Below are 54807 nucleotides of genomic sequence, written 5' to 3'. Positions count from 1 at the left end.
GTTGAAAAAGAGAATCCAAATTGGGATGATTTGTGGAAACCTTTAGATTCTGAAACAAGTTCAGAATGACAAATCATTAGTTGAATAAATATAAGCTTCAAGCTTGTCGTGCTGAACTCGTTTCAGCATCTATATAATAAATTTCTTAATGCCCAATCCTATTTCTTCTTTAAGCAAGTTACCAGTTGTAATTAGGCTAAATCAATGACAATGATCTATTTTACCACCTAAATAGCTGTTAAATCATTTATCATAGCTTCTGTAAGTTCTTTTAAGCCCGATTTCTTATTGCACTACTGAGTTGTAAGGTGTCTTGTTTTAGGTCTGTCAATAAAGCGGCTATAGAAACGTTTACCGATTGCTTGTTTTTTCTGACTTCATTCCAATTTTTTATCTGTAGCGCTATGAGAATACCAATGACGACAAGGATGATTTCGCCAATGGCGTATTTGAAGTATTTGCCTGCCGGCAAGGCAGGTTTGTCTGTTTTTCATGTTTCCATAAGGTTATAGCGTATTTTTCTGAAAAACTTAATCATTGTTTTTATATTCTAGCTTTCAATTTATATCCTTATCAAAGGTCTACAAGACCATTTATTGCGGATAGTCTAAAAAACTTAATCATAATTGTATAACATATGCCCTGCTCTGTATTTGAATCAAAGGTTTACTAAACCTTTGATTCAAATAGTAAAGAATTTTATCATTTTAAACTTTCAATTTCTTTATCTATATCTAGTATTAACTTTTTAAGTGTTTCTATGGTTTCACCTAACCTTAAAATTCGTATTAAGCGAAAATTGTATGTTTCTACCAAGACATTTTTAAAGGTCTCATTTTTTCGAAGATCATAAGTGTTTCTCGCCGTATTTACTGCTAATTTTTGACCTTTTAACCAAGAGTTTTGAACAGTACCTGCTTTAAAATTTTTGTAAAACTCTTGTATATATTTTGGATAATATTCTTCATACCAAAAACGCTCCCGAGTATGTACATTTAAAAACTCTTGCTCGTACATGAGAGTAATTCTTAACCGCAAAGAATCATTAGAAATGATATTTTTTCACTGTTTTCTAAATTTTTATAGGTAGTGTTAGCATTGTTAAAAATATTTGAGTTATTAAAATTTTCTGTCCAAATTTTTAAAGAATCATTACTAGGTTTATTTGAGGTTAAAAAGTTAATTATTTTTAAACCACCTGAGTTAGAATTATTTAATGATTCATAAATTCCCTTTAACTCTATTAAGTTTACCTTTAAGTCTTCATTTAATTGACTTAAAATTTTTACCTCATTTTGCTGTTTAATTCGGTTCTCATTCCAATTACTTACTTGCAATGCTAAGAGAATACCAATCATTACAAGTGCTATTTCGCCTATAGCATACATTAAGTATTTAGAGGCTTTATTTTCTTTAATCATATTTTGGCGGATTTTTCTAAAGAACTTTATCATTGGTTGTTGAGTTCATTATTAATAATTTCTACTAAATTTTCTGCAACTTCTTTGATTTCTTCTACTCTTTTTAAGGTATGCTCGTGCCTTTCAATAGCACCTCGCAAATGATTTCTTCCTTGCGTTGATTCTATGAGGTTTATTAAGTCATTTTTTCTTTTTTCTTCACTAGCTAAAAATGGAAGCTTGTTTGAAGAATAGCCTCTTATGGAACTTGATTCATAATTATTATTGTAAAACCAGAACTTAAAATATTCATTAGAGTACTCTTTATCCCATTGTAATAGAGTTTCATAATATTTTATTTCAAGATTATAATAGTCATTAACTGCTTTGTTAACTATATCAGTTGCTAATGATTCCGCAAGACCAGCATTTTTTATTTTCTCATAAGTTTGTTTAGTTGTCTTGTTAGGCTGATAAAAAATATTAACAAGTTTAAGAATTGAATCTGCATCTAATATTTTATAATCATTGTTTATAAACAACCTTTTATTATTGGTTATATCTGTGGTGTACGATTCTATATTAGCATTGTATTGAATTACATCAGATTTTATATCACCTAACAAGCTTTTCATATAACCAATACTTTGCTTGTTGCTAATTCTTTGCTCATTCCAAGTATTAATTTGTAACGCAATGAGAATACCAATAACGACGAGGATGATTTCACCAATAGCATATTTAAAGTATTTTCCCATTTTGTTTTGTTCTAAAAGCGTTTTACGAATATGTCTGAAGAATTTAATCATATTTATTACCTGTATTTTCGACTCTACTCAATATAAAATACAGCGAGAATCTTTATTTTTTTGTCATCCTGAACTTGTTTCAGGGTCTTATTGATGTTAGATTCCGTAACAAGTACGGAATGACAGTAATTGTTATTTTTTAAAAACCTAATCACTAGATTCACATTTTTGTTGTAAAAGCTCCAACATGGTATTGACTTCATCTTCAATTAGCAATAGTAACTCTAAACGCCTTCTATTATTTGTGCCCGTTGTTAGTATAGCACTATATAATTCAGGTTTAATGGTCTCATTTATATATTTTGGTAAATCTTTTACAAGCTGATCTCTAATCTCTTGAGTAAAGATGTCGTTAGCGTAACGCGAAGCTACATTAGCCTGGTAAATACCAGTCTCTAGTAAATTCGAGATATTATCTACTCGATTGATTCCTAACTGAGCGTTAGACATAATAGTTTCTGAATAACCATGGACATTTTTAAAATATTTACTGATTGCTTTTAGAATAGCTCTATCTTTTATGATATTTATGTTGCCACTGGATTTAATATCTGAATAGGTAGCATTGTTAGGTTTGAATGTACGTGTTGCTAGGCGCAGAGATAAAAGCCAATTTTCACCAAAAACAGTAGCATCAGGCTTCTCTTTTTGAATTTCTAAAATGGCTTTATTAGCACTATTAATGCGTTCTTCGGCTAGAATTTTTAGATTTAATACTTGTTGCTGATCTTCCTCTAATTCTTCTAGCAATAAACAATAGTATTCTTGTTCTAAAGTGCGTTCTTTTTTATGTTCATTCCAGTTGTTAATCTGTAATGCAATGAGAATCCCAATAACGACGAGCAAGATTTCACCAATAGCGTACTTAAAGTATTTTCCCATTTGATTTTTTTGGATTAAAGATTTGCGAATATGTCTAAAAAACTTAATCATCTTAGTATGTCATTGTGAGGAGCGATTGCAAAGCGCGACGCGACAATCTGTTTGTTAAAATTTAAACATATTGAGATTCTCACGCTCGAACGTAGTTCTCGCTCAGAATGACAAAACATATTGTTTTGGTTAATTAGTGAATGATGAATATGACGGAAAAGTTTAATCACTGGTTAGTTTGATTTATGATTACAAGCTTTGTTTAATCGCTCAAGTAGCGGTTCCATTTCAGACAGAATAAGGTTGTATCTAATTTTCCTGAAAAACTTAATCATAGTTTTAGTTTCTATTTTTTTCCGCAAGCGGCTATCTTTACCATCCCATTTTTGTGAGGGCTCTACTGAATATTTGATTTTGCTTCATTTCGACTACGCTCAATATGACAGCAAAATTTTGTTGCGATAATGACAGAATTTAATCATTAGGTTTTATTTCTGATAATATCATGTCTATTATCGTTTTTAACTTTTGATATTCACTTTTAATTTTTGATATATGATAGAGGTTGTTATCGATTAAATTTTCGAATTCTCTATCGTTAAGAATATCAGCCACACCGCTCTCAAAATCTGATGCTTTATCCCACAATAAGGCACCATGCATATCTATGTTTTTTATGGCTATTTTTTTAGATAAATAAGGTAGTATAGCTTCTTCTAACCATTTTTCAAAAATGTAATGTGTTGATTTATTTACTTCTAATTCTCTTGACCAGTCAAATAGACTACTTTTAAGTTGTTTGTTTTGAATCAACTCTATTTTCCCAGTATTTAATATTTCTGTGTAAGTACTATTTGATGGGTTAAAAGTATTGTGTTCTAAAGCCCAATAAATCAGGCTATCAATTGTTTTTGTGTTGGCTTTATCTATGTCTTGTTTCATAGACTTCATAAGCATGAGACAAGCCTGTTCATTATTGTTTATTTCTTGAAGGTTTGTTTCAATTAATTTGAGATTTTTTTTAAACTCTACTTGTAGATTATCACTTATATTTTTTTCTTTTTCTAAATCTTTTCTATGCTCATTCCAATTGTTTATTGCTAAGGCAATAAGAATTCCTATAACGACCAGGATAATTTCGCCAATGGCGTATTTAAAGTATTTACCAGTTTTTCCAGTTTCCATAAGGTTATATCGTATTTTTCGAAAGAATTTAATCATAATATGATGTTGCCTCGAGTACTTCGACTACGCTCAGCATAGATTACTTCGAGAGGTTTTAAGTAGGTCTCGACTACGCTCGACCTGACATTGTATGTTTTTTTGAAGAATTTGATCATATTTATTTTTCGCCTAACGCCTTAGTTTCCTTTTGCATTAATTGGTGGCGGACCTTCAGGAATAATAGCTTTATAGACTTCGTCTCCTTTACGCGTTTTATATTCGGTTTTTACTTTTTCTACTAAATCTTCATTTTCAAATAAATCTCCCATAGTCATTGCCATCGCTTTAGCAGCGTAAGACATTCCTTTATGGCCAATACTCATTCCTCCACAAGCTACAACTGCCCAAGAATGCCAAGGTGTATCTTTTGGTGCTGTAGTGACCCGCAAATTAATATTAGCCACATTCCAACTTACATCTCCAACATCTGTTGATCCTCCACCAGGATTTTCTTTAGTTGCAGCCAATGGTTTTATAACAGCATCCATACCTACTTGAGGTTTCTTCGTTACTTCCTGTATCTTTTTGCCAAATGCAATCTCTTCATCAGTGTAAGTGATTGGTCCTAAAAGTTCTAGATTAGATTGCATTATTTTTCCTCCTTCACGATTTACTAAAACTTCATAAATACCAGATATTAATGACACTTTATAATCCACATTTGCCATAATAGCAGCGCCTTCGGCCATAGCTTTAACACGTTCGTAAACAGGTAACATTCCAGAACGTTTGGTATCACGAACACGCATCCAAAGTCTTGAGTAATCAGGAACTACGTTTACAACCTGTCCACCGTCTTGAATATGATAATGCATTCTCACCGTTGGTTTTACATGCTCTCTATAATAGTTAATCCCTGAAGTATATAATTCTAATGCATCTGAGGCACTACGCCCATTCCAAGGATCACCAGCAGCATGTGCTGCCTGACCAAAGAATTCTATTTTAAAATCAACTAAGGCTAAAGAACTTTGTACATCTGCTTCTGTTTTAGCTGCAGGATGCCAGCTTATATTAACGTCTACATCATCCCAAATACCTGCATTTACCATCCAAATTTTTCCAAAGTACTTTTCTTCACTAGGTGTTCCCATAAATTTCACAGTACCTTTAAAATGACCACTTTCTATCTGTTCTTTAATAGCAACAGCAGCGCCTAAGCTTGCAGCACCAAATAAATTATGCCCACAACCATGTCCTGCGCCACCTTCTTCTATAGGATTTTTTGTGGGTTTTGTTTCTTGAGATAAGCCTGGCAACGCATCAAATTCACCAAGTACGCTTATTACAGGTCTTCCTGAGCCATAGGTAGCTACAAATGCTGTTGGCATACCAGCCACACCATGTTCTACAGTAAATCCCTGTGCTTCTGCATAATCAGCTAATAATTTTGCTGATTTATCTTCTGCAAATGCAGTTTCAGCAGCAGCCCAAATACCGTCACTAATTTCTATAAGATTAGACTCATGTTTTTCAATAGAAGCAATGATTGCTTTTTTTGTTTTGTTTAATTTTTTCTGTGCAAATGAGATGGAAGATAAAATTACAAATGCAATGGCTAGTAGTTGGTTTACTTTCATGAGAGTGTTAAAGTTTAAATATCTATAAATATAGTATTTTTCTAAAACACATTTACTTAGAAAGAACTTCAATGATTTTATGTTTTGAATTTTATAGAAATAAGGACTATGAATCTATTGTATTAAAAAAGCTCAGTGAACGGCTGAGCTTTTTAAATTGTTTATTGAAATGGTTATTTCCTGACAAAGACTTTTAAAGTCTTTACAAGTATTTAACGATAAAATTATTATTTTATTATGTAATTAGTAAATTTTTTAAAATAAATTTAGAATTATGTCTAAAATACTTTGTTTAAAGCAGACTTATAGACATTTAAACAACGTTCTCTTGCGGCTTTATGATCCACAATGGGTTGTGGATAGGTAAGTTCTTGAAAATCTGGAACCCATTTTTTTATATAGACTAAATCTTTGTCAAATTTTTGAATTTGAGTTGTAGGATTGAAAATTCTAAAATATGGAGCAGCATCTACACCAGAACCGGATGCCCATTGCCAATTCCCTACATTACTAGCCATTTCGTAATCGTGTAATTTCTCAGCAAAATAGGCTTCTCCCCATCGCCAATCTATAAGTAGATGCTTGCATAAAAAACTGGCGACAAGCATACGCACTCTATTGTGCATAAAACCAGTAGCATTTAATTGACGCATACCAGCATCGACAAGAGGATAACCTGTTTTGCCTTCGCACCAAGCTTTAAAATCATTTTCATTAGTTCTCCATAAAATCCGATCATATTTTGGTTTGAAGGAATCTTTTGATGTATGTGGAAAATGCCATAAAATTTGCATAAAAAATTCGCGCCAAATTAACTCTTGCCAAAATACTTCATTAGTTTCTGAAATTGCTTTTTTTACCATTTTTCGCACACTTACAGTTCCGAAGCGTAAATGTGGACCTAGACGAGATGTAGCATCTTTAGAAGGAAAATTACGTGTAGTTTCATAATTCTGGATGAGACTCGAATTAACTTTGTAAGTGGCTATAGTTTGATCACTTTGTTCAAAACCAATATCTGATAAACTTAAATTTGGTAGCAAGGTATCTTTTATGAGTTTATTAAGATGATTTTCTGACGGAAATAACTCAAAATCTAACGTTTTAAATGCCTCTTTCCATTTGCGCATATATGGTGTGTATACCACATAGGGATTACCATCGTTTTTAACAATTTCATTTTTTTCAAAAACAACCTGGTCTTTATAAGATTTAAAATGGATGTGATGCTGTTCTAATAACTGTTTAATTCTATGGTCACGTTCTGTAGCATATGGTTCGTAATCGTGATTGGTATAAACGGTTTTAATAGCATAATCGTCAATTAGTTTTCTGTAGACGGTTTCAGGTTTACCAAAGTATATAGCTAAACTACTATTGTATTTTTTTCTAAGTATTTGTCTTATATTCTGAAGCGTATTGTGTATAAATGTAACACGGGCATCGTCTTTAGGAAGTTTATGTAATATTTCTGAATCAAAAATAAAAATGGGTAAAACAGGTAATTCATCATTTAGTGCTTTGTATAACGCAATATTATCGTCTAAGCGTAAATCTCTTCGAAACCAGAATATATTGACCGCTTTAGACATATTAATATTTACCGAATAACTCTTCTAATTTTTGAGTTCTATAATTGAATATTTCTTCAAGTTTTGGTTTTACTAAGATAGGATGCACCATTTGCCCTAAAACACCCATAGGTACTTTATAATCAATTATATCTTCCATTTCTACACCGCCATCAATAGCTTTTATAAAATGTTTATGATGCCATAACGCATATGGGCCAAAGCGTTGTTCATCTACAAAATATTCTTTATCTCTAACATGGGTAATTTCTGTAACCCATTTGGTTTTAATACCTAAAACTGGCGTTACTATGTATTGAATAATTTGACCAGGAAACATAGGTCTGTCAGCACCAGAAAGGATGTTAAATCCCATATAGTCTGGCGTTATGGTTTTTAGATTAGAAGGGTTTGAGAGAAAGTCCCAAGCTTCATCTACAGAAATTGGTAAATTTTGTTTTTTGTGAAGCCTATAAATTTCCATTGTTTAGTTGTATATGGCTATATATGTATTTAAAGATGTTGCAATACATAACCAGATCATATATGGCAATAATAAATATTTTGATTTACTAAGTGTATCATCTCCAAAACTGATGAAAAGATAGAAGATTAATAGTGTTAATAACGAAATATTAAGGACTCCTATATTTATGAGATGTTGATTGAAAAAAACGAAATTCCAGCTGATATTTAATACAACTTGAATTACAAAAAGAATTTTTACAAACTTAGAATTTCTGATAGTAAATAAATCAGAAAGATAAATAGAGAAGCATACCATTATCAATGTCCAAGCTGCCCCAAAAACCCATCCTGGAGGAGTCCATGGCGCTTTATTTAAATTTAAGTACCATTGAGACCTTGGGCCATCATTCATTAACAAAATACCTAACGCTAGTCCGCCAAAGTTTATAAACAGAAATAGTAGTATCCAATAGGTTTTTTTCAAAATTGATGCTGTCTTAATTTGTTTAATTGATCTAGTATCCGTTGAGCACATCGGTATTTTTTAAGACTTCTAGATCTATTTATAGCTGATAATCGATGCCAATCAGAAATTAATTTATCAAATTGCCTTTGCAATCTTATTTCTCTAGGTTCAGTTTTAAAAATTGAGAACATGTTTTTATAATAGTGCTATTTGATAAATAATTAATTTATAAATTTTCTATTTACTTTAAATCCTCTATTTGATTACTAATTAATTGTGCTTCAGCATATTTTTTATCGCTCTCGCTTCTATTGGTTGTAGAAAGTCTATGCCAATCACTCATTAAAGTTTCATATTTTTTCTGTAGTTTTTCTAACTCTGATGTTTTTTTAAATAATTTAAACATGGTTTTACTTTAGGTAATTAATAATTTTAGAACTCATTGGTTTGGTAATGGAGTAGAAATAGTCTAAAAACACTCCGTTTTCATCTACTAAATACTTTTGAAAATTCCATTTTACTGTAGAATTCTCTTTACCGTTAATAGTTTTATTAGTAAGCCAATTATATAGCGGATGTTGTTGGCTCCCTTTTACATTAACTTTCTCAGTGATTAAAAAGGTTACTCCATAGTTAACTTTACAAAATTCTTGTATTTCTTTAGAATTACCAGGTTCTTGTTTTCCAAACTGATTACAAGGAACACCTATTATAGCTAGTTTATTACTATAAGTATCTTGTAACTTTTGTAATTCTCTATATTGAGGAGTAAATCCACATTTAGAAGCTACATTAACAAACAATATTTTTTTGCCTTTATAATCTAATAAGTTTATGGATTGCCCTTCTAAATCCTTTATTTCAATATTGTATATGGATACCTTATTAGTAATAGCTTTATTTGTAGCACTTAAAGTGTTATTAAATGCTTTAAAAGGATTAAAAGGATTAAAAGGGTTCATAATAATTATAGTTTAAAACTGACAATACCACAGTCCAATTCAAAAACTTGACCAGATAGTGAACTAGCTTTTTTTGATAATAAAAAAGTAGCCATATCTGAAACTTCATCGGGTTTTAAAAATTTTTTTAATGGATGACGTTCATTCATGCTTTCTATCATCCGCTCATTGCGCAATAACTTAGAAGCCAATTCTGTATCGGTAACAGTAGGCGCTATGGCATTAACACGTATCGTAGGCGCTAATTCAGCTCCTAAAGATTTTGTTAAACCTTCTACAGCAGATTTTGATGCAGCTACGCTAGCATGAAATGGCATACCCAACTTAGAAGCCACAGAACTAAATAATAGTATAGAAGGGTTGTTGCCTTTTTTTAAAATAGGAAGATATTTCTGAATGGCTTTTACAGCTCCAATAACATTAATTTCAAAATCACTTTTAAAATCTTCTATTTTAAGTCTATTTATAGGTTTTAAATTAATACTACCAGGGCAGTATACTAGGCCATCAGCAATATCTATATCAGGTAATTCTCCTGATGTAACATCACAAGAATAATGTGTTAAATTCTCATGATTTATCTTTGGTTGAGTTCTACTGATGTTAACAACCTTATATGAAGAAAGCAAAGATGTAACTATTGAATAGCCTATACCTTTGCTTCCTCCAACTACTATAATAGTGTTCATACGTTTTTATGCAGCTGTTAATGGTCTGCCTTTTAAACGTTTTTCTATTTTTTGCTTAATAACAGTTAAACGTTTCATTAAATCCATAAGATTAGCATCTTTTTTCTGCTTATAAATTTCATTAACTCCTAAAATTAAATCTTTAGCTTCTCTAGCAGCTAAAATTCTGTCACTTGTGGTTTTGAAAGAAAATTTTCTGTTTTCAAATTCAACGGCTTTTTCTAAAATACTCATAGCTTAGTTGTTTAAATAATTTTGTAATTCGGCGATTTTTGCTGATGAATTAAATTCCCCACCATAAAAGGATGTTACTGTGGCAGATGTATCATCTTTAACACCTCTAGAGGATACACATAAATGCTTAGCGTCAATAATAACGGCTACATCTTCTGTGTCTAAAACAGTTTTTAATTCGTTAGCAATTTGGTTTGTTAAGCGTTCTTGTACTTGAGGACGCTTAGCGTAATATTGTACAATACGGTTTAGTTTAGAAAGGCCAATAACCTTTCCAGATGATTTGTAAGCAATATGTGCTTTTCCGATAATCGGCACAAAGTGATGTTCGCAATTAGAATAAAATGTAATATTTTTTTCTACTAACATTTGGTTGTACTGGTACTTATTATCAAAAAGTGCAATCTTAGGTTTATTTTGAGGATCTAATCCAGAAAATATTTCTTCAACATACATTTTGGCAACACGGTTGGGCGTGCCTTTTAAAGAGTCGTCGGTTAGGTCTAGGCCTAAAACGTCCATAATCTCTGAAAATAATATTGAAATGCGTTGTTTTTTTTCATCATTAGACATATCGAAAGCATTTGCTTTCATTGGTGTCTCTAAATTTGTAAATAAATGATCGTCTCCAATATCTTCTATGGTAAACCCATTTAAATTGTGATCATCTTTTTTGGAAATAGTTTCTGTATTCATAGAATCTTTTTAATGTGCTGTTTTTAAGTACTCCAGGCTTAAATCAAAGCACGTTTATTATTTTATAATAGAGTGTTTTTACACTAAGCATAAAAACTAACTGTAATATTAGATAATATATGCTTACAAGTATTAAATAAGTCGTTATTTATTCTAAGAACTTACTCAAAAATACAAAATGTTTAATTTTTAAGACGTAAAGTTAAACAATAATTAATAGTATAAAAATTTAATTAATAAAATTTGATTTTTATAGCGAATCATCAACCTAAAATTAGAAGTGTTTATAAAGTGTAAAAATTATTAATCTGTACGTTTTTAGCTTTTAAATCGAACATTAAATTATACAAGCCAAAGAATGTACGATTTATATATATAAAATGCGTAGATCCTCTGTTACCATTCATATTACGCAATTCAGTACTTTTAGAATACTTCTGTCCCATAGCAGCAACACTATTAAAGAATTCGGGATTAGAAAAATCGAATACTTCATTCTGAAAAGGTTGTGTAAATAAACTTAAAAGTTCATGAAACATGGCACTAAAAAATTCAATTTCTTCAGGTGAATCATCAGTACGTAAAATTTCTAATTCGTAAAGCTTCTTTTTAAAAAACTCAGGATTTTCAAGACTCTCTTTTTCTGCCAATTCAAAATAAGGAATATAAAAATCGTCTGGTATGGCTTTCATACACCCAAAATCTAGAGCAATAAGTTCATTAGATTCAGAAATTAAAAAATTACCAGGATGCGGATCTGCATGTACTTTTCTTAGTTTATGTATTTGAAACATATAGAAATCCCAAAGTGCTTGTCCTAGTTTATTTGAAACATTTTGATCGGTATTATGGGCAACAAATTCTGAAAGATGTTCACCTTTCATATAATCCATAGTTATAATACGCTCAGAAGATAAATCTTCATAATAATTAGGAAAACAGAGGTTTGGTATATGTCTACAAGCTTCAACCACGGTTTTACTTTGTTCTACTTCTAAGATGTAATTGGTCTCTTCTGTTAATTTATTTTCTACTTCTTTAAAATATTTATCAGAATCTTTCCCTTTAATATTAAACATTTTAATGGCTATGGGTTTAACCAAAGCCAAATCTGATGCTATACTTTCTGCAACTCCAGGATATTGAATTTTCACAGCAAATTTTACCCCATCCTTTTCTGCAATATGAACTTGGCCTATACTAGCAGCATTTACAGAAGTAGCATTGAAAGTATCAAATAATTCTTCAGGATGTTTCCCGAAATATTTTTTAAATGTTTTTATAACTAATGGAGGAGATAGTGGAGGTACAGAAAATTGTGATAAAGAAAATTTTTCCACATAGGCTTGTGGTAAAATGCTTTTTTCCATACTTAACATTTGTGCTACTTTTAGAGCACTACCTCTAAGTTTCTTTAAACTATCGTATATATCTTCGGCATTGTTTTGATTGAGACGTTCTTTGGCTTCTTCTTTAGAGTTCACCATTTTGTCTCCATAATACTTTAAATAGTTAACACCAACTTTAGCACCTGTGGTTACAAGTTTTGATGCACGCGATATTTTGGTAATAGGAATGCTATCTATGGTCTTCATTAATTCATTTGTACTTTTTCTTTATACAAAAACTTGCCCAAATCTATAATACTTTTTAGTGGGGCAACATCTATTAAATCAAAACTTGCTCTTACTGATTTTTCTATAAAAAGGTCTGTTTTTTCAAAAGATGCAGATGTATCATCTAGCCAAAATTTAATGGTAATTAATAATTGTACCCAAGCAGATTCTTTTAAACTTTGGTCTTGTAGTTTTATAAGTCGCTCTTGTTTAAGATCTAAGGTTTTGATATTAAGATGCTCAATATAGTTTGAAAATCTTTTTTTAAGTTTACCTAGATTTCTTAATGATTTTAATGAAGTCTTGTTGTTTTCTAACGCATAAATAACATAACTTCTGTTGGCTGTTAAAATTTCAAAAAAGGTATAATAAAAACTCAACAATTTATTACGTGCATCAAAATTGAGGTAATCATTACTTTTTTCAAGAATAGAATGCGCATTATCAAAGAAAGTTTTAAAAACACATTGCTCTAAAGATTCAAAAGAAGTAAAGAATTCATAGAATCGTTGTTCTTCAAAATTATTTTCCTTAGCAAAGATGTATATCGTTTTTGGGTTTTCATTATGAATTAAAACATGGTTCATGTATAATTCAATAATTTCAGATTGAGAAATTGTTCTTTTTTTTGCCATTGTATATAGATTTAATACAATGTAAATATACAAATGTTTAATCTTTTTTATAAAATGTTAAACAAAATTTAACACTAAATAAATTTTAATGAAAATTAAGTGGTTATTTACTAGCAATCTTCATCACAACAATTTTCGTCTTTTACCAATTTACAACTAATAACGGCTAAAGTGGCTCCAATAAAAGGCGCTGTAAGATATAACCATAAATGTTGAAGGTTACCCGATATTATTGCTGGAGCAATAGATCTGGCAGGGTTCATAGAGGCTTTAGTCATTGGGCCAGCAAACATAGCTTCTAATAAAATAATGGCGCCTACAGCTATGGCAGCCATAGTCCCAATTTCTTTACTGCCTGTAGATACATTAATAATAACAAGCATTAAGAAAAAAGTAAGTAATAGCTCAAGAATAAAAGCTTTGTATGGCGCAAAACCTTCAGCAGGATAAGTATGACCAAAACTAGAACTCTCAGGAAATAAAACCCATAAAAGTATTATGGCTAAAAAAGCTCCAATGACCTGAAAAGAGATATATGCTGGTACATCTTTCCATTGAAATTTTTTAGCAAATGCAAAAGCTACTGTTACTGCAGGATTAAAATGCGCCCCAGAAATTTCGCCAAACGCATATATCATAGCCATAACAATAAGTCCCCAAGTTATGGCAACACCTACATGAGAGATGCTTCCTCCGGTTATTTCATTTACAGTCATGGCTCCGCAACCGCAGAATACCATAGAAAACGTGCCTATTAATTCGCCAATATAACGCTTCATCTATTTCTTTTTTTTTACAAATATACAATACTGATGCTTTAAGATTTCATTAACATTTTAAGAAAGTGTTAACGTAGATAAATTAACTGAATCCTTAAATTTACACACGCTATAAAAATTAATTTTAACACTAATAAAATGAAAAAACTTGTATTATTTGCATTTGCTTTAACACTTATGTTTTCAGTAAATGCACAAATTGAAACGCCACAACCTAGTCCTTTTAGTAAAGTGGAACAAAAAGTAGGATTAACAGATGTTAGCTTAGAATATTCTCGTCCAGGAATGCGAGGAAGAACTATCTTTGGTAATTTAGTGCCTTACGATGCTATTTGGAGAACAGGTGCTAATGCTAGAACTAAAATTACATTTAGTACAGATGTTACTGTAGACGGACAAACATTAAAAGCAGGATCTTATGCTGTATATACTAAACCAAATGAAAAATCTTGGGAAGTGTATTTCTATACAGAAGCTAATGGAGGTGGACTACCGCAGCAATGGGACGACAGTAAAATAGCTGCTAAAACTTCAGCAGAAGTTTATACTATGCCTATGAAAATTGAAACATATACCATGACTTTTGATGATCTTTCTAGTGATTCTGCTGTGTTAGGTATGCTTTGGGAAAACACTTATGTAGGTGTTAAGTTTGAAGTCCCTACAGATGAAGCTGTATCGGCTTCTATAGATAGAGCTATGGCAGGACCAAGTGCTAATGACTTTTATGCATCAGCTGTATATTATTTAGAACAAGGAAAAGATATTAATAAAGCGGTAACGTGGATTGATAAAGCTGTGGATATGACTAAAGACCAACCGCGTTTCTGGTACTTAAGACAACAATCTCTAATTCATGCTAAAGCGGGTAATAAAGCAGGAGCTATAAAAGCAGCTAAAGCTTCTTTAGCAGGTGCAAAAGCAGCAGGGAATTCAGATTATGTAAAGTTAAATACAGATTCTCTTAAAGAATGGGGAGCAATGTAATTGCTAAAACATTATTAAATTTAAAAAGCGCAATCTAATTTAGATTGCGCTTTTTTTATACTATTTATTTTTATTAAATATTTGAAGTATATGAGCTATAATAATCACCAGTACACAACCAAAAAGGTTTAACCATAAATAAGGCATCCAATCAAACCACCAACCAATTACTATAATAACTTGTGTAATTAATGCACCAACAAATACAGCATTTGCTTTTATATATTTAAAGAAGAATGCTAATAAGAAAATACCAAGTACATTTCCATAAAAGATAGAGCCAATAATATTTACAAGTTGTATAAGATTTTCAGCAAGGTTGGCAAAACATGCAATAATAATGGCAATGATACCCCAACCTAAAGTAAACCATTTAGTGGCTGTTACCATATGTGTATCACCCTTTTCTTCTTTTAAATTACGTCCATATAGATCAATTGATGTAATTGTAGCTAAGGCATTAATTTCTGATGCTGTTGAAGACATTGCAGCTGATAATATTACGGCAAGTAATAAGCCTATTAAGCCGACAGGGAGATTGTTGAGTACAAACCTAATAAACATATAATCTCTGTCATTGGTTTGTGTATCCTTAGCAGCATCTTTATATAGATCCTCTAACTCTTCAGATTTTGTTATATATGCTTCGCTTTCAGGATTCGTTTTAAGACGTTCTACTTCTGCTTTTAACGTATTGTATTCCGAAGTGTATTCTGGATCTATGGCTTTTTTAATTAAGAATTTAGATTCTAATCGATTAGCTCTATCAACATCATCTAATGCTTGTAATTCCTTTCGTACTAATTCATCGTCGGTTTTAGCAAGCTTCATGCTAAGCTCTTTTTTTTGTAGAAAAAGTGTGTTTTGTTTATCTTGAAGAGCTCTGTAGTCTTCACCATATTCTGAAGCTAAAACAGTCTCCGTAGAAGCATCAATAAAATTTAGAGGTGCAGGATTAAATTGATAAAACACAAATACCATAACACCTACTAATAAAATAAAGAATTGCATAGGTACTTTTAATAAACCATTAAAAATTAAACCCATTTGCATTTCTTTCATGCTTTTACCAGATAGGTAGCGCTGAACCTGGCTTTGATCTGTCCCGAAATATGAAAGCATTAAAAACGTACCACCTATAATTCCTGTCCAAACCGTATATCTGTTTTCTAAATCAAAAGAAAAGTCCAAAACTTCCATTCTTCCGCTAGCACCTGCAATATCTAGTGCTTTTGTAAACGAAACATCTTCAGGAATTAAATTTAAAATGATAAATAATGCAGCTAACATCCCAGCAAAAATGACAAACATTTGTTGCTTTTGAGTTACTGTAACTGCCTTTGTACCACCAGAAACGGTATATATAATAACTAATACGCCAATTATAATATTAAGGTAAATGATATTTATATCTAAAACAATAGAAAGGATAATTGCAGGAGCAAAAATGGTAATACCAGCAGCAAGACCACGTTGTATTAAAAATAAAATAGCTGCCAAACTTCTAGTTTTTAGGTCAAACCTGTTTTCTAAAAACTCGTAAGCCGTATATACTTTAAGTCTGTGGTATAACGGAATAAATACCAAACAAATAATAACCATGGCTATTGGTAAGCCAAAGTAGAATTGTACAAAGCCCATACCGTCAGAAAAGGCTTGTCCTGTAGTTGATAAAAATGTTATAGCACTAGCTTGTGTAGCCATAACCGATAAGCCAATAGTCCACCATTTAGTAGAATTACCACCTTTAATATAATCTTGAGCAGTTCTACTGTTCCTAGTTTTCCATGTACCGTAACCCACAATAGCTAAAAGTGTAGCAATAAGTACAATCCAATCTCTCCAATCTAGTGTCATATTAAAATGCTTTCATTATTAGATAAAATACAATGATATAAGCAATATTAGCGACAAGTACTAAAGTATAAGATTTTAGCCAAGGCTGTTTTTGAGGAGTATTTTGGTCCATGATTTAATCGTTTAGTTTAGTTCCTTGTTTAATATTTTCTTTTCCTGCAGAAAGCATATTGGCAAATAATCGATAAGCACCAGAAACTCCAGCTGGGAACTCTCTAAAAAAGCTTAATCCAGTGTAGATATAATTGCCTTTGCCATATTTAGCAATTAATAAACTTCCTTCTTTTGAAGTTTCTCCTTTATCATTTGCTGCTAATAATGGTGTAAACTCATCCGACCATTCATTAGGAAAATATAAACCGCGTTCTTGTACCCAACCTTCAAAATCTTTTTCGCTAATTTTATTTGGAAAATTTAAAAGTGGATGTTGTGGATTTAGTATTCGTATTTCGGCATTTTCGTCAGTAACTCTATCTCTAGACAGTTGTAATGGGAAAGGAGAAAGATTATCGACTTTAAGTCTTCTATTTGTGTTGTATTGAATGACTAGATTTCCACCTTCTTTTACAAAATTAAGAAGGTGTTTTTGCTTAAATTTTAATTCGTCTACAATATTATAAGCTCTAATACCAACAACAATAGCATCAAACTTGCTAAGATTTTCAGGAGAAATTTGCTCGGGCTTTATTATCGTTACATTATAACCAATCTGTCTTAAACTTTCTGGAACAACATCACCAGCACCTTCAATATAACCAATATTATTACCGCGTTTTGATATATCTAAACGAACAATTTTACTTTCGCTTGGTAATAAAACAGTTTGAAAAGGAATATGGCTGTAATCGATTTCAATAAGTTCTTTAGAATAAAACTCTCCATCTACATTTACCATAGGGGAAATAAAGCCTTCACTTTGATTTTTTGGAGGTATTACAGTAAAAATAACTTTTTGTATATCTCCTTTATTGGTAATATTTATTTTTTGTTGTTCTGGGTAAACTAACCAATCTTTTGGATACGCCATTTTAACAAATCCATTTACATTGTCTTTACCTGCTTTTACAATAACTTCAATGTCTTTTTGTTTGTCGTTTTCAAAAATGAACACCTTATCTTTTAGACTTGCAGAGACTGGTGGAGTAATTTCAAAAGGTCTATATAGTTCTCCTTTGTCTGGTTTAGAATAACGATACACTACAGGTTTTTCAAAAGCAATAAGAACTCCTTCAATATTAAGGTTAAATGTAATAGTTATAGCTCTTGGTGTTTCTGGCTTGCCAATTAAAGCTTGGTCTTCAACTGTATATGTTCCTAAAGTCCCTTTTTTATCTAGCCAATATGCTGAAGTGTGATTGATGTTAGAAGGAATGGTTAATCCTTCTTGTAAATTAACTCGTTTATTAGGCTCTAGTACAATATTTTTAGATATAGCATTGTCTATAGATGTTAAATTGTAAGAACTTAATTGCATACTAGCATTACTACGATTTAACGCTTCAATACGTAGTGTAATGGCTTCATTATTTGCAGCTGTTGGTGTATTAGCCGAAGCTTCGATATATAAACCTGTTACAGCTTCAATGATAGCTTTTAATTCTTTAGTTTTAATTGTTTTCCAATGCTCATTCTTTACATTTTGAAGCATTTTATATGCTCTTAATAATTGTGGTAGGTGAGACGATGGATCTGCAAAATTAAAATTAGCTTCGACCTCAGTTAAAATATCTCCAATAATTTGTCCGCCTTCAATTCTATTCCAAGAGGTATCAATACCTTCAAATACATCAGAAGGATTATTGCCTAAGGCATCACCTTTTAAAAGTTCTAAATATTCATTCTGAGATCCACGTGTTGTTAATCTCCCAAACCCTTGGCATAAATGCTGACTACTTGCCAGAGATGCTACTTCGTTATTAGATAACCCCTTTAATGGGTAGTAGACACCAACATCAAAATTTACTAAATTTTCACTCGCTTTATTGAAATCTTCTTCATTTCTAAAGAAAAAACGTCCTGTGTTAAAAAATAAACGTTTTGGTTGCCATGTATCAGTAAGTGATAGTTGTGAGCTGTATTTAGAAGCATCATTTACTAAATCAAAGGCCTCAAGACTCAATATAGCAGAACTGGTATGGTGACCATGCGTAGTACCTGGAGTTCTATGATCAAAACGATTGATAATAACATCGGGTTTAAAAGTTCTTATCGCCCAAACAACATCAGATAGTACTTTGTCTTTATCCCAAATATCTAGAGTTTCATCTGGGTGTTTAGAATACCCAAAATCATTAGCTCTTGTAAAACGTTGCTCACCACCATCAACACGTCTAGCCGCTAATAATTCTTGCGTACGCATAATGCCTAAGAGTTCACGAATTTCTGGACCAATAAGATTTTGACCACCATCGCCACGTGTTAACGCTAAATAAGCTGTACGTGCTTTTACATGGTTAGCCATGTAAGCGATTAGTCTTGTGTTTTCATCATCAGGATGTGCAGCAATGTACATTACCGAACCTAAAACATTAAGTTTTTGAACAGATTCGAATATTTGAGATGAATTGAGTTTTTTAGGTTGTTGTGCTTGAACAGAAATAATAGTACACAAAAAGAGCAATAGCATGCCTTTAAAATGGCGCATAATATATACAGTTGGGTTATTGCCCAAATATATAAAAGATAGGTAGCTTGGCTTTGTTTTTAATTTTTATTTAACGGTTTTTTATAAACAAAAAAACATAAATGTTTACTGCAATTTTAGAGTTTCTCGTAGGCTTTCGTCAGCATTGCTATTCTTGCCCCAATATGCCGATTTAATAGTTTCTAATTTAGTGGCCTTAGTGGTTAAATTTTTTGCATTACGACCATAACCATCTTTAAATGTTTCTTCCCAGCCTAAAATTTCGTGCGGAAAATTAGTATTAAAGTTAATACTTAATTTACGATTTAATTTAGGGTAAAACAAAGTGTATACACCTTTATCTAGAGTAGCATTAGCTTTGTAAGATTGAAGTTTTACATGCTTTAAACGAATGTATTCTAAGGAAGGAATTAACTCTATATCTCCTACAGGAAGTGATTCTGGGTCAATACGTAATTGATTCCATAGTTGGTTTTCTGTAATGGCTTTATCGATTTTAAAATTTTCATCTGCTTGACCTTGAAAATACGAATGCGACATAATTTCAAATTGCTCTCTATTATTTAACTGTGAGTACACATGGCCACACCATTCTTGCATAGAAGCTGATATTTTTATGGCGTGTGCATTATTTGCAACAGGATAAAATGTGCTCTGCATTATAGAATACGGATAAACACCTGTATTGAAATTTTTAGTCGCATTTAATTTTAGTACAGGTGTGTTATTTTTACTATAGGTATCTGCTTTTACTTGTTCTTCAGGCAAAAAATCTTCAGTTACATATACCAATACCGCTTTGCCGTTTCGTATCTCACCATAACGCGCTTGTTGTAACTCATATGATGTAATTTCAGCTTCTCCAGCATACCAATAATCGTTAAATGCTTTAGATAATGGTTGGGCAGGTTTTAAGTCTGGAGCTTCTATTTCAGCAATGGCAATAGCAGGTGTTTCAGTGTTTTCTATCTTATTATTGCAAGAGGTAATCACTAATAGAGTAGCAATTAAAGAAACAAATAGCACTAATGGTTTTAATGAACGGTACATAACATTATTTTTTACAAAATTACAACCCTATTTACCATCAACAATACGCTTTAACGTTTTGTAAAGAAGGTGTGTAGGCAAACCAACTACGTTGTTGTAAGAACCTTCTACTTTTGAAATTGCCACAGCACCAATCCATTCTTGTATGCCATATGCACCAGCTTTATCTAGTGGTTTAAAGGTGTTTACATAATACCAAACTTCTTCTTCGGTAAGTGCTGTAAAGGTAACTTTAGTCGTAGTGTTAATTGTAATTTGTTGTTGTATTGTCGTAAATGTTACAGAACTAATAACTAAATGCGTGTCATTACTGAGTCCCATAATCATATTAAACGCATCTTGCTCATTTTTAGGTTTACCAATCGCTTTGTTATTGTGCCAAACAATAGTGTCACTTGTTACTAATATATCTTTAGGCTTTAAATCATTACGTAAAGATTGCGCTTTAAGTTGCGCTAAATAATCTGTGATTTCTGATTTTGTTAATTCATTAGGGTAAATCTCTTCTACAGGTTTTAAACGTATTTCAAAATTTAAACCTAGCATTTTAAAAAACTCATGCCGTCTTGGCGAGCCCGAAGCTAAAATTAAATGGTATTCTTTTAATAAATCGTTTAGCATTAATTAAGAAGAATAAATTGATATAATAATATGGATAACATACCTGTAAGCATTACAAATTTTAAAATTGAGCTTGTAAAATGGTAGTCCTTTTTACTTTCTGCGGTATATAATTTTATGGTAACATAAATTAATGGTGCAATTACAAAAATTAAAAAATAGCCGACAGCAACTAATTGCTTAAATAGGTTATTGACGACATAAAAAATAATACAAATAATAGGAATAACGGATAGTATAAATACAATTTTATTAGCACGTTCTCTTCCTAAAATAATAGGTAAACTTTGCACGCCTATTTTATAATCTCCATCAACGTCTTCAATACTTTTAATCAATTCGCGAAGTAAATTAATCATAAAAGCAAATACCGCATAATCTAAAATAAGTTTAAAAAAGAACACTTGAATATCTCTGTTGTTATCCGAAATAACAGGTAATATATCAAAAACACCAACAATAATTATACTTAAAGCTACGATTAAGGAAATAACAATATTGCCAACTAAAAGTATAGATTTTAAGTAGGTAGAGTAGATGTACAATAATCCTGATACAATAATAAAAATGGCAAAAAAGTTGGTTTGCTCAACTGAGTAGGATAAAATATAACCAAGTACAACACCAATGACATTAAGAACAATGAATAGGTTAGTGGCTAGTTTTTCGGAAATATAAGTATCAATAATAACACGGTCAGGCTTATTTATTTTATCAGCTTCAACATCTTGTATGTCATTAATAATATATCCAGCAGCTGCAATACATAGTGTGGCTAATACTAGAACTAAAAACCCTAAAGGCTGTAATGTGGTTTGTACACCATAACTATCTTGAAAAGGATTGAGAAGTGCATATTTAATTAGACATTGTACTAATGCTATAAGCACTAGGTTTTTCCAACGAATAAGATTTAAAAAGTGCATTGAGGTTATTTGATTATTAAATATGTAAAAAAGAGAAGTATTATAAAAGCAACTAAAGTTATGTAAATAGCTTCCATGTTCTTAGCACGTCTATCTTTACGAATATCTCTTTTGATTTTCTGCTTTTCTTCTTGAGTTAAATCAGAACTATTAAAGTCAAGTTTATAATTAAGCTGAGTTTGTTTGTTTAATCGTTCTCTATTTTTTGAAAATGTATGTTTAGAATTTTGATTGAAATTACTTTGATTATTTCCAAATCCAATATATCCAAACCCTGTACTATGCCGACGTCGTTTTCTAATAATTAATCGTATTTAGCGTCAAAATTACCATTCCATTTGCCTTGCACTTTTAAAACTTGCTCTATAACATCTCTAACAGCGCCTTTACCACCATTTTTATGCGAAATGTATTTAGAAATCGCTTTAATTTCTGGCACAGCATCTTGAGGGCAACATGGTAGCGCAACTAGTTGCATAACAGGAAAGTCAGGTATATCATCTCCCATATATAAGGTTTGTTCTTTTGAGATTTCTTTTTTATTGAAGTAATCATTAAGCTGTTCAATTTTATTGTGAGATCCTAAGTAAATATCTTTAATCCCTAATCCGCTTAAACGCTTGCGAACACCTTCATTAGAGCCGCCAGAAATAATACAAACATTATAACCAGCATCTACAGCAGTTTTAAGCGCAAAACCATCTTTTATATTCATGGTTCGTAGCATTTCTCCGTCAGTAGTTACTGTAATAGTACTATCAGTAAGTACTCCATCAACATCAAAAACTAGTGTTGTTATAGCGTTAAGGTATTCTTTATAACTTTTATTATCTTTCATCTATAAATTTAAGATTTTCTGGTTGTTGAGCTTGTCGAAACACCATGTGTTTGTTTAATAGAAGCAGTTAATAGCTCGTATATAGCCTTGTGTTGGTCGTTTTCTAATTGTTTTAAATGTCGCTTCAATGTTTTTTTGTCATTGCGTTTTGCAGGTCCTGTTTGCGCCAAATATGGTGACATATCTTCCACTTTTTTTGCCGTTTCTAAAATAAGAGGTTTTAATATATCAAAATTAATATTTTTTGCATCACTAATTTCATGGGCAATTCTATACAACTGATTAGTGAAGTTATTTACAAAAACAGCAGATAAATGTAAGATTTGGCGTTGTTCGGTATTAATTTTATATACAGGACTGCCGATAGCTTCTGCTGCGGATTTTAAAATAGAACGGTGTTCACGTTCTTCAGCTTCAATACATATTGGCACATTACTAAAATCAATTTCAGCAGTTTTAGAGAAGGTCTGTAATGGATAAAATACACCACGTTTGTTTCTCTTATCTAAATCGTGAATATTGACACTTCCAGAAGTATGTACAACAAATTTATCAGAGAAAGGTAACATTTTAGATAATTTAGAAATGCTATCATCACTGACCGCTAAAATATAAATATCTGCTTCTTTGAGTTTATCTAAACTATCGATAACTTCAGTTTCGTTTTGGTAAGATTTAATCGCATCAAAAGATCGATTATACCATTGCGTAACCGTTATAGATTTGGCTTTAGAAAAAGCCTTGTATAAATGAGAAGCTACATTACCTGCACCTAGTAAAACGATAGAAATCATAATGCTAAAATACTAAGAAATGTGCCACAAGAAAAATAGAAGGTCATCTAAAATAACACAATACAAGATTTTAAAATTATATCTTTAGGGACATGAAAAAGAAAGATATTAAAACCAGAGATCATGTGTTTTTATTAGTGTCTTCGTTTTATGCTAAAGTTCGCGATAATGAGGTTCTTGGTCCTTTTTTTAATGATACAATTAAAGATTGGGATACGCATTTACAGCATTTAACCACGTTTTGGGAATCGAGTTTATTTTTAAAAACAAAATATACTGGCAATCCTCTAGAAGTACATGCTAGAGTTGATGTTGCACATAATAATAGCATTACAGAATTGCATTTTGGTATTTGGTTAAATCTATGGTATCAAACTATAGAAGAATTGTTTGAAGGAGATTATGCAGAAAATGCAAAACGGCGCGCTCGTAAAATGGGTACATTTTTATATTTAAAGATTTTTGAGGCTAGAAATAAATAGGGTTTGTCGAGGTTCTTTATAAATTTGTGTTTTTCAAACCAAAACCAAAACACATGAAACTACTCAAAGAATTTAAAGAATTCGCAGTAAAAGGTAATATGATAGATATGGCCATAGGTATTATTATTGGTGCTGCATTTAACAAAGTTATAGATGTCTTAGCTAAACAGGTAATATTGCCGCCATTGTCATTATTAACGGGTAAAGACACGTTTCAAAATCAAAAATTAATACTGAGAGATGAAGTAGTAGATGCTTCAGGAATTGTATCTATTGAAGAAGTTGCTGTAGCTTATGGTGCATTATTAGAAGTGTTTTTCGACTTTTTAATCATAGGGTTTACCATTTTTGTTGTTGTAAAATTCATGAATCGATTAAAACGTAAAGCTCAAGATACAGAAGATAAAACTGTAGCAACACCAAAAGATATTCAACTGCTTTCAGATCTCAAAAGCTTAATGGAAGAGCAGAATAATTTACTAAAATCTAACTTGAATAATTAGTTGCCTTTAGCGTTAATCCGTATTCAAAGTTTAACAACTTTTAAGCTAGAGTTTTGATATTAAAAATGTTTAAAAAGCCTTATCTTTGACGCGCTATAAAATAAGCCTCCTGCTATGCAAAAGAAAATTGCTAATTTCCTGTTTTCTACTCGACTTACTGCCGTATTATTTATTGTTTTTGCCGCCGCTATGGCTACAGGAACACTTCTCGACAGAAATATGGATACTTCTCCAACTCCTTATACTAGAAATTTAATTTATAACGCGTGGTGGTTTGAAGCTATTATGGTGTTTTTTGTAATTAATTTTGTAGGAAATATTTTTAGATTTCGATTATTTCGTAAAGAAAAGTGGGCAACGTTAACGCTTCATTTGGCATTTATATTTATTTTATTAGGTGCATTTGTTACACGTTATATTGGTTATGAAGGTGTAATGTCTATTAGAGAAGGAGCTACAGAAAGCACGATGCTTTCTTATAAAACATATATAAAAGGCCGTATTCTTGGAGATTACAAAGTCAAAGGGCAATTACAACAATATAACATAGAAGAAGAAGTTGATTTCTCTCCACGATTGACTAATAGATTTCAAGAAGATTACACCTATGGAGAGATTCCTGTGCGAATAAAATTGCGGGAGTTTGTACCTGGGGCAGAAAAAGATATTATACCTAACGATACAGGTGAAGCTTATTTAAAAATCGTTGAAGCGGGCAATGGTCAACCTCATAACCATTTTATTAAAGATGGTGAAGAACAAAATATTCATAATATCCTTATTACTTTAAATAAGCATATAGATGGAGCTATTAACATTATAAATAACGAAGATGGTTTATTTATAAATTCTCCTTTTGAAGGAGACTATCTAACGATGGCCACTCAAGCACAAGGCAAGTTAATAAAAGATAGTTTACAGCCTTTAGCATTGCGGTCTCGTTATATTATACAAAACATGCAAATGGTTTTTCCTAAACCTGTAGTTAAAGGCGATTTTGGTATTGTAAAAAAACCTGAAATATTAAAAGGTGATGAAGACGGATTGGTAATAGATGTTACGGCAAACGGAGAAACAAAAACATTAAACCTTATAGGTGGACCAGGAAGTTATAATGGTTTTGAAGAAGTTGAAGTAGGAGGTCTTGAGGTTGCATTAACGTATGGAGCAAAAATTATACAATTACCGTTTCAAATAAAACTTAATGATTTTATAGCCGAACGTTATGCAGGTACAGAAAATAGTTATTCTTCTTTTGAAAGTCGTGTAACAGTTATGGATAGAAGCACCGATCCTTTTGATACAAGAATCTATATGAATAATGTATTAGACCATCATGGTTATCGTTTTTTTCAATTTAAGTTTGACCCTGATGAAAAAGGAACCATACTTTCGGTAAACCACGACATGTGGGGCACTTACATTACCTATTTTGGATATTTGTTATTATACTTTGGACTAATGGCTATAATGTTTGCTAAGCATACGCGTTTTGACGATTTACGAAAACAGCTTACTAAACTAAAGACTAAGAAGGCAAAATTACTATCAACGATTCTACTACTAATAAGTTTTGGGAGTTTTGCACAACAATCTCAACCTAGCGCACTTAATCATACTTCTGAGTTAACCCAAGCTCAGATAGATTCTATTTTAGAAGTCAATATTACACCAAAAGAGCACGCAGATAAGTTTGGAGAAGTGGTAGTGCAAGATATTAGTGGACGTATGATGCCAATGAACACCTTCGCTTCAGAAGTTTTACGTAAGTTAACTAAACGAGAAACCTATGGAGATTATGACGCCAATCAAGTATTACTTTCTATGCAATCAAGTCCGCAGTTGTGGGCTAATCTTCCACTAATTTATCTTGCTTTAAAGAAAGGTGATTCTATACGTAATATCATTGGTGTCGATAAGTCAGAAAAGTATATTCGTTTTGTAGATTTCTTTACAGATCGCGGAGAATACAAAATTGCTCCTTATTTAGAAGATGCTTATAGTGCTACTATACCTAGCGGTATACAAAAAGAATTTAAAGAGACGCATAATAGGGTTAATTTAATATTAAGCCTTATCGACGGAGAACCTTTACGTGTTTTTCCAATTCCAGATGATGAGAATAATAAGTGGATTTCATCGTATGATTTTAGAAAAGATAATTATCGGGCGAGCATTAAAGACTCATTATACGGTAACTTTATAAACAATGGCTTAAATGCCTATTTTCAGGTTTTAAATCTAGCTAAAAAGAATGGAGATTTTTCTTCTGCAGAATCCTTATTAGATGGTATTCGTCAAACTCAAGAAAAATATGGAGCTAATGTCGTATTATCAAAAAAGAAAATTCAAACTGAAATCACTTATAATAAATACGATATTTTCAAGAAATTATTTAGTTGGTATATGTATGCATCAACAGTCTTGTTTGTGTTGATTATTATACAGATTTTTAAATACAGAAGTAAACATATAGTAAGTGCAATTAAAATACTCGTTGGTGTAATTGTACTATTATTTTTATTTCATACAGCTGGCTTAATAGTGCGTTGGTATATTTCTGGTCATGCACCTTGGAGTGACGCCTATGAGTCTATGATATACGTGGCTTGGTCATTAATGCTATTTGGTTTGCTTTTGGCTTACAATAGAAATAGAGACAAAGTAGTAGAAGGCAAAGATACACGTTCTAAGATCACGTTTATAATTCCTTTTTACGGCTTGTTTAAACAAAAATCTTCAGATTTAACTGTAGCGGCAGCTGCTTTTGTGACTTCAATGATTTTAATGATAGCGCATTGGAACTGGATGGATCCTGCAATAGCAAATCTACAACCTGTATTACAAGGCTATTGGTTAATGATTCATGTCTCAGTGATTGTTGGTAGTTATGGGCCTTTAGCTTTAGGAATGATTTTAGGGGTTGTAGCATTATTACTTATGATATTAACCAATTCCTCTAATAAAGAACGAATGCTTCTTAATATTAAAGAGATTACTATTATTAATGAGTTGGCTTTAACGGTTGGTTTAGTGATGTTAACTATCGGAAACTTCTTAGGAGGTATGTGGGCCAATGAAAGTTGGGGTCGCTATTGGGGTTGGGATCCTAAAGAGACTTGGGCTTTAATAAGTATTATGATCTATGCATTTGTCATCCACATGCGCTTAATTCCTGGACTTCGTGGTCGTTGGTTCTATAGTCTAATGTCTATATTAGCTTTTGGTAGTATATTAATGACTTACTTTGGAGTTAATTTCTATTTATCAGGTTTACATTCTTATGCCACTGGAGATCAAATATTAAGTTTTCAGTTTATAGCAATAACATTAGGTATTATAGCCATATTAGCATTTCTTGCTTATAGAAAGCATCTTTTGTATTATAAGAAATAGATACAAGATGTTGTAGTAACAACGACTTACAAATTTTATTTTTTAAATATTTTAAATCGCTTTTGTAGACATCTTTTACGTATTAAAAGTTAGTGTTATGCAGTTGTAACTATGGGGACATAGAATCAGTAGTTACATTACCAATAGCTTACCTGAAGGCATTAACATTTAATCTTGGGTCATTAGGTGTTTTTATTGCTATAACACTAGCACAGATATTAATTGCATTAATTGGAGTTTTTTGGTTTAAAAAAGGATATTGGAAATCTGTTAAAGTATAAATAATATTGCCTGCTTTTTTATACATTTAATGCATAGAAATAATACACGTATGTCAAAGCAAAAAAAAGGACTTAATACTATATGTACTCATGTCGGTGAAATAAAAGACAAACAGTTTAAAGGAGCGGTATCTCCAATGTTTTTAAGTTCATCATATGAGTTTTTAGATGTAGATGTAAAGCGTTATCCACGCTACTTTAATACACCTAATCAAGAATATTTATCTAAAAAAATAGCAGCATTAGAGCATACCGAAGCTGCAATGATATTTGGCTCAGGAATGGCAGCGATAAGTACAATGTTCTTAGCGTTTTTGCAAAAAGGAGATCATTTAGTAGTACAGAATACATTGTATGGTGGCACTGTAAATTTTATACAAGAAGAATTTCCTAAGTATGGTATAGAGTACACATTTACTAATGGCTATAGCGTTGAAGATTTTGAATCTGCTATTCAATCGAATACAAAGCTTATTCATATAGAGACGCCTTCAAATCCATTAATGACTGTTACTGATATAAGAGGCATTTCTAAATTAGCGAAATCAAAATCAATATTAACTTCTATAGATAACACATTTGCATCGCCTGTTAATCAAAATCCAATAGATTTGGGTATAGATATGGTAATGCATTCTGCAACCAAGTATTTTGGCGGTCATAGCGATATATGCGCTGGCGCAGTAGCTAGTACACGCGAACATATGGAGCGTATATGGAATGTGGGTAAAAATCTGGGTGGCAGTCTTAGTGATATGACGGTTTGGTTATTAGAGCGTAGTATGAAAACACTAGGATTGCGTGTTAAAACACAAACTAAAAATGCAATGAAGTTGGCAAAATGGTTAGAGAAACATCCTAAGATAAGTAAGGTTTATTATCCAGGATTAAAAACACACCCAGAACATCAACTAGCAAAATCTCAAATGCATGGTTTTGGAGCCATGCTGTCTTTTGAATTGACCAAAGATTTAGACGCATATAAGTTTCAAAAGAATTTAAAGCTTATAAAATCGTCAATGAGTCTAGCAGGTATAGAAAGTACTGTAATATCTCCGCACTTAACATCACATGCATTATTAACAGAAGCTGAAAGACAAGCTGTTGGTATCAGTGATCAATTAATACGTTTTTCTGTAGGTATAGAAGAAGTGAAAGATTTAAAAAGAGATATAAATAAAACAATAAACAAGCTACTTAAAAAGCAAGAAATGGCAGTATAAATGCCAATAAAGCATTTTATCTCATACCTAATATTTTTTTAGGATTAACAACAATAAAAACAACAAATGAAATTAGATATTTTATGCATAGCAGCGCATCCAGATGATGTAGAATTGGCATGTTCGGGCACTGTGGCAAAAGAAGTTGCTAATGGCAAAAAAGTAGGAGTAATAGATTTAACTCGTGGCGAATTAGGTACTCGCGGTAGTGCAGAAATTAGAGATGAAGAAGCTGCTGTTGCAGCTAAGATTTTAGGATTAACAATAAGAGAAAATATGCGTTTTGCAGATGGTTTTTTTGTTAATGATAAAATACATCAAATGGCTTTGATTAAAAAAATAAGACAATATCAACCAGAGATTGTTATCTGTAATACAATAGATGATCGGCATATAGATCATGCAAAAGGAAGCCAGTTAGCAAGTGATGCGTGTTTTTTAAGTGGACTTATAAAAATAGAAACTGAATTAGATGGAGAAAATCAAGCTCCATGGAGGCCAAAACAAGTGTATCATTCCATTCAATGGAAAAATGTTGAGCCTGATTTTGTAGTTGATATTTCAGATTTTATTGATAAAAAACTAGATTCTGTAAGAGCTTATCAAACTCAATTTTTTAACCCTAAATATGAGGGTGAGCCAGATACACCAATATCTAGCAAAAATTTCACTGAGAGTATCGAGTATAGAGCAAAAGATTTAGGACGTTTAGTTGGTGTAGAATACGCTGAAGGTTTTACAGTTGAGCGTTATCCGGCTGTAGATAGTCTGTTTGATTTAAAATAAGTTTAGAAAAGACTTTGTGGAAAATAGGAAATAATTTACATTTGCACACCTAATTAAAATGGTGGTTGTAGCTCAGTTGGTTAGAGCGTCGGTTTGTGGTACCGAAAGTCGCCGGTTCGAGCCCGGTCTTCCACCCCAAGACGATTGACATAGTCAATATCTTGGTGCAGATCATAGCATCTGTACCATAAAATTCAAAAAAACCTGTCTAATTATTGACAGGTTTTTTTGTTTTCTTATATTTAAGCATGAGGTGTTTTGTTTATATTATATATTCTGAGTCAAGAAAAAAGTATTACAAAGGCATAACCAATAATTTCAATAAGAGACTAAAGGAGCATAATTCAGAATCTAATTCAGGATATACATCTTCGGGAAAACCTTGGATAAAGATACTTGTTATAGAAAAACCTAATAGGTTAGAAGCAATCATTTTAGAAAGAAAATTAAAAAATTTGAATAAAGAACGTTTAGAAATTTTTATAAAAAACATTTATATAAAAAAGAAAAAACCTTTCTAACCAAGTTAGAAAGGTTTTGCATAATAAGTAAATAAAAATTACTATTCTTTTTTAGCTTTATCAGCTATAATACGTTGATCTCTATTGGCAAGTTCCCATGCTGTATGGAAGACTAAACGCGCTCTGTCTTGTAATAAATCGTATTCAATTTTATCTGGTGTATCACTTGGTCTGTGGTAATCATCATGTGTACCATTAAAATAGAAAATTACAGGAATATCGTTTTTTGCAAAACTCCAATGGTCAGATCTGTAATAAATACGATCCGGATGATTCTCGTCATTATATGTATAATCTAATTCCATATTCATATACTTAGAATTAGCAGCTTCAGAGATATTGTGTAGCTCAGTACTTAATTTATCAGAACCAATTAAATATACATAGTTGCGATTGTCACTTTTACGCTTAGGGTCAATACGTCCAATCATATCAATATTTAAATCTACAACCGTATTTTTTAGTGGTAATATAGGGTCTTCATCAGCGTAATATTTAGATCCTAAAAGCCCTTTTTCTTCACCTGTTACGTGTAAAAATAAGATAGAACGTTTTGGACCATGACCTGCTTTTTCTGCCAGTTTAAAAGCTTGAGCAATTTCTAATACTGCTACAGTACCAGAGCCATCGTCATCAGCTCCATTGTAAATTTCACCATCTTTAATCCCTTCGTGGTCTAAGTGCGCAGAAATAACAACTATTTCATCTGGTTTTTCAGAACCTTTTATAAAAGCAACAACATTTTCAGAGGTTACAGATTCAGTTTTGTTCTCCGCTGTTAAATTAAATTTAGCGTTTAAGGTTTTAGGCTTATCATCATCCATTAAAGATGCATGCATAGTTTTTCCTAAAGCTTCATTAATCATTAGCATAGAGATGCCTTTTTCATTACTTTTAATAGATAACCCGCTAGGAGTACCTGCTTCTGCACGTCTTTTGTAGAATTGTGCATAACGACCAAATAAACTATTATCCATAAGCATTACTAAAGATGCTCCTCTTTTTTCTGCAGCATCTCTTTTAGAAGCTATGGATTGGCGTCCGTTAGTCCATTTTGTAGCATCGGTTTTTCCAGAAGTAATATAGTTGCCAGAAGCATCTTTTGGCTCGCCAGCTTTAATTAAAACAATTTTTCCTGTTACATCGATGTTATTATAATCCGAGTAGTTCTCATCATCTATACCATAACCAGCATATATAACATCGCTATCCGATATATTTAAGTTTTCAGAAATTCTTAAAACAATATGATCTTCAAAACTTTTAAAAGACGTTCCGTTGACACTAATTTTAGCTTCTGAAATTTTTTGTTTTTCTAATGGTACTTCTTGGAAGTAATCATCTTTAGAAATAGGAGATGAAATACCCATTGCTTGGTATTTAGACTTTAGGTATTCTACAGCTAATTTCTGACCTTTTTCGCCAGTTTCTCTGCCTTCAAATTCATCAGAGGCATATTTGTAAAGTAGCTCTTTTAATTCGTCTGAAGTAATAGAACTTGCGTAATCTGCAGAATCTGCTTTAGGAGCATCTTTTTTTGAAGCACCACAGCCAAATACAAGCACTGCAATCCCCAAAATAGGTAATAATCTTTTCATTATTAATTAAAATTAAGTTTAGATGATGGAAGAACACAAAATAATGTGTTTCTTTTAAAGGCTTAAAAGTACGGAAAATAATAAAGATTTAAATGCTTAAAACTTATGCTTTAACAGAATTTAACATCAAAGAATTTCGTTGCTCATGGTCTTTTCTGCATTGGCAATATACCAAGCGGTAGCAAAAATTAAATCGGTACGTTTCTTTAATAAAGGAAAGTTAATTTTGTCTGCTGTATCCGTTGATTTATGATAATCTTCATGCTCACCATTAAAGAAAAACACTACAGGTATGCCTTGTAATGCAAAGTTGTAATGGTCAGAGCGAGTGTAGTAGCTGTTAACATCATTTTCTGCATTATACGTATAATCAAGTTCTAGATTTGTAAATGCATCGTTAGCTGCATTAGTAACAAAATCGAGCTCAGTACTTATACGATTAGAGCCTATAAGGTAAATATAATTTTCATTATCTATATGCTTTTTATCGACTCGTCCAATCATATCAGTATTAAGATTGGCTACGGTATTTTCTATAGGAAATACGGGGTTTTTAGTATAGTAATACGACCCAACTAAACCAACCTCTTCAGCAGTAACATTTAAAAATACCACACTTCGTTTTGGTCGATATCCATTAGCCGCAGCTTTACCAAAAGCTTCAGCCATTTCTAGTAACGCAGCTGTGCCAGAAGCATTATCATCTGCACCGTAATGTATTTCACCATCAATAACACCTTCATGATCAGAATGTGCAGATATAATTATGTATTCATCCGGAAACTCAGCACCTTCTATATAGGCTATTATGTTTTGAGAATCTGCTTTTACATCTTCAGGTAATTCGGATTTAGAAATGGTTTGATAATAATTAGAATACGATTTAGGTGCTTTTAAATTATAAGATTTATAATTAGACCTAATATAATCACAGACTTGGTTATGACCTTCTTCGCCAGTCATACGGCCATTATATTTATCTGAAGCAATTTCGTATACATGCGTTTTTAGATCATCGGTAGTAATAGTATTCATGTAAGTTTTTACAACGGCTTTATCTTCAAAAACTATAGATTCTTTAAGGTTTTTCACTTTTTCGCTATGACGAATTGTAGCACAAGAGCCAACAAGGAGTAGAGCAGAAGCAATATAAAATTTCATGAAGTCATTTTTTCCGAAAACAAAAGTAAATTAAATAATGTAAGAAATTACAAACTTTAAAATTAAAGTTTTGTCTTTTAAACAATTACTCATCAATTTCTAAGCCTTCTAAAAGCTCAATGGAGTCTTCTTCAGACTTTTCTTCGCGTTGTTCTAATTCTTCAATATCCCCAACTTCAGCTGTCGTAAAAATAACTTTATATACAGTAACCGATAATGAAATGATAACTAGTAAAAAAAGGTATTGGGTGATTTTTGTTTTTGAACCTTGTTTTTTCGATAAATAAAAGAGCGCGCCACCACAGACAAGTGCAATAATAATAGGAAATATAGCGAGTCTAAACAAAGGTGTTACCGCTAAAATCACTGAAATAATAGCAGAAATAAAACCTAGAATAATAATCAGTTTTTTCATAATGCTTAATGTTTTAATCCGGAAGCAGATGCAATTTTTAGCTCACCATTACCAACAGGGATTTTAAATTTTGCTAAAACAGGAATTTTATTAGCATCTGCGGTTAACCATAATAGGTTAGAATTACTGTCTTTTAATGCATTAGAACCTTTAATGGATTTATTTACAGATACTGCTAATTTATAGCATTCTTTTCTTCCTAACTTTGTAGAAATGCTTTCTTTTCCAATATATTTTAATGAAATAGTTGTTTCTTCATTATCAAAAAGCACTGTGAATTTTTGAGTGTCTCCAGGCGAAGCCTTATCGATATCTAGGTTTCTAATATTATAAAGTGTAGCTACAATATCTTTAGTTGAACCTCCAATATTTAGAGTGTTTTTTTCTTCCCAAAATTCTCCTTTACTATTTTTTTTGCGTTTTAGGCTTTTAACGGTTTTAGATTTTGGGCTATATGTGTATTGCATAAATTTATAATAGCCACCTTCATCAATATCTCTTTTATATAAATATGGAGTTAGTGTTTTTGGACTTACATAACTTTCATAAAGATCTCTAACTTTAAAAAAACCATCAAAACTACTAAATGTAGCAGCTGAGCATTTAAGACGCATTAAAGTACTTTTAGAAGTCTTTACTTCACTGGTTTCCATAGTTACTTTTGCAATATCGGTTAATAGTCCTGAAATGTTGTAAGACGCTGTAAATACTAGTTTCTCTCCAGGTGCTATTGTTTTATTTTGAGAGTTGATAGAGATACTAAAAAGTAATACAATAAAAAATATACTTTGTTTCATTGATTGCATGTTTTGTTAATAACGATTAATTAATCATTTATTGTGCCGAAAATACAATCCTTAATAAAAGCAAGCAATTTTTTAAAGAAAAACTAATACTAAAAAATTAGAAAAAAGCTTTGGCTAAAGCGAAAAGGATTTTATATTTGCACCCGCATTCAGGGGCGACCTTGATACGGCACTCAAGGAGAAATGGCAGAGTGGTCGAATGCGGCAGTCTTGAAAACTGTTGAGGGTCACACCTCCGGGGGTTCGAATCCCTCTTTCTCCGCCAAGATTTATTCAAAATCGACGAAAGTCCTGTAAACTCAATGTTTACGGGACTTTTTAGTTTCTACAAAATAGTAAAATATCTATTAAAAAGCATTCTGTTGGTGACCTATTAGGTGACCTTTTTATAACCTTAATTAGGTCACCTAATTGTTTATAACTGTTTATAAATCAGTAAGATAAATCAATTAAAAGACCTCAGTTTTTTGTAAATTAATGTATAATTAAAGGTCACCAGAATGAACAAAACATTTGGATTATTATTCTACTTAAAAAAGAGTAAAGTAGATGCACAGGGCAAATGCCCTATTTACCTACGTATTACCATAGATGGTAAGCGTACAGAGATTAGTACAAAACGCACCATTGAGATTGAGAAATGGAGCGTTGAAGCCAATAAAGCTATTGGAAGAACAGAAGATATACGAGAACTAAATGCCTATTTAGATTCACTTACTACAAAAGTATATCAAAGCCAAAGAGACTTAATTCAAGATAATAAAGAGGTTACAACCGAAACCCTTAAAAACAAGTTTTTAGGCGTTGAGGAAAAACAACGAACACTCATAACCATCTTTAAAAATCACAACAAGCAAGTTGAAAAATTAGTGGGTCGAGAGTTTTCGGCAGGAACTTTAGAGCGTTATAAAACAGTATGTAAGCATCTGCAAGAGTTTATGCAAAATCAGTATAAAGTAAGTGATATTCCTGTAAACAGAATAGACCACAAGTATATTACAGATTTTGAGTTCTATTTAAAAACCGTTAGAAACTGCGGACATAACAGTACAATCAAGTACATCAAGAATTTTAAAAAAATAGTACGTCTTGCAATAGCCAATGATTGGATTAAAAAAGACCCATTTCTAAATTATAAAGTGCGTTTAAAAGAAGTAGAACGCCAATTCCTTTCTGAAGAAGAAATACAAACAATGCTCGAAAAAGAATTACATACCAATCGTTTAGAGCAAGTAAGAGATATTTTTATATTCTGTTGTTTTACAGGTTTAGCATATAGCGACGTTAAGAAGCTATCAAAAGACAATTTGGTATTTGGTATTGATGGCGATAAGTGGATAAAGACAAAGCGTACTAAAACCGATACACGCAGTAATATTCCACTACTTCCAACCGCATTAGAGATTATAAAAAAATACGAGAATCATCCAGAAGCTGTTACAAAAGATGTATTACTTCCTGTTTTGAGCAATCAAAAGTCTAATGCTTATTTAAAAGAGATAGCAGACTTGTGTGGTATCAATAAAAACTTAACCACCCATTTAGCTCGTCATACGTTTGCAACTACTGTAACATTGTCTAATGGTGTGCCAATGGAATCCGTAAGTAAAATGTTAGGTCATAAATCACTAAAAACGACACAGCATTATGCTAAAATATTGGATAGAAAAGTAAGCGATGATATGGCAATTTTAAAACAAAAGTTTGTAGATAAAAACACTCGACCAAATACCAATAAAATAGCCCAATAACAATTTAATCTAAAAACAGAGATTTATACGTGAAACTGCCTGTAATACATATAGTTTCTTGTTAAAAAGTTCACCTATTTCGTTAATAACTGTCAATAACTTTTCATTTAAAAAAAGTGATTTTGGCGTATATTGTATGTTAGAAATCAGGTAGTTAATACCTATTAATATTTTTTATATAGAATGACATTTGAAGTAATTACAAAGGATGATTTAAAGACTCTAAAACAGGAAATCATTACAGAATTTAAGACAATTTTAGGAAGCCAAAACGAGCAAAAAAAGTGGTTAAAATCAGCAGACGTGCGTGAACTATTAAATATTTCAGCAGGCACGTTGCAGAACTTACGAATCAACGGAACATTACCTTATACCAAAATGGGTAAAACGATGTACTATGAGTATGATGATGTAATCGGAATTTTAATCCAAAATAAAAGCGCATAATAACTGCCCAAAATATTGTCTTGAACAAACAAAGGTGTTTTTAATGGTTAGACCTTAACTCAAACGACATACGAACTTACAGCATGAGGCGAGATGCAACTGCTGGTTTGTAGTACAGTACTCGAAGTTAGTGAAAGTGGGCAATGATTGCCGATGCTAATACACCTCAATTTTCGCAGAAGCAAAATTACGAGAGAGCATCCGCCACAAAAACCGTCAACCCACGCCAAAAAATGCATGTATTTACTCATTATGAGTTTTGTCGATAGCTAACGCCGATGCATAGCGGAAAAACGAGTGCTAAAACGAGCGGTTTGTGCGACCCTCTTGCTTATTTGTGTTATATTTTTAGTAGAAAAAGTGATATTTATCTACTATAATAAATATATGCATAGGTATAAGGGTTTTTATGGGTATAAGTCATCTATATTAATATTCAGATGTGTCAATTGGCTCGTGGACGTTGGTATATAATATGTGCATATTGAGGTAGCGTATAAAAAAATCATAATGTGAGTAAGCAGTAATAATAAAAATAATTCAGTAGGTCAGATGCAGAAATTAAAAAAGAAGGATAAGCATCCTTTAGCAATTAACATATTAAAACTAAACCGATACAATTACGACTTCTTCAATTGTGAAGAGGTTGTTTTTTTCGAGTATATAGTAGTTAAAGGAATGGCTTTTAAAAAACAAAAAGAGTTCTATCATAGTTCAGAAACTATCAGACAAGAAACAGGCATTAAAAAGCACTCTTTAAATTCTATAATTAGAAGATTTACAGACCTTGGTATTATATCAACAGAAATTAAAGGGATGCCAAGAGTAAAGTTTTTTACTGTTCACTACCCGAAAATAGTCGATTTAATACCTAAAATATATCAGTTGTCTAATAACGGTCAACTATCTTCCGATTTTAGTAAACATTTGTCTGATTTCTTTATTCCTTTAGTTGACAACTACCTACAAAAGAATAATATAAAGAATAATAATGAAGAAATAAATAAAAAAGAAAAATATAACAACGAATCTGAAGGGGAAGATGTTCTCTCTTTTTTTAATGATTATTTATCTTCTCTTAAATATCAAAAAAATATTTCACCAACGGCGCTGAAATTTAATGACATTGATTTATTCCGTGCTTTAAAAAATTATGAAATTGAATTTCTTTGCGAATATCTCGAAAAGTATTTTGAAGAAGAAAACAAACCGTCTTTAAATAAGTTTTTTACATTCGATTCAATAGGAGTTAATAAACTAAAATACATTGAACAAAAAATTGTTGATGAAAATGACTATGTAGACCATTTAATTGATGAGCTACAAAGGCTATATAAATCAAGAATACAAATGCATAATAAAAGTGATTCTCAAAAAAGAGGTAAAAGCGAAAGTAAATTAGTTGTTACAAAGAGGTTAAAAGAACAGGTTAAAAAATCTCTAAAAGTAAAGACTGAATTAGAAATTACTAATGCCTTTTTACCATATATAGACCAAGTACTTAAAGAACAAGTAACTATAAGCAAGATATTACCGTACTTTTTTGCCTTTAAAAATGAAGAGTATGAAATAATAGACAATTATTTAGATTATTACAATATTCATTATGGCTATGAAAAACATTAACTATAACCTTATAAACCCAATGCATTATTGACTTTAAATATTTACTTGGAAATATTCCTAATTACCACAAAAAAGATTTATATTTTTAGGGTTTGTAATAGCATAATAATTAATACCGTTTCAATACATAAATGATTAAAGATATAGAATCAAAAAACGAAGAAGTAACAATTTGTCATAAAGAAATAGCTTTTTTAAAAGAACACTTTCCTTCTTGCTTTAAAGGAGATGGTTCTTTTGATATAGAGCGTTTTAAAGAAGAAATAAATGAAAAGGTAGATATAACCAAAGAAGGTTATGAATTAAAATTTTTAGGTAAAAGCTATGCAAAATTATTAGCATCTTTAGATACTACTACTGTAATTACGCCTAATAAAGAGCATAATGAGTTACCAGAAAATAAGGATAGTGAAAACATCTACATAAGCGGTGATAATTTAGATGGTTTGAAGCATTTATTAAAATCTTATGCAAATGCGGTAAAATGTATTTATATAGACCCACCTTACAATACAGGTAGTGATGGTTTTGTATATAATGATAGTTTTAACTTTACTTCAGAAGATTTACAACATAAATTAAGTGTTGATGAAGATGAAGCACAACGTATTTTAGAACTTACAAAAAGTGATTCAGCATCGCATTCTGCTTGGTTACTATTTATGTATCCTCGTTTACAGTTAGCTAAAGATTTGCTTACTGATGATGGTGTAATTTTTATTTCTATTGATAATAATGAACAATCAAATTTAAAACTACTATGTGATGATATTTTTGGAGAAGAGAATTTTATTGAAATGTTTCTTTGGAATAAAACCTCTACACCGCCATCATTATCAACGAAATCAAGAAAAACTAATGAGTATGTTCTTTGTTATGAAAGATATAGGAGTAGTTTTAAGTATAATGGTGAAAAATTAGATGGTGGTGACCAACCCCTTTTAAATACAGGTAATTCAATAAAACAACTAACGTTTCCTAAAGATAAGATTTACTTTAACCCTAAAGCATTTCCTGATGGTGTTTACAAACCTTATAAACCAGATAGAGTTTCTTTAATTAATGAAATAAAAATAACAAATGGTATTCCTGATAAAGATGTAATATTAGAAGGGCCTTTTAAATGGAATTCATCTAATTTAGAAGATGAGCTAAATTTGGGTACAAGTTTTATTGTAAAATCTGAAATTATTTCAGTTAGGTTTATTAACACTAAAGAGGGTTACAAAAGACCTACGAATTTTATTAAAGACAAAATAATAACCCCATCAATAAATAAAAAGGAGCAAGGCGTTGGTACAAATGAAAATGCAAGTTCTGATTTAAAATCACTTTTTGGCTTTAGTCCTTTTAGTTTTTCGAAGCCTACAAGTTTAATTGAATATTTAATAAATTTTAATGTTGAAAAAGATGATTTTATCTTGGACTTTTTCTCTGGTTCAGCATCAACAGCAAATGCTGTAATTGAACTTAATTCAAAAGACAATGGTAAGAGAAAAGTTATTTCTGTTCAATTACCTGAAAACTTGGAGGATAGCTATTTAAAAGCAACTGCAGATAATAAAAAACAATTAAAACAAATTTTAGAATTTTTAAAATCAATAAATCGTCCTTCTACATTAGATTATATTGGTATAGAACGAATAATAAGGGCTTCTACAAAAATAAAGAAAGAATCAAAAGCTGATATTGACTATGGTTTTAAACACTATATTTTAAATGAACCTAACCAAAATACATTAGATAAATGCGAGAGTTTTGACAAAACAGCATTAATAGCTGATGGTAGTATTTTAGATGATTTTGGGGCAAATACTGTTTTAACTACCTGGCTTAACTATGATGGTTATGGGCTAAATGCTAAATATGGAGAACTAAATTTAAAGGGATATACTGCATACTACTGTAATAAACACTTGTATTTAATAAATCCAGACTTTACCCAAGATACTGTAATGGCTTTATTTGAGTTGTATGAATCTAAAGGTGACTTCAATCCAGAAAACATTATACTATTTGGTTATAGTTTTAATGAATGGTCTGTAACAGAAATGTTAGAAAAGAACTTGAAAATTCTAAATGATAGCGATAAGAATTTAAAAATTAACATCAACGTAAGATATTAGATTTTAAGTATGGAGTTAATATTAAAAAACGGTCTGCCACATCAAGCCAAAGGTGTTAATGCTATTAGTAATGTATTTAAACCAAATAGCTTTCTGTCTAATAAATTGTTTTATACAAATCCACTTTTAGAGTTGGATAAAGATGTATTATTAGAACAAATTAAAGAGGTTCAAACTTCAAATAAAATACATCCAGAATATACAGGTTTAAATACAATAGGTAATTACCTGAATTTAGATATTAAAATGGAAACAGGTACAGGTAAAACGTATGTTTATACCTCTACTATTTTTGAATTACATAAACGCTATAAAATAAATAAGTTTATAGTTGTTGTTCCTACATTACCTATTAAGGCGGGTGCTAAACAATTTTTAAGTGACCCTTATGTAAAAAAACACTTTAAGGATGTTTGTGGTTATAATGCTGAAATTGACTTGCAAGTATTAGAGTCAGTTAAAAAGAAAAAGGGAAAGCAATATTTTCCGAGTGTTGTTAGAGAATTTGTGTCTGGTTCAAGTCAAAATACTAATAAAATACAAGTAATGCTTACTAATATGGCATTACTTACCAATAGTAAAATATTAACCAAAAACGACTATGATTCTGGAGTAGAAGATTTTTTTAAACCAGTAGATGCCATTAAAGCAACATTGCCTTTTGTAATTATTGATGAGCCACATCGTTTTTCTAAACAACAAAAAGCATTTAATTTCATTACAGAACAAATACAGCCACAATGTATCATTAGATATGGTGCTACATTTCCATCGAAAACAATTGGAAGAGGTAAGAACAAAAAGACATTAAAGGATTATCAAAATTTAGTTTATGACTTAAATGCTTGCGATTCTTTTAATCAAAATTTAATAAAAGGAATAGCAAAAGAACATTTTGAGCCCTTATCAAAAAGAGAAGATAAGGTGAAAATAATGAATATTGAGAGTAAGACTTCTGTAAAGTTCAATTACATAAAAAGGGACAGTTCAAATAAATCTTTTTTACTTTCTAAAGGCGATTCATTATCTATTGTTTCAGAACAATTTGAAGGCATTACAATTGATGCAATAGGTAATAATTATTTTGAATTATCTAATGGTCAAACCAAATATCAAGGTGAAGAATTTAGCACAGATATTTATTCATCATCCTACCAAGAGCAAATGCTAAAATTGGCTATAGAACGCCATTTTGAAACAGAACGTATAAATTTTGATAGAAGATTTAAAATTAAAACACTTGCCTTATTTTTTATAGATGATATTTATTCATATCGTAAAAAAGACAATTCAGATAAAGAGGCATATTTAAAGAACACCTTTGAAAGATTATTATTAGAAAAAATTGATGAAGTACTTCCAACATTATCTAAAACTAATGATAAAGAGTATATAAAGTATTTAGAAGCCTCTAAACAAGATATTTCTAATTGTCACGCAGGTTATTTCTCTCAAGATAATAGTGATTCAGATGATGATATTGCAAAGGAAGTTAAAGAAATATTACACGATAAAAAAAGTTTGTTATCAATTAGAACTAATGAAGGAGAAATAAACCCACGACGTTTTTTATTTTCTAAATGGACTTTAAAAGAGGGTTGGGATAATCCTAATGTTTTTACCATTACTAAATTACGTTCAAGTGGTAGTGAAAACAGTAAGTTACAAGAGGTTGGTAGAGGATTACGCTTGCCTGTTGATGAAAATGGTAATAGAATATCCAATGAAGAATTTAAACTTAACTACATCATTGATTTTACAGAGGCCGATTTTGCAGAAAAGTTAGTTAAAGAAATAAATGATGATTTGCCAAAAGGTTTTGTTATTACAGAAGAAAAACTAAATGAAGTTGCTAAAAAGTTATCTATTGAACCAGATGATTTATTTATAGAATTACTAACTAAAAAATATATTGATAGAAAGTATAACATAGTAATTGAAAATACAGGTAAGTTTTTTGAAGAATATCCAGACTTTAGTATTGGTTTAAATGATAATAAAGTTACTGATAGAAATAAAAAAACGGATAGGAAAATTAAAATAAGAGCTTCAGCATATTCTGAATTAAAAGAATTATGGGAAGCTATAAACCAAAAATATGTTATCTATTATGATAATTTAGAAAAAGAAGAGTATCTAAAAAATCAATTAGTAGCAATATTTGAAGATGATGTATTTACAGACGTTGTTCTATCAAGTAAAAGACAAATTGTTGCTACTACTGATGACAATATTATGGGTGCTTATGAGAGTGGAGGCGTTCAATATACAATAGATAAAACAATACCTTATAGTGATTTTTTAAAACGCATTAACAGACAAACTAATCTTCCAATAAAACGAATAAATGAAGCTCTAATTAGTTTTAGTGAGAATAATACGGATACAGAGATTAAAATTAACGAGTTTAGTGTTGCTAATTTTGTATCAAAATTTAGTGATTGGAAAATACAGAATTTAGAAGGACATTTTACATATAAAAAATCCTCATTAAGTTTAAAATCTACTGCGCTTACTTATGCAAATGGCAGTCCTAAAAAAGAGATTACACAAGGTAGAATAGGCACTAAATTTGTTGAAGGTACACCAACAAATAAATACTTATATGATGCCTATACTTATGACTCACCATTAGAAAAGGATAATATTTTAGCAGATATATCTGAAGTTATTGTTTATGGTAAAATACCACGAAGTAGTTTGGCAATACCAACCATTACAGGACAATCATACAGTCCTGATTTTATGTATGTAGTAAAAAAGGTAAATGGTGATAAAACTTTAAATATTATCGTTGAAACTAAAGATGTAGATAATCAATCAACACTTCGTGCAATTGAAGATGCTAAAATTAATTGTGCAAAAGAGTTCTTTAATCAATTAACAATTGATGGTTATACTGTAAAATTTGAAGAACAGATAAGAAATAAAAAGATTAAACAGATAATTGATGAGGTGTTAGTTAATAAATAGTATTATGGAAACAAAAACAATTGAAGAGTTAGGTGTCATATTAGAAAATGTACCAAATGTATTTAATGTTATAATTAATAGAGATGAGTTTGAGATACCTAATAATAAAAAGATATTTCAATTTGCTATAAAAGAAGAAGTGTTAGATGATTCGGATGATATTCTTGTCTATTTGGCTGATTTTGATGATGAAACTCAAACTGTAAAACCACTTTTGGCAATTGCATTTGATTCAGATGGTGTTTTTAGAAAAGATTTATTTGAAGTTTATCCGCCAATTTACCGAAAAAAGAAAAACTCTCTTTTTATAATTCAATAGTTCTTAAATGCACCAACTCACCAAAACAGATTTTAAGTATTATTTAGATTGTCCTGAATCTATATGGTTATTAAAAAATAAACCACAGATATATCCTAAAGGTGAGTTTTCTTTATTTGCAGAGAAATTAATTAAAGAGGGTTATGAGGTTGAAGCCTATGCAAAACAATTATTTCCAAATGGTTTAGACTTACCAGAATATGGCAGTCCTACAGCAACTCAAAACGCATTAACAAATGCGCATAGTGTTTACTTTCAACCATCATTCAATACAACTAAAGACATATTTGCACGTATAGATATATTAGAACGTTTAACAGATGGAAAGTGGCATATCTATGAAGTAAAATCATCTACCTCAATAAAAAAAGATAGAAAGCACAGACAGATAGAAGATGCCTGTTTTCAGAAATATGTACTAACAGAATGTGGTTACGTAGTTTCTAAAGTTTCTATTATTCATTTAAATAAAGAATATATTAAACAAGGTGCTATCGTAGCCAATGAATTATTAGAAATTACAGAGGTTACAGAAGCAGTAGACAGCATATATTCAAGTGTAGTTAATCAAATAAACGCAGGTTCTAATTTTATTAATAAAGAAATTATTAATGAAACAGAATGCTCTTGTATCTATAAAACACGTTCTAATCATTGTGATGCTTTTAACTATTTTAATACAACTATACCAGAATATAGTATTTATGAAATAGGTCGTATTTCAGCAAAAAAAGTAGGTTTATTAGCAGATAATGAGCAATTAGCTATTATTGATATTCCTTTAGATTTTGAGTTAAATGTAAATCAGCAAACCCAAGTAGCATCTGTAAAACAAGAGCAACCTATAATCAATCAGTCTAATATCAAAAGAGAGTTAGATAAATTAAAGTTTCCATTACATTTTATAGATTATGAAACCTATGCAAGTGCTATCCCAAGATTAGATGGTTTAAGTCCACATAAACATTTAACCTTTCAAGTATCTATTCACACACTAACAGAAGACAATACGCTAACGCATTTTGAATATTTATTAGATACAATGCAGATGCCAATAGGTATGTTACAAGCAATGCAAGACTTTACAGGAAGCACAGGAACATTTGTATCGTGGCACGCAAGTTTTGAAATAGGAAGAAATAAAGACTTAATAGAATGGTTGCCACAGTTTACCAATTATCTAACTTACATTAATGAGCATACGTTTGATTTAGAGACGATTTTCAAAAAAGACTACATAGACTATCGTTTTCACGGTTCAAGTTCCATTAAAAAAGTATTGCCAGTTTTATGTCCAGATATAAGCTATTCAGATTTAGATGTTAATAATGGTACTATGGCATTAGATACTTGGGGCAGAATGGTTTTAGACCCAAATTTTAATGAAGATATAGAAGCAACAAGAAAAAATCTTTTAGACTATTGCGAGTTAGATACTTTGGCAATGGTTAAGATATACCAGGTGTTAAAAGAAACTATTAAATAAAGACTTAAAATAAGTAACAAAGTAACTCGTTATAATACTTATAATAAAGAACTTAATTAAGTTACTAATATAGTTTTTGGTATAAATATTGTTTTAAAACAAATAAATTATATAATTTTGCACTATATTTAAGCATAATGGCAATAGCAATTAAATCAATACCAGTATTAAAAGATAAGGCAGCAGTTAACTTTACTTCTAAAGTAGCTGAAAATTCTGCAAAGAAATCTTCTATTGATTTTTCTAAACAATCTTCTATTGCATCAAAGATTTTAGCTAAAGCAAAATTATAATTTGTTGCTTTGGGTTTTCTACTTGATAACTGCACACTTAAACTTTATAATCAAGAATTAATAGATAGTTGTAATCCGTTTGATTGCGACCATCAAGATTTAAATGATTTTTTTACAAATGATGTAGATAATTATTCTTCTGAACTTTTAGGTAAGACGTATTGTTTTACTTTAGATGAAGACCCTACTATTATTGTTTGTGCTTTTACTATTTCTAATGATAGTATTAAAACCACTCATTTACCAAATTCAAGAAAAAAGAAAGTAATTAAAGAAATACCAAGACCAAAACATATGCGTAGTTATCCTGCTGTATTAATTGGTAGGTTAGGTGTTCATAAAGATTACAGAAATATTGAGGGTGAAGAAGAAAGAACTGGTAAACAATTAATGGATTTTATTAAATCTTGGTTTATAGATGGTGCTAATAAAACAGGTTGTAGATTTATTGTAGTTGATTCTTATAATGAAATTGGTCCTCTGAAGTATTATACAAGAAATGAATTTATCCCTTTATTTAGTACAGAAGAACAGGAAAAAGAGTTTACAGGATTACCTTCTGAAGCTGAACTTACAACAAGACTTATGTTTTTTGATTTAATTGTATTGGCAAAAGAGTAATAACAAGTCCCCACAACCCAAAACCCAGTTTTTTCGTACCTCAAAATCCTCTGTCTTTTGTGTTGTTCCGCTCACCTAACAAGTTTAGCGTTTTTTTGTCTTTAAGGTAATAGCATATTACAGCTTTGGTTTTCATAAAATCAAACCAAACTGCAATAAGCTATTCTGTTATTATTCTATCATAAAACCCTAAACTCACCCAAGCTATGTTACATAATACAAGTTATAGTAGCAAAAATCCTTTCAAGGGTTTGCTAACGCAGTATTCTTATATTTTCGTAGCTATAACTGGTATTATGTAAAATATCCACACAGCAACCGCACAAATTTTAACTAAAATTAAACTTGTGGATATTCACGAGTACATTAATTTAAAATAGAAAAGACACGAGCTAAATATCCGCTTATCCAACGCTCACATTGGAACTTCAAAGGAAATGACGTTACCTCATTCAACTGCACAAAATCATCGTTAAAGCCTGTATTGAGCGCAGTCGAAATATCCAAGTATTCCTTACCTCAAATCTTTGTTTGTTTAATGTGTAGTATTTATTGTTTGTTATAGTTTACATTGAACATCAATATCATCATTTAGTTACACGATTGAGATTAATTAGTTGATGTTTCATTTCGTTAACCAAGTAATTAGGATGCTTCTAACACAGTCATTAATCTGTGATTGAGGTATAGTTTTTCTTTACCAACCTTTTCAGAAATTAAAAACCCAGCTTCTTCTAATTCCATTAAATAATTACCAACTGTTTTTGGTGTACCTAATTTGGCATCTATTAAAAACTGTCGTTTCGTATAAGGTAATCTAAATAGTATTTCAACCAATTCTTTAGTATATACTTTAGGTAAAGTCTCTCTAATTTCTTCGGTCATTTGTTCCATTAAATCGGTAACATCTTTTAAACGTTGCAATCCTTTGTTTGCAGTATATTCTACCATTTCAAGCATATAGAGTATCCAGCCTTCCCAATCGTTATTTTCGGTTACTTCACGTAATTTAGTATAGTAATCAGCCTTATTTTTAATGATATATTCACTTAAATAGATAGCTGGAGTATCTAATAATTTTTCAAGTTTTAAATAGAGTAATAACAAAATACGTCCTGTTCTACCATTACCATCACTAAAAGGATGTATCGCTTCAAATTGATAGTGCATTAATGCCATTTTAATTAATGGGTCTACAGCATCTTCACCATTTATAAAGGTTTCAAGATTAGCCATCTTTTCTCTTATCACAGCTTCACCTGTTGGTGGTGTGTAAATCGTTTCGCCATTAGCATTTTTTAAAGCAGTTCCAGGCGTTGTTCTGATACCTGCGGTATTTTTTTTAATGCTTTGTACAATTTCAACGCATAGGTTTGTACTTATAAATGGACGTGTTTCAATTTCCTGTAAGCCATTCCAAAGGGCTTCCTTATAACTTATAACTTCTTTTGTTGCTGGGTTATCAAATTTTTTATCTGCTACTAAAGATTTATACAAATCGTCATTAGTAGTTATTATGTTTTCTATTTCAGAACTTGCTTTAGCCTCTTGTAAATGAATAGTATCTAAAAACAATGTTGGGTTTGGTAAATTGGTAAGCATACCATTAAGTTGTGCTAATGCTCTACTGGCATCAATAGTCTTGCGTAACACTTTAGTGGTTTCTAAAGTTGTTTTAGGTGGTAATAGCGGTAGGCTGTTATAAGGTGTATTTCTATTAAATTTCGCCATTTTAAACAAGGGTAAATATTACTTGCGTTGTCTTAACGAGGGTAAATATACTAAAAATTTACCTTTGTTTAAACAATAAGGGTAATTATTACTCTCGTTAAATAGATAAGAATAAAATAAAAAAGTTAGCAAATATAGGTAGCTCGCTTCAGCCAACGCTCAATACTGTAAAGGTCAAGCCCTACGGGTTTTGAATAAAACTTTTTTAAGAAGCAATCGTAATAGGTTTCAAGATTTTAGAGTAAAAAACTTTTACCCAAAAACCTTGACAGCATCATCCACGCTACCTTTAACATTGGCTATCTTTTTTCTTTTCTTCAAAAAAATTATGGCAAAAGAAAAAGCCCTACAATAAAAATTATAGGACTCTTTCAGCTTCAAAGGTCAGAATGAAACTTTTATGCTACTTCTACGATATTTAAAACGTTATATGCGCCATTTTTAAGCGGATATTGAACACCGTTAATCTCTTGGAAGAACTCAACCAATAAAACGAAAATATCGTTTCCTGTGCCTGTTGGAACACCTGCAGGAGTTAGTGTTTGCGTTGCAGAGGTTGAATCAATCGGAATATTTACAGTTGGACTGTATTCGATGGCGTTATCTGTTGTATCAAAGTCAACTTTTAGAAATGCTGAACTTAAACTTACGTGTGTTGCGCCACTTGGATAAGCAATATCATTCGCAGGAGTTAAATTTGGAATCGTAATTTCACCTGTTGCACCATCTACAGTAAAAGGAGCGAATAAAACAGCACTTAAAATGGCTCTATTATTAAAATCCAAGCCTTTTAATGTGGCTTTACCTTCTGGTGTTGCTAATCCTGTAGCTACATTTCTTTGTCCTCTTACAGATGTTGTATCGAAGTTTTTAATTTGTGTCATTTTTTGAGTAACACGACTTGAAACTCGATTGTCTTTTGCTCTAATCATTAAGTTTCTTACAGATGTTCTCAATAACTTACCAGAAGATGCAGAACTTCCAAATTCTGAACCGTTTTCACGAGTACGTTCAAACGCTGGGTCATTTTGAATACGCTCTTTAGAAACACCGCCTTTAGTTTTTACTAAATAACCCTCTTTTGCTTTGTAAAAAGTTAGATTGTCTAATGTTCCCTCTAACTTAATAATACCTTTTAATTTTGCCATAACTAATACATTTTTTGATGATGAATATCAAATATACGAGCTATTGACTGTCAATGTATTAGAGTGCTTCCGTAGTGTTTATAAGTTGCCAAAACTTCCGTTTTAGTTAGTTTTTTCAATGGGATATTAGTCGTATATTGTATATAAGTGCTTTATAGCAACGGTATAGATAAAGTATAGTTAGAGTATTAATTTTAAATTTAAAGTGAATGAGTAGAATCTGTATTTACCCTAAAGACGTGCAGGTAGTAACAGGAAAGAGTGAGCGTTATGGCAGAACAATAATCAAAGCGATTAAAGAACGCCTTAACAAAGAAGCTCATCAGTTAGTTACTATCGATGAATTTTGCGACTTTATGGGCTTTGAAATCAGTAAAGTACAAGGATTAATCAAGTAAATTCCTTATCTTTACTACAAGGTATAAAGGTGACCTATTAGGTGACCCAACAATGGTACAGGACTGAAATAGTAATAAATAAAGGCACTACGAAAGAGGTTCACTTACCTCTTTCTCCGCAAAAAAATGCTTACCTTTTTTGGTAAGCATTTTTATTTCAACTAAGATTGAGAACGTAAATTTTATTTATTACTATCTTTAAAGTGCGTTTATTAATTATTATACTTTGCCGCACTACAAATCTGATAGAAATTTTACCAATTACGTACATGATGAATTGGCTATACCTATAATTTATAATAATTTAGGTTGGATGGTTAAATCTATAGATGCAGAAAAGCTTCAACAAATAGATATTAATGACGGAATTGATTATGTGTTGACAGATAAATACTCAGGCAATGATATTAAAGTCCAAGAACGTTTTAGAGATAATTATTACCAGAAGTATAATGATGCAACATTGCGTTACCGAAGAGCAACAAATAAGTATGCAGATCGTATAGAATCTGAGTATTATAAAATTCAAGCAGATTATTTGGTGTATGGTATTACTAATGGAAAAAAGTTTAAAGACCAAAGACACACACTTTCAGGTTTTATAAAATGGGTGGTTTTAGATCTAAAGTTTATACAAGAGCAATTTAAAATGGGCAATATTAAAATTGTATCTAGTTCTAAAAAAACCTGTTGGGTAAAAGAGAGCGTTCTTTTTTGTCCCGAAAATTTTAATCCAGATGGGTCTTCTAGTTTTTTACCTTTAGATATTAAGCTAATTGTAAGTTTATGGGGTAATACTCCAATACGTGCTCAAAAAGGATTTTTATAATACGATATAGAAATCACATTCCGTATTTTTGCAAAAAAGAACACAATGAATATCATTGAAAACTTAAAATGGCGCTATGCTACAAAAAAGTTTGATGCTAATAAAACTCTGTCAAAAAAACAATTACAGATTTTAAAAGAAGCATTTAACCTCACAGCAGTATCTTATGGCTTACAAACGTTAAAGTTGGTCGTTATTAAAGATAAAGAAAAACGCGAAGCTTTAGTTGAGTTGTCTTACAATCAACGTCAAGTAGTAGATGCTTCTCATTTATTAATTTTATGTGTGCAAACAGAAATAGATACAGGCGATGTTGAAGAACATTTTGAAACCATAAAATCGATTAGACAGACACCAGATGAAATTTTAGAACCTTTTAAAAATCAATTAAAGTCTACGATAGAAGGTATGCCTATGTCTAAGAAAGAAAATTGGTCAACACACCAAGCTTATATCGCTTTAGGAAATTTAATGACCGTTTGTGCTATGGAGAAGATAGATAGTTGTCCTATGGAAGGCTTTAATTCTGAAGCTTATGATAAAGCGCTAGACCTTAAAGCTCATGGACTAAAGCCTGTATTATTATTACCTGTTGGTTATAGAGCAGAAGATGATATGTTTGCAGATTTTAAAAAGGTTAGAAAATCTATTGAAAAAACAGTAATTGAATTGTAATCTACTGCGGTTTGCACATTCTAAATATTATATTTGCTTTTCCTTTAACACTTATCATTTTTTATTATGCCTGGATTTGAATTGTTTGGAGATGACGAACGCAAAGAAGTTAATGACGTTTTAGATAACGGAGTATTAATGCGTTATGGTTTTGATGGTATGCGAAATGGCCATTGGAAAGCTAAAGCATTAGAGTCTAAACTTAAAAACACATTTCAAAGTCAATATGTACAATTAGTATCTAGTGGTACAGCAGCAGTTTCTGTTGCGTTAGCTTCGGCAGGAGTTGGAGCAGGAGATGAGGTGATTATGCCAACATTTACTTTTGTAGCAAGTTTTGAAGCTATTATGATGCTTGGAGCCATACCAGTATTGGTAGATATAGATAGTACATTGGCTTTAGATCCTAAAGCAGTTGAGTCAGCTATTACCGAGAAAACAAAAGCAGTAATGGTAGTGCAAATGTGTGGTAGTATGGGAGACATGGTGGCACTACAAAATGTTTGTAATAAACATAACTTACTTTTAATAGAAGATGCTTGTCAAGCTATTGGTGGTTTATATAATGGAAAACCTTTAGGTAGTATAGGAGATTTAGGTTGTTTTTCTTTCGATTTTGTTAAAACCATTACCTGTGGTGAAGGTGGCGCTGTTATTACTAATAATGAAACGTATTACACCAATGCCGATCATTATTCAGATCATGGTCATGATCATGTAGGGAACGACCGAGGAGCTGAAACACATCCATTTTTAGGCTATAATTTTAGAATTTCAGAATTACATGCAGCTGTTGGATTAGCACAAGTAAAACGATTGCCAGAGTTTTTAGGCATACAAAAGCGTAATTTTAGTATAATACGTGAAGCACTTTCAGATGTTCCAGAAGTTGAATTTAGAACAGTCCCAGAAGGTGGAGTAGAAAGCTGTGCGTTTTTGAATTTCTTTTTGCCAGATTTAGAATCTGCTCGTAGAGTTTCAAAAGCATTTAAAACTAATGGTATAGATGCATGTTTTCATTATTACGATAATAATTGGCATTATATAAGAGAATGGGATCATCTTAAAAAGATAAAGTCATTATTTCCAATATCTCAAGAAGTTAAAGATGGTTTAAGTTATTTAAAACAGAAAACTTATGAGCAATCGGATGCTTTTATAGCTCGAAACATCTCGTGTTTAATAAAATTATCTTGGACAGAAGATGAAGTAAAAACACGTGCTCACAAAATGGCAGAATTGATTAAAGCTAATCTTTAATATGTTGTGTTTACTTACAATGTATAGTTTTTGTAGTGGTACATAATTTTATGTGAAAACTGTAATCCCGTAGTTTTGTAAAAAAAGATGCGGGACACCTATTTTAGTTTTTTTATTCTATTATTACTTAGTATTCAAGGATCTTTTGCGCAACAAATGCCTATAGATTTTTCGGATACCAATGATGATTTTATAGGTTTTTCAGGCTCTTCCTTTGCTTTTAATTTAGACCCAACAGATGGTAATAATGCTGTAGGTCAATTCTTTAATGATGGTTCTGTGACATCACAAGGCTTTTTCTTAGACCTTTCTAGAGCAATCGATTTAGAGGTACAGAAAACAATAACTTTATCGTTTTATGCATTTGATCCTAATATGCATAAAATTGTTTTAAAATTAGAAAATGGTACTAACCCAGATGTAGAAGTAGAGACAACAAGACCAGGAATTTCACCAGCGGATTGGACTACGGTAACTTTTGATTTTTCAAATGCTAAATTGAGCTCTAATGGATCTACTATAAATGCCGAAGGTATATACAGTAGAGTTACTATTTTTATAGATATTGATGATAATAGCTCTGGCACGTATTTAATTGATGATATTGATGACGGCTCAGAACCCGAAAATCCTAATGAATTAGATGTTATATACACAGATCTTGTTTGGTCTGATGAGTTTGACGGTGCTAATGGAGCTATTGATAGTAATAATTGGTTTCATCAAACCCAATTTCCACAGGGAAATAGTTGGTTTAATGGAGAATTACAACATTATACCAATAGAATTGAAAATTCATTTATTGAAGATGGATTTTTAAATATTGTAGCTATAAGAGAAAACTTTAGAGACCAAGGTGTAACGACTCAGTTTACGTCTGCACGGCTAAATTCTAAATTTGCATTTACATATGGACGTGTAGATGTAAGAGCAAAATTACCATTTGGAAATGGAACCTGGCCCGCTATTTGGACGTTAGGAAGAAACATCAACGAAAATGGTGCTTATTGGGATAATCAAGGTTTTGGAACTACAAATTGGCCTGCAACTGGTGAAATTGATATTATGGAACATGGTTTGCATGCTGTTAATGAAGTAAGTTCAGCATTGCATACACCATCTAGTTTTGGGAATACAGTTAACACAAGGACACAAGTACTTGCAGATGTCGCTAATGAGTTTCATGTATATTCTCTTAATTGGTCTCCCGACCAAATTAGCTTTTTAATTGACGATGAAATATATTATAGGTATAATCCAGCTGTACAAGATGCAAATACTTGGCCTTTTGATTTAGATCAATACATTTTACTAAATGTAGCTATGGGAGGTTTTGCAGGAGCAGTTGATAGCTCATTTGATAGAAGCGCAATGCTTATCGATTATGTGCGTGTATTTCAGAATAATACGTTGAGTACAGAAGAGGTTGGCATTTCTGATTTTGAGGTATATCCAAATCCTGCAAACTCTATTATTAATATAACTTCAAATAAAATTATTGATAAAGTAGAATTGTATTCCATTTTAGGGCAACAAATGCTTTTAAAAACTAGAAACGTAACGGAGTTTAATGTTTCAAATTTTCAAGCTGGAACTTATATATTAAAAATATATTCAGGCAATACAATTGAAAATAAACGAATAATTATTAATTAATAATTAACATAATCTATAATTTCTAAACCATAACCAATCATACCAACACGTTTGGTTTGCTCGCTATTAGAAATTAACGACAATTTATTAATGTTTAAATCATGAAGAATTTGCGCACCTATACCAAAATCTTTAGAATCCATAGCAATATTTGGTGCTTTAACAAGTTTCCCTTTTTCTTGAGCTTCTTTAAGAATAGATAATCTGTTAAGCAGGTTCATAGATTGATTTTGTTGATTGATAAAGATAATAGCTCCTTTACCTGCTTTGTTAACCACATTAAACATATCATCTAATTTCTTATCTGCATTATTGGTTAAAGTTCCTAAAATATCGTTATTGATTAAAGTAGAATTAATTCTTGTCAATACAGTATCTCCAGAGTTCCAACTGCCTTTTGTTAATGCAATATGAATTTGGTTATTTGTAGTTTGTTTATAAGCTCTAAGTCTATAGTTTCCAAAACGCGTTTCAATATCAAAATCTTCTTTCTTTTCAATTAAAGAATCGTGTTCCATGCGGTAAGCCACTAAATCTTCTATAGATACTATTTTTAAATTAAATTTATTGGCTACGT

Annotated in this window: 55 protein-coding genes and 2 tRNA genes (1 of these 57 running past the window's edge); 22 read left to right on the top strand and 35 right to left on the bottom strand. The window is 31.2% G+C overall.

Features of this window, described 5'->3' with window-relative positions:
• Positions 1 to 271 precede the first annotated feature (271 nt).
• The 19 genes from K8Z87_RS06790 to K8Z87_RS06705 form a co-directional block, all read right to left on the bottom strand.
• Positions 272 to 472: a DUF6090 family protein gene (locus tag K8Z87_RS06790; RefSeq protein ID WP_262905857.1), complete on the bottom strand. Its 201-nt coding sequence runs from the start codon at positions 470 to 472 to the stop codon at positions 272 to 274.
• Between the two features lie 230 nt (positions 473 to 702).
• Positions 703 to 1017 carry a hypothetical protein gene (locus tag K8Z87_RS06785; protein ID WP_227476729.1) on the bottom strand — a complete coding sequence of 105 codons (315 nt, stop codon included), beginning with the start codon at positions 1015 to 1017 and terminating at the stop codon, positions 703 to 705.
• 11 nt (positions 1018 to 1028) lie between these two features.
• The gene (locus K8Z87_RS06780; RefSeq protein WP_227476728.1) at positions 1029 to 1421 is read right to left on the bottom strand and encodes a DUF6090 family protein; all 393 of its coding nucleotides are present in this window, start codon (positions 1419 to 1421) and stop codon (positions 1029 to 1031) included.
• Positions 1422 to 1450: 29 nt separating this feature from the next.
• Entirely contained in the window at positions 1451 to 2209 is a 759-nt protein-coding gene (locus tag K8Z87_RS06775; RefSeq protein WP_227476727.1) for a DUF6090 family protein, read from the bottom strand.
• A 147-nt stretch (positions 2210 to 2356) separates the two neighbouring features.
• On the bottom strand, positions 2357 to 3091 hold the full coding sequence (locus K8Z87_RS06770) for a DUF6090 family protein (RefSeq protein WP_227476726.1): 735 nt from the start codon (positions 3089 to 3091) through the stop codon (positions 2357 to 2359).
• Positions 3092 to 3556: 465 nt separating this feature from the next.
• Positions 3557 to 4267, bottom strand: a complete 711-nt coding sequence (locus K8Z87_RS06765) for a DUF6090 family protein (RefSeq protein ID WP_227476725.1) — start codon at positions 4265 to 4267, stop codon at positions 3557 to 3559.
• A gap of 176 nt (positions 4268 to 4443) precedes the next feature.
• Positions 4444 to 5886, bottom strand: coding sequence for an amidohydrolase (locus tag K8Z87_RS06760; RefSeq protein WP_227476724.1), 1443 nt, complete (start codon positions 5884 to 5886; stop codon positions 4444 to 4446).
• Between the two features lie 278 nt (positions 5887 to 6164).
• Entirely contained in the window at positions 6165 to 7478 is a 1314-nt protein-coding gene (locus K8Z87_RS06755; RefSeq protein WP_227476723.1) for a cryptochrome/photolyase family protein, read from the bottom strand.
• Position 7479: 1 nt separating this feature from the next.
• Entirely contained in the window at positions 7480 to 7941 is a 462-nt protein-coding gene (locus K8Z87_RS06750; RefSeq protein WP_227476722.1) for an SRPBCC family protein, read from the bottom strand.
• 3 nt (positions 7942 to 7944) lie between these two features.
• Positions 7945 to 8409 carry a TspO/MBR family protein gene (locus K8Z87_RS06745; protein WP_227476721.1) on the bottom strand — a complete coding sequence of 155 codons (465 nt, stop codon included), beginning with the start codon at positions 8407 to 8409 and terminating at the stop codon, positions 7945 to 7947.
• Positions 8406 to 8582, bottom strand: a complete 177-nt coding sequence (locus tag K8Z87_RS14015; protein ID WP_227476720.1) for a Lacal_2735 family protein — start codon at positions 8580 to 8582, stop codon at positions 8406 to 8408. The genes K8Z87_RS06745 and K8Z87_RS14015 overlap by 4 nt, the downstream gene beginning before the upstream one ends.
• 50 nt (positions 8583 to 8632) lie before the next feature.
• Complete coding sequence (locus tag K8Z87_RS06740) at positions 8633 to 8797, bottom strand: Lacal_2735 family protein (protein WP_227476719.1); 165 nt, start codon at positions 8795 to 8797, stop codon at positions 8633 to 8635.
• Between the two features lie 4 nt (positions 8798 to 8801).
• Positions 8802 to 9353: a glutathione peroxidase gene (locus K8Z87_RS06735; protein ID WP_227476718.1), complete on the bottom strand. Its 552-nt coding sequence runs from the start codon at positions 9351 to 9353 to the stop codon at positions 8802 to 8804.
• A gap of 5 nt (positions 9354 to 9358) precedes the next feature.
• Positions 9359 to 10042 (bottom strand): SDR family NAD(P)-dependent oxidoreductase, encoded by a 684-nt coding sequence (locus tag K8Z87_RS06730; protein WP_227476717.1) that lies wholly within the window; start codon positions 10040 to 10042, stop codon positions 9359 to 9361.
• 6 nt (positions 10043 to 10048) lie between these two features.
• Complete coding sequence (locus K8Z87_RS06725) at positions 10049 to 10276, bottom strand: hypothetical protein (RefSeq protein ID WP_227476716.1); 228 nt, start codon at positions 10274 to 10276, stop codon at positions 10049 to 10051.
• Between the two features lie 3 nt (positions 10277 to 10279).
• Positions 10280 to 10972 (bottom strand): GTP cyclohydrolase I FolE, encoded by a 693-nt coding sequence (folE, locus tag K8Z87_RS06720; RefSeq protein ID WP_227476715.1) that lies wholly within the window; start codon positions 10970 to 10972, stop codon positions 10280 to 10282.
• A gap of 284 nt (positions 10973 to 11256) precedes the next feature.
• Entirely contained in the window at positions 11257 to 12567 is a 1311-nt protein-coding gene (locus K8Z87_RS06715) for an ABC1 kinase family protein (protein WP_227476714.1), read from the bottom strand.
• Complete coding sequence (locus K8Z87_RS06710) at positions 12567 to 13223, bottom strand: TetR family transcriptional regulator C-terminal domain-containing protein (RefSeq protein WP_227476713.1); 657 nt, start codon at positions 13221 to 13223, stop codon at positions 12567 to 12569. The genes K8Z87_RS06715 and K8Z87_RS06710 overlap by 1 nt, the downstream gene beginning before the upstream one ends.
• Positions 13224 to 13333: 110 nt before the next feature.
• Positions 13334 to 14002: an MIP/aquaporin family protein gene (locus K8Z87_RS06705; RefSeq protein ID WP_227476712.1), complete on the bottom strand. Its 669-nt coding sequence runs from the start codon at positions 14000 to 14002 to the stop codon at positions 13334 to 13336.
• 138 nt (positions 14003 to 14140) lie between these two features.
• Here K8Z87_RS06705 and K8Z87_RS06700 point away from each other — a divergent pair, with 138 nt between their 5' ends.
• On the top strand, positions 14141 to 14989 hold the full coding sequence (locus K8Z87_RS06700; protein ID WP_227476711.1) for a DUF2911 domain-containing protein: 849 nt from the start codon (positions 14141 to 14143) through the stop codon (positions 14987 to 14989).
• A 60-nt stretch (positions 14990 to 15049) separates the two neighbouring features.
• Here K8Z87_RS06700 and K8Z87_RS06695 read toward each other — a convergent pair whose 3' ends face one another.
• The 7 genes from K8Z87_RS06695 to K8Z87_RS06665 all read right to left on the bottom strand — a co-directional run bounded on the left by K8Z87_RS06695 (position 15050) and on the right by K8Z87_RS06665 (position 23719).
• Positions 15050 to 16846: a sodium:solute symporter family protein gene (locus tag K8Z87_RS06695; protein ID WP_227476710.1), complete on the bottom strand. Its 1797-nt coding sequence runs from the start codon at positions 16844 to 16846 to the stop codon at positions 15050 to 15052.
• Positions 16847 to 16961: 115 nt separating this feature from the next.
• The gene (locus tag K8Z87_RS06690) at positions 16962 to 19490 is read right to left on the bottom strand and encodes a PIG-L family deacetylase (protein WP_227476709.1); all 2529 of its coding nucleotides are present in this window, start codon (positions 19488 to 19490) and stop codon (positions 16962 to 16964) included.
• Between the two features lie 105 nt (positions 19491 to 19595).
• Positions 19596 to 20540: a septum formation inhibitor Maf gene (locus K8Z87_RS06685; protein ID WP_227476708.1), complete on the bottom strand. Its 945-nt coding sequence runs from the start codon at positions 20538 to 20540 to the stop codon at positions 19596 to 19598.
• 27 nt (positions 20541 to 20567) lie between these two features.
• A complete protein-coding gene (locus tag K8Z87_RS06680; protein WP_227476707.1) occupies positions 20568 to 21161 on the bottom strand; it encodes a Maf family nucleotide pyrophosphatase in 594 nt (197 codons plus the stop codon).
• A complete protein-coding gene (locus K8Z87_RS06675; RefSeq protein WP_227476706.1) occupies positions 21161 to 22087 on the bottom strand; it encodes a geranylgeranylglycerol-phosphate geranylgeranyltransferase in 927 nt (308 codons plus the stop codon). The genes K8Z87_RS06680 and K8Z87_RS06675 overlap by 1 nt, the downstream gene beginning before the upstream one ends.
• 304 nt (positions 22088 to 22391) lie before the next feature.
• Positions 22392 to 22925: a KdsC family phosphatase gene (locus K8Z87_RS06670; protein WP_227476705.1), complete on the bottom strand. Its 534-nt coding sequence runs from the start codon at positions 22923 to 22925 to the stop codon at positions 22392 to 22394.
• Positions 22926 to 22933: 8 nt separating this feature from the next.
• Entirely contained in the window at positions 22934 to 23719 is a 786-nt protein-coding gene (locus tag K8Z87_RS06665) for a Rossmann-like and DUF2520 domain-containing protein (protein WP_227476704.1), read from the bottom strand.
• A gap of 92 nt (positions 23720 to 23811) precedes the next feature.
• Between K8Z87_RS06665 and K8Z87_RS06660 the strand changes: the two genes are divergently transcribed.
• From K8Z87_RS06660 to K8Z87_RS06650, 3 genes are all read left to right on the top strand, one after another.
• Positions 23812 to 24201, top strand: a complete 390-nt coding sequence (locus K8Z87_RS06660; protein ID WP_227476703.1) for a group III truncated hemoglobin — start codon at positions 23812 to 23814, stop codon at positions 24199 to 24201.
• A gap of 53 nt (positions 24202 to 24254) precedes the next feature.
• Complete coding sequence (mscL, locus tag K8Z87_RS06655) at positions 24255 to 24704, top strand: large conductance mechanosensitive channel protein MscL (protein WP_227476702.1); 450 nt, start codon at positions 24255 to 24257, stop codon at positions 24702 to 24704.
• Between the two features lie 114 nt (positions 24705 to 24818).
• On the top strand, positions 24819 to 28100 hold the full coding sequence (locus tag K8Z87_RS06650) for a cytochrome c biogenesis protein CcsA (RefSeq protein WP_227476701.1): 3282 nt from the start codon (positions 24819 to 24821) through the stop codon (positions 28098 to 28100).
• Between the two features lie 148 nt (positions 28101 to 28248).
• Here K8Z87_RS06650 and K8Z87_RS06645 read toward each other — a convergent pair whose 3' ends face one another.
• Complete coding sequence (locus tag K8Z87_RS06645; protein ID WP_227476700.1) at positions 28249 to 28407, bottom strand: hypothetical protein; 159 nt, start codon at positions 28405 to 28407, stop codon at positions 28249 to 28251.
• Between the two features lie 24 nt (positions 28408 to 28431).
• Between K8Z87_RS06645 and K8Z87_RS06640 the strand changes: the two genes are divergently transcribed.
• The 4 genes from K8Z87_RS06640 (at position 28432) to K8Z87_RS14010 (ending at position 30911) form a co-directional block, all read left to right on the top strand.
• Positions 28432 to 29604, top strand: coding sequence for a trans-sulfuration enzyme family protein (locus K8Z87_RS06640; RefSeq protein WP_227476699.1), 1173 nt, complete (start codon positions 28432 to 28434; stop codon positions 29602 to 29604).
• 66 nt (positions 29605 to 29670) lie between these two features.
• Positions 29671 to 30390: a bacillithiol biosynthesis deacetylase BshB1 gene (gene bshB1, locus K8Z87_RS06635; RefSeq protein WP_227476698.1), complete on the top strand. Its 720-nt coding sequence runs from the start codon at positions 29671 to 29673 to the stop codon at positions 30388 to 30390.
• 61 nt (positions 30391 to 30451) lie between these two features.
• Positions 30452 to 30528, top strand: a tRNA-His gene (locus tag K8Z87_RS06630).
• 110 nt (positions 30529 to 30638) lie between these two features.
• Complete coding sequence (locus K8Z87_RS14010) at positions 30639 to 30911, top strand: GIY-YIG nuclease family protein (RefSeq protein WP_227476697.1); 273 nt, start codon at positions 30639 to 30641, stop codon at positions 30909 to 30911.
• Positions 30912 to 30952: 41 nt separating this feature from the next.
• Here K8Z87_RS14010 and K8Z87_RS06625 read toward each other — a convergent pair whose 3' ends face one another.
• The 4 genes from K8Z87_RS06625 to K8Z87_RS06610 form a co-directional block, all read right to left on the bottom strand.
• Positions 30953 to 32509, bottom strand: coding sequence for a M28 family peptidase (locus K8Z87_RS06625; RefSeq protein ID WP_227476696.1), 1557 nt, complete (start codon positions 32507 to 32509; stop codon positions 30953 to 30955).
• A gap of 126 nt (positions 32510 to 32635) precedes the next feature.
• Positions 32636 to 33670 (bottom strand): M28 family metallopeptidase, encoded by a 1035-nt coding sequence (locus K8Z87_RS06620; protein ID WP_227476695.1) that lies wholly within the window; start codon positions 33668 to 33670, stop codon positions 32636 to 32638.
• Between the two features lie 85 nt (positions 33671 to 33755).
• Complete coding sequence (locus K8Z87_RS06615; protein ID WP_227476694.1) at positions 33756 to 34085, bottom strand: FUSC family protein; 330 nt, start codon at positions 34083 to 34085, stop codon at positions 33756 to 33758.
• A gap of 5 nt (positions 34086 to 34090) precedes the next feature.
• Entirely contained in the window at positions 34091 to 34882 is a 792-nt protein-coding gene (locus K8Z87_RS06610; protein ID WP_227476693.1) for a DUF3108 domain-containing protein, read from the bottom strand.
• Positions 34883 to 35068: 186 nt separating this feature from the next.
• Here K8Z87_RS06610 and K8Z87_RS06605 point away from each other — a divergent pair.
• The 8 genes from K8Z87_RS06605 to K8Z87_RS06570 all read left to right on the top strand — a co-directional run bounded on the left by K8Z87_RS06605 (position 35069) and on the right by K8Z87_RS06570 (position 45619).
• Positions 35069 to 35156: transfer RNA gene (locus tag K8Z87_RS06605), tRNA-Ser, on the top strand.
• A gap of 235 nt (positions 35157 to 35391) precedes the next feature.
• On the top strand, positions 35392 to 36642 hold the full coding sequence (locus K8Z87_RS06600; RefSeq protein ID WP_227476692.1) for a site-specific integrase: 1251 nt from the start codon (positions 35392 to 35394) through the stop codon (positions 36640 to 36642).
• A gap of 183 nt (positions 36643 to 36825) precedes the next feature.
• Positions 36826 to 37089, top strand: coding sequence for a helix-turn-helix domain-containing protein (locus K8Z87_RS06595; RefSeq protein ID WP_227476691.1), 264 nt, complete (start codon positions 36826 to 36828; stop codon positions 37087 to 37089).
• A 678-nt stretch (positions 37090 to 37767) separates the two neighbouring features.
• Positions 37768 to 38715, top strand: coding sequence for a hypothetical protein (locus tag K8Z87_RS06590; RefSeq protein ID WP_227476690.1), 948 nt, complete (start codon positions 37768 to 37770; stop codon positions 38713 to 38715).
• A gap of 131 nt (positions 38716 to 38846) precedes the next feature.
• Positions 38847 to 40841, top strand: coding sequence for a site-specific DNA-methyltransferase (locus K8Z87_RS06585; protein WP_227476689.1), 1995 nt, complete (start codon positions 38847 to 38849; stop codon positions 40839 to 40841).
• A gap of 9 nt (positions 40842 to 40850) precedes the next feature.
• The gene (locus K8Z87_RS06580) at positions 40851 to 43814 is read left to right on the top strand and encodes a type III restriction-modification system endonuclease (RefSeq protein ID WP_227476688.1); all 2964 of its coding nucleotides are present in this window, start codon (positions 40851 to 40853) and stop codon (positions 43812 to 43814) included.
• A 4-nt stretch (positions 43815 to 43818) separates the two neighbouring features.
• Positions 43819 to 44133, top strand: coding sequence for a hypothetical protein (locus K8Z87_RS06575; RefSeq protein WP_227476687.1), 315 nt, complete (start codon positions 43819 to 43821; stop codon positions 44131 to 44133).
• Between the two features lie 7 nt (positions 44134 to 44140).
• The gene (locus K8Z87_RS06570; RefSeq protein ID WP_227476686.1) at positions 44141 to 45619 is read left to right on the top strand and encodes a DUF2779 domain-containing protein; all 1479 of its coding nucleotides are present in this window, start codon (positions 44141 to 44143) and stop codon (positions 45617 to 45619) included.
• Between the two features lie 64 nt (positions 45620 to 45683).
• Here K8Z87_RS06570 and K8Z87_RS06565 read toward each other — a convergent pair whose 3' ends face one another.
• A complete protein-coding gene (locus K8Z87_RS06565; RefSeq protein ID WP_227476685.1) occupies positions 45684 to 45947 on the bottom strand; it encodes a hypothetical protein in 264 nt (87 codons plus the stop codon).
• On the opposite strand from K8Z87_RS06565, the gene K8Z87_RS06560 reads away from it, so the two are divergent.
• A complete protein-coding gene (locus K8Z87_RS06560; RefSeq protein WP_227476684.1) occupies positions 45922 to 46533 on the top strand; it encodes an N-acetyltransferase in 612 nt (203 codons plus the stop codon). The genes K8Z87_RS06565 and K8Z87_RS06560 overlap by 26 nt on opposite strands.
• A 645-nt stretch (positions 46534 to 47178) precedes the next feature.
• On the opposite strand, the gene K8Z87_RS06555 is transcribed toward K8Z87_RS06560, so the two are convergent.
• Both K8Z87_RS06555 and K8Z87_RS06550 read right to left on the bottom strand, forming a co-directional pair.
• Positions 47179 to 48264 carry a Fic family protein gene (locus K8Z87_RS06555; RefSeq protein ID WP_227476683.1) on the bottom strand — a complete coding sequence of 362 codons (1086 nt, stop codon included), beginning with the start codon at positions 48262 to 48264 and terminating at the stop codon, positions 47179 to 47181.
• Between the two features lie 398 nt (positions 48265 to 48662).
• The gene (locus K8Z87_RS06550) at positions 48663 to 49412 is read right to left on the bottom strand and encodes a hypothetical protein (protein WP_227476682.1); all 750 of its coding nucleotides are present in this window, start codon (positions 49410 to 49412) and stop codon (positions 48663 to 48665) included.
• A gap of 209 nt (positions 49413 to 49621) precedes the next feature.
• Here K8Z87_RS06550 and K8Z87_RS06545 point away from each other — a divergent pair, with 209 nt between their 5' ends.
• The 5 genes from K8Z87_RS06545 (at position 49622) to K8Z87_RS06525 (ending at position 54230) form a co-directional block, all read left to right on the top strand.
• Entirely contained in the window at positions 49622 to 49810 is a 189-nt protein-coding gene (locus K8Z87_RS06545) for a hypothetical protein (protein WP_035325018.1), read from the top strand.
• Between the two features lie 226 nt (positions 49811 to 50036).
• Positions 50037 to 50639 carry a hypothetical protein gene (locus tag K8Z87_RS06540; RefSeq protein WP_227476681.1) on the top strand — a complete coding sequence of 201 codons (603 nt, stop codon included), beginning with the start codon at positions 50037 to 50039 and terminating at the stop codon, positions 50637 to 50639.
• Between the two features lie 45 nt (positions 50640 to 50684).
• On the top strand, positions 50685 to 51314 hold the full coding sequence (locus tag K8Z87_RS06535; protein WP_227476680.1) for an NAD(P)H-dependent oxidoreductase: 630 nt from the start codon (positions 50685 to 50687) through the stop codon (positions 51312 to 51314).
• Positions 51315 to 51380: 66 nt separating this feature from the next.
• Complete coding sequence (locus tag K8Z87_RS06530) at positions 51381 to 52574, top strand: DegT/DnrJ/EryC1/StrS family aminotransferase (RefSeq protein ID WP_227476679.1); 1194 nt, start codon at positions 51381 to 51383, stop codon at positions 52572 to 52574.
• 87 nt (positions 52575 to 52661) lie between these two features.
• Complete coding sequence (locus tag K8Z87_RS06525; RefSeq protein ID WP_227476678.1) at positions 52662 to 54230, top strand: family 16 glycosylhydrolase; 1569 nt, start codon at positions 52662 to 52664, stop codon at positions 54228 to 54230.
• On the opposite strand, the gene ribB is transcribed toward K8Z87_RS06525, so the two are convergent.
• Positions 54227 to 54807, bottom strand: partial view of a 3,4-dihydroxy-2-butanone-4-phosphate synthase gene (ribB, locus tag K8Z87_RS06520; RefSeq protein ID WP_227476677.1) — the 3' portion only. It continues 568 nt past the right edge of the window; the window shows 581 of its 1149 coding nt (coding positions 569-1149); its start codon lies off the right edge, out of view — the gene reads right to left on this strand; its stop codon occupies positions 54227 to 54229. The two genes, K8Z87_RS06525 and ribB, sit on opposite strands and share 4 nt — an antisense overlap.

Source organism: Winogradskyella immobilis (assembly GCF_021887715.1).
Taxonomy (GTDB): domain Bacteria; phylum Bacteroidota; class Bacteroidia; order Flavobacteriales; family Flavobacteriaceae; genus Winogradskyella; species Winogradskyella immobilis.
Note: the sequence above shows the minus strand (reverse complement) of the source record. Positions and strands in the feature narration are given on the sequence as shown.

Bases quoted from the DNA above. Each gene is read 5' to 3' on its own strand.
- K8Z87_RS06620 (WP_227476695.1), bottom strand. From the start codon at position 33,670: ATGAAATTTTATATTGCTTCTGCTCTACTCCTTGTTGGCTCTTGTGCT.
- K8Z87_RS06555 (WP_227476683.1), bottom strand. From the start codon at position 48,264: ATGGCGAAATTTAATAGAAATACACCTTATAACAGCCTACCGCTATTA.
- K8Z87_RS06670 (WP_227476705.1), bottom strand. From the start codon at position 22,925: ATGAAAGATAATAAAAGTTATAAAGAATACCTTAACGCTATAACAACA.
- K8Z87_RS06775 (WP_227476727.1), bottom strand. From the start codon at position 2,209: ATGATTAAATTCTTCAGACATATTCGTAAAACGCTTTTAGAACAAAAC.
- K8Z87_RS06530 (WP_227476679.1), top strand. From the start codon at position 51,381: ATGCCTGGATTTGAATTGTTTGGAGATGACGAACGCAAAGAAGTTAAT.
- K8Z87_RS06705 (WP_227476712.1), bottom strand. From the start codon at position 14,002: ATGAAGCGTTATATTGGCGAATTAATAGGCACGTTTTCTATGGTATTC.
- K8Z87_RS06785 (WP_227476729.1), bottom strand. From the start codon at position 1,017: ATGTACGAGCAAGAGTTTTTAAATGTACATACTCGGGAGCGTTTTTGG.
- K8Z87_RS06645 (WP_227476700.1), bottom strand. From the start codon at position 28,407: ATGTATAAAAAAGCAGGCAATATTATTTATACTTTAACAGATTTCCAA.
- K8Z87_RS14015 (WP_227476720.1), bottom strand. From the start codon at position 8,582: ATGTTCTCAATTTTTAAAACTGAACCTAGAGAAATAAGATTGCAAAGG.
- K8Z87_RS06580 (WP_227476688.1), top strand. From the start codon at position 40,851: ATGGAGTTAATATTAAAAAACGGTCTGCCACATCAAGCCAAAGGTGTT.
- K8Z87_RS06755 (WP_227476723.1), bottom strand. From the start codon at position 7,478: ATGTCTAAAGCGGTCAATATATTCTGGTTTCGAAGAGATTTACGCTTA.
- K8Z87_RS06770 (WP_227476726.1), bottom strand. From the start codon at position 3,091: ATGGGAAAATACTTTAAGTACGCTATTGGTGAAATCTTGCTCGTCGTT.
- K8Z87_RS06625 (WP_227476696.1), bottom strand. From the start codon at position 32,509: ATGAAAAGATTATTACCTATTTTGGGGATTGCAGTGCTTGTATTTGGC.
- K8Z87_RS06675 (WP_227476706.1), bottom strand. From the start codon at position 22,087: ATGCACTTTTTAAATCTTATTCGTTGGAAAAACCTAGTGCTTATAGCA.
- K8Z87_RS06750 (WP_227476722.1), bottom strand. From the start codon at position 7,941: ATGGAAATTTATAGGCTTCACAAAAAACAAAATTTACCAATTTCTGTA.
- K8Z87_RS06525 (WP_227476678.1), top strand. From the start codon at position 52,662: ATGCGGGACACCTATTTTAGTTTTTTTATTCTATTATTACTTAGTATT.
- K8Z87_RS06760 (WP_227476724.1), bottom strand. From the start codon at position 5,886: ATGAAAGTAAACCAACTACTAGCCATTGCATTTGTAATTTTATCTTCC.
- K8Z87_RS06615 (WP_227476694.1), bottom strand. From the start codon at position 34,085: ATGAAAAAACTGATTATTATTCTAGGTTTTATTTCTGCTATTATTTCA.
- K8Z87_RS06585 (WP_227476689.1), top strand. From the start codon at position 38,847: ATGATTAAAGATATAGAATCAAAAAACGAAGAAGTAACAATTTGTCAT.
- K8Z87_RS14010 (WP_227476697.1), top strand. From the start codon at position 30,639: ATGAGGTGTTTTGTTTATATTATATATTCTGAGTCAAGAAAAAAGTAT.
- K8Z87_RS06685 (WP_227476708.1), bottom strand. From the start codon at position 20,540: ATGTACCGTTCATTAAAACCATTAGTGCTATTTGTTTCTTTAATTGCT.
- K8Z87_RS06725 (WP_227476716.1), bottom strand. From the start codon at position 10,276: ATGAGTATTTTAGAAAAAGCCGTTGAATTTGAAAACAGAAAATTTTCT.
- K8Z87_RS06780 (WP_227476728.1), bottom strand. From the start codon at position 1,421: ATGATTAAAGAAAATAAAGCCTCTAAATACTTAATGTATGCTATAGGC.
- K8Z87_RS06730 (WP_227476717.1), bottom strand. From the start codon at position 10,042: ATGAACACTATTATAGTAGTTGGAGGAAGCAAAGGTATAGGCTATTCA.
- K8Z87_RS06610 (WP_227476693.1), bottom strand. From the start codon at position 34,882: ATGAAACAAAGTATATTTTTTATTGTATTACTTTTTAGTATCTCTATC.
- K8Z87_RS06735 (WP_227476718.1), bottom strand. From the start codon at position 9,353: ATGAACCCTTTTAATCCTTTTAATCCTTTTAAAGCATTTAATAACACT.
- K8Z87_RS06535 (WP_227476680.1), top strand. From the start codon at position 50,685: ATGAATATCATTGAAAACTTAAAATGGCGCTATGCTACAAAAAAGTTT.
- folE (WP_227476715.1), bottom strand. From the start codon at position 10,972: ATGAATACAGAAACTATTTCCAAAAAAGATGATCACAATTTAAATGGG.
- K8Z87_RS06695 (WP_227476710.1), bottom strand. From the start codon at position 16,846: ATGACACTAGATTGGAGAGATTGGATTGTACTTATTGCTACACTTTTA.
- K8Z87_RS06690 (WP_227476709.1), bottom strand. From the start codon at position 19,490: ATGCGCCATTTTAAAGGCATGCTATTGCTCTTTTTGTGTACTATTATT.
- K8Z87_RS06640 (WP_227476699.1), top strand. From the start codon at position 28,432: ATGTCAAAGCAAAAAAAAGGACTTAATACTATATGTACTCATGTCGGT.
- bshB1 (WP_227476698.1), top strand. From the start codon at position 29,671: ATGAAATTAGATATTTTATGCATAGCAGCGCATCCAGATGATGTAGAA.
- K8Z87_RS06595 (WP_227476691.1), top strand. From the start codon at position 36,826: ATGACATTTGAAGTAATTACAAAGGATGATTTAAAGACTCTAAAACAG.
- K8Z87_RS06665 (WP_227476704.1), bottom strand. From the start codon at position 23,719: ATGATTTCTATCGTTTTACTAGGTGCAGGTAATGTAGCTTCTCATTTA.
- K8Z87_RS06765 (WP_227476725.1), bottom strand. From the start codon at position 4,267: ATGGAAACTGGAAAAACTGGTAAATACTTTAAATACGCCATTGGCGAA.
- K8Z87_RS06710 (WP_227476713.1), bottom strand. From the start codon at position 13,223: ATGGCAAAAAAAAGAACAATTTCTCAATCTGAAATTATTGAATTATAC.
- K8Z87_RS06715 (WP_227476714.1), bottom strand. From the start codon at position 12,567: ATGAAGACCATAGATAGCATTCCTATTACCAAAATATCGCGTGCATCA.
- K8Z87_RS06700 (WP_227476711.1), top strand. From the start codon at position 14,141: ATGAAAAAACTTGTATTATTTGCATTTGCTTTAACACTTATGTTTTCA.
- K8Z87_RS06600 (WP_227476692.1), top strand. From the start codon at position 35,392: ATGAACAAAACATTTGGATTATTATTCTACTTAAAAAAGAGTAAAGTA.
- K8Z87_RS06575 (WP_227476687.1), top strand. From the start codon at position 43,819: ATGGAAACAAAAACAATTGAAGAGTTAGGTGTCATATTAGAAAATGTA.
- K8Z87_RS06590 (WP_227476690.1), top strand. From the start codon at position 37,768: ATGGCTTTTAAAAAACAAAAAGAGTTCTATCATAGTTCAGAAACTATC.
- K8Z87_RS06550 (WP_227476682.1), bottom strand. From the start codon at position 49,412: ATGGCAAAATTAAAAGGTATTATTAAGTTAGAGGGAACATTAGACAAT.
- mscL (WP_227476702.1), top strand. From the start codon at position 24,255: ATGAAACTACTCAAAGAATTTAAAGAATTCGCAGTAAAAGGTAATATG.
- K8Z87_RS06545 (WP_035325018.1), top strand. From the start codon at position 49,622: ATGAGTAGAATCTGTATTTACCCTAAAGACGTGCAGGTAGTAACAGGA.
- K8Z87_RS06650 (WP_227476701.1), top strand. From the start codon at position 24,819: ATGCAAAAGAAAATTGCTAATTTCCTGTTTTCTACTCGACTTACTGCC.
- K8Z87_RS06660 (WP_227476703.1), top strand. From the start codon at position 23,812: ATGAAAAAGAAAGATATTAAAACCAGAGATCATGTGTTTTTATTAGTG.
- K8Z87_RS06680 (WP_227476707.1), bottom strand. From the start codon at position 21,161: ATGCTAAACGATTTATTAAAAGAATACCATTTAATTTTAGCTTCGGGC.
- K8Z87_RS06740 (WP_227476719.1), bottom strand. From the start codon at position 8,797: ATGTTTAAATTATTTAAAAAAACATCAGAGTTAGAAAAACTACAGAAA.
- K8Z87_RS06570 (WP_227476686.1), top strand. From the start codon at position 44,141: ATGCACCAACTCACCAAAACAGATTTTAAGTATTATTTAGATTGTCCT.